The following is a 54,469-nucleotide window of genomic DNA, read 5'->3' on the forward strand; positions in this document are numbered from 1 at the left end:
TGTGGATCTGGCGGTCAACGGGAACGCCCGCGGCCTGTTGCGGCGGCGTAGCGCCATCGTCCGGTCCATGCGCGAGACGCTCGGCGCCCGCGGCTACCTCGAGGTCGAGACCCCGATCCTCCAGCAGGTGCACGGGGGCGCCAATGCGGCACCGTTCCGCACCCACATCAACGCCTACAACCTCGATCTGTATCTGCGGATCGCGCCGGAGCTGTATCTCAAACGCCTGTGCGTCGCCGGGATACCCAAGGTTTTCGAGCTCGGCCGGGCGTTCCGCAACGAAGGCGCCGACTTCGCGCACAACCCCGAGTTCACGATCCTGGAGGCCTATGAGGCCTACAGCGACTACGAGAAGATGATGGAGTTGTGCCGCAGTCTGATCCAGTCCGCAGCGCTCGCCGCGCACGGCAGGCCGATCGTCCGGCGGCCCGGCCCGGACGGCACGCTGGTCGATATCGATATCTCCGGGCCGTGGCCGGTGCGGACGATGCACGACGCGGTCGGCGAGGCGATCGGACACCGGCTCACTCCGCAGACCCCGGCGCCGGTGCTGCGGCAGTGGTGCGACGAGCGGGGGATCGCGCACCAGCCGAGCTGGGATGCCGGCGCCCTGGCACAGAAGATGTACGAGCACCTGGTCGAGGGCCACACCGGGTTCCCCACCTTCTATACGAATTTCCCGACCTCGATGTCACCGCTGACCCGGCCGCATCCCACCATCGCCGGTGTCGCGGCGAAATGGGATCTGGTGGCCTGGGGGGTCGAGCTCGGCACGGCCTACAGCGAGTTGACCGATCCGATCGACCAGCGTCGCCGGCTCACCGCGCAGTCGTTGCTCGCCGCCGCCGGTAACGAGGAGGCCATGGAGGTGGACGAGGACTTCCTCCAGGCGCTGGAACACGCCATGCCCCCGACGGGCGGGCTCGGTCTCGGCGTCGACCGTGTCGTCATGCTCATCACCGGCGGCAGCATCCGGGAATCGCTGGCGTTCCCGCTGGCGAAACCGCACGGATAGCCGAGACCCAGTCGAGCCTCGGGCGGTTGCCCGGGTCAGGAGGTTCGGGCCCGGTGTCGTCGCCACTCGGTGACCGGGTCCCACTGCGGCGCGGTCCGGCCCCGGGTGAGCGGGTAGGCGGCCAGTCCGATCAACAGCGCGGCGAAATGCCCGATCGCGGTGAAGTTCGGGTCGGTCACCAGCGGAATGCCGAACCACAGGAGGCTCGCGCCGAGATACAGCCACCGCCATGGGGGCGCCATGTGATAGGTGAGAACCCCGACGATGCCGGCGAGGAAGTAGCTGACACCGATATCGCGCACGTCGATCATGCCGGGATCGGCGTAACCGCGGTGAATGGCCAGGGCGAGTATGCCCTGGCTGATATAGGTGGCCCCGACGTGCGCGGTGAGACCGGCGATCGCCCAGCGCAGCGAGCCGAGCCACCGTTCGGCCGGGGCATGGAAGACACAGAACAGCAGCAGGTACGGGAACCAGAAGTAGCCGGCGACCCACAGCAGACTGGTGACGAGGACATGCACCGGATCGGATTCGAGATGACGGAGGTTGGTCGACCGTTCACCGAGGACGCGCTGTAGATCGTCGAGCGGCAGCAGATGCTGGACGATCGTGGTGATCAACAGCAGCATCAGCCAGGCGAACGTCCACGGCGCGCTACGCACGTAATGCCATACGAAGGCTGTGCCACGGTGCACGGCGTGGCCGGTATCGGCTGTCTCACTCATCGGCGGCCCTCCCGGTGGAAGTCCTTCGCCACGAGGGCTGCGGTCGCCCGGCCGACCGCTACCGGTTCCGCGAGCTCCGCGTTTCCCGACGCGGCCGACTGGCGGTACGGGCCGACTGTCCTACACCCTTCGGGTACGACACTACCCAGGTCAGGTGCGCCTCGGCGGCAACTGCACGAGGTTTCCGACAGGCATACGGCCGAGCGGGCGCCCGGCGGCGGCCGCATACTGGACATTATGTCGTGGACCGGGCTCCGGGCGGGGGTGCTCGACCTTCCGGTGACGACGACCGGCGCAGTGTTCGTGTTCGTCGTCGTCACGGCGGTGGGTCTGGCGACGCTGGTCACCCGGGTGCAGCGCCGCTGGCTGCTCGTCGGGCTCAGCACGGTGGCGGTGGGGAGTGTCGCGGTGGTGGCGCTCGCCGCGGTGTTCGTGGAGAAGGTGTGGCGGCCTTTTCCCGACCGCCTGCCGGGGGTCGTCTATGTGTGGTCGGGGGTGGCGGTTCTCGCGATCGCGCTGCTCGTCGGCCGGTATATCGTGCGGCGGCGGGATCGGTCCCGGCCGCTGGTCGCCGCGGGGCTCCTCGCGATGGCGGCGGCGGTGGTGCTCTGTGCCGCAGGCGGGATCAACGCGGTCTACGTCGCGTATCCGACGGTACGCACGGTCCTCGGCATCCGCGACTTCCGCACTGTTCCATTCGATGCCGCCCTGGCACCCGGGCCGGGAGCGGCGGCGAATCCGCCGCTCGCGAGTTGGACGCCCCCCGCCGATCTGCCGAAAACCGGTGCGGTGACCGAGACCGATATTCCCGGGGCCGTCTCCCGGTTCTCCGCTCGTGCGGCGCGGATCTATCTCCCGCCCGCCTACTTCGCCACGCCACGACCCGACCTGCCGGTGCTCGTGCTCTTGGCGGGCCAGCCCGGCAGTACCGCCGACTGGCTGGTCGGCGGCCGGCTGACCGAGACCATGGATGCGTACGCGGCCGGGCACCGGGGTCTCGCGCCGATCGTCGTCCTCGCCGACGGCACCGGCGGTCAGTTGCGCAACCCACTCTGTGTCGATTCGCGCCTCGGGAACGCCGCGACGTACCTGAGCGTCGACGTGCCGACATGGGTGCGGGCCCACCTGCAGGTCGACCCGGATCCGCGGGCGTGGGCCGTCGGTGGTCTGTCCTCCGGCGGTACCTGTGCCGTGCAACTGGCGACCACCCGCCCCGAGGTGTATCCCACATTCCTGGACATGTCCGGGCAGGCCGACCCGGGCCTCGGCGACCGGGACACCACGATCCGGGAGGTTTTCGGCGGGGACGCGGCGGCCTTCGCCCGTAACGATCCCGCCGAGCTACTGGCCCACAACAGCTATCCCGGCTCGGCCGGTGGGTTCGTGGTGGGCCTCGGTGACACCGAATATCGTGGTGCAGTGGAGCGGCTCGCCGTCGCGGCGCGGGCTGCGGGAATGGACGTTCACCTCACCGAGGTGCCGGGTTCGCACAGCTTCGCCGTATGGTCCGCCGGCCTCGAGAAGGAGATGCCGTGGCTCGGCCACCGGCTCGGCCTGGACGGGTCGTAACGGCCGATACGGTCGCGGTCCATCCGTTCGCCTCCTGTCATGGTGATGGAGGCGGCGATGCCGCGGCGCGGGAGGTTCGCGACCCGAGTGAGGGCGTCGGTCGCCTGCCCGCTGCGGCTACCGACCGCCGCCGAGTAGAGCCTTGCGGAGGACTGCCCGGATGTGGGCGGGGTCGGCTTCGCGGTCGTCGAGGAGGATGGCGGTGCACAGGCCGTCGGACAAGGCCACAAAGGCCTCGATCGTCTCGGTGTCGTCGGTGTGTGCCCGGGCGAGTTCGGCGACATTGTCGCGCCAGCGTCGCGCGATCGGCCGCAGGGCCGGTCGGCGGGCGGCGAGGGTCGACAGTTCGCGTTCGGCGAGTGCTCGCTCGCGTCCGGGTCCGCCGGATTCGACGATCAGCTCCGCCAGCCCGGCCAGTGGATCGTCCGCGGTGTCGATGAGTTGTCGAATACGGCGGGTGTATTCGTCCGTCACGCTGGTCAGGGCGGCTATCAGCAGGTCGTCCAGGGTGGCGAAGTAGTAGAGCGTCAGACTGGTGGTGATGCCGGCTTCCTTGGCGACGGTGCGGTGGGTGACGCCGGTCGCGCCGTCACGTCGGACGATCTCGAGCGTGGCCTCGATGATCTGGGCGCGTCGAAGCCGACCACGCTGTTTGCGCCCGTCGACCGTCTCGTGTCCACTGTTTTCTTCGGCCGTCATTGCCTCATCTGTCATAGATCGGTCCCGGGTGTCGAGGCTATCGACTTCGCGTCACGGTCGGCTTTGCCGGGGGGCCGGAGGTGCCGAAGCATCACGAAGCACACCGAGGACGCGAAGGCGATGGCGACGCCTGCGACGAGGGCGGCCGTGCCGAGGCCGTCGGTGAATACGCTTCGCGCATGGTCGAAAGCGTCGGGCGGGATCCGGTCCACGACCGATGAGGCGCCGGAGAGGCTGGTGCCGTAGGTTTCGGCCACGGATGCCGGCAGACCGGAAGGTGTTTCGATCTCGCGGCGGTAGATGGCGGTGGTGAGGCTGCCCAGGAGCGCGACGCCGGCGGCGATGCCGAACTCTTGAACGGTCTCGGACAGAGCCGCCGCCGAACCGGACTTGTCCGGTGGCGCAGCACCCATGACGATGTCGGTACCCAGTGCGGCGATGACCCCGAGACCCAGGTAGACGAGGGCGAATCCGGCGACGACAGCCGGCTTGCTGTCGGTCCCGGCCGAGGCCAGCAGCCAGTATCCGGCCAGCGACAGCGTCAGGGTGCCCGCCATGATGACGCCGGGGGATACGCGGCCGGACAACAGCGGGGCACCGATCGCGCCGATGAGCATGGCCAGCGCGGGCGGGCCCATCCACAGCCCGGTGTCGGTCGGCGACAGGCCGGTCACGAACTGCAGGTACTGGGTGACCAGGAACATCACGCCACCGAACCCGGCCAAGCCGATCAACAACACCGATAGGGCCGCGGTGAAGGCCGGGTTGGCGAACAGCTTCATATCGAGCAGCGGTTCCGCGAGCCGCAGCTGACGCCGGACGAATGCGACGGTAGCGCCACCACCGAGCAGGATTGCGGCCGCGGTCTGGATATCGATGCCGTGGACGGCGACATGTTTGATCGCATAGATGATCGGCAGCATGGCCGCCAGGGACAACCCGACGCTGAGCATGTCGAGTCCACCTGCGCGCGTGCGGTACTCCGGAAGCAGCACGGGTGCGCCGGCCAGGACCAGCAAGGCGACGGGCACCGCGATGAGGAAGACCGCGCCCCACCAGAAGGTGGTGACCAGTATTCCGCCGACGACCGGGCCCGCGGCCATCCCCGCAGCGAACATCGTCGCCCACACCCCGATGGCCAATGCTCGTTGCCGGGAGTCGGTGAACATGGTGCCGATCAAGGACAGGGTCGAGGGCATCAGCGTCGCTCCGGCCACGCCGAGAAGTGCGCGCGCCACGATCAGCCACAGCGTGCCGGGAGCGAACGCCGCGAAGACGGAGGCCGCGGCGAACGCCGACACTCCGATCATCAGCAACCGGCGCCGTCCGATCCGATCACCCAACGTACCCATCGTGACCAGGAATCCGGCGATGAAGAAGCCGTAGGCGTCCATGATCCACAGGGTCTCGGTCGCGCTCGGGGCCAGGTCCACGGTCAGCTTCGGTACGACCAGGTAGAGCGCGGTCACATCCAGCCCCAACAGCATGGTCGGCACCGCCAGCAACCCGAGACCACTCCATTCACGCCATCCGGCGCCCCGTCCCGCGGCCATCCCGGCTCCTCTCTCTATTTGAACCATCGTACTAGTTGTACCATCGTTCAAATATTGGCGAAAGGGGCTCCCCGGGCCGGCTCAGGAGAGTGCTCCCTCGGCACGGCGTGGGGCCCGGGTCCGGTGGACGGTGCGGACGTTGCCTCACTACGGCCGCATCGGGCTGGTGCGGCCCGCGGGGCGGACGAGCACCGGCCACCGGCTCTACACCGCCGGCGACGTCGAGCGTCTCTACCAGGTGCTTGCCCTGCGTCAACCCGGCCTGGGTTTGGACCGGATCGCGGACCTGCTCGCGGGCACTGTGGCGATGACGCAGGTACGGTCCGCTCACCGCGACTATCTGGCCGCGCAATTGGCCGCGACCCAGGAACTCCATGCCCCGGTCGCGGCACTGGCCGCGAAGGCGGAGAACCGGCCAAACGCATCCGCGGATCGCTTCCTGGAATTGATCAGGAGGACCGTCATGGTCGACGACACCTTCAAGGAATATTTCACCGAGGGGCAGTTGACGCAGCTCGCTCAGCGTCGTGAGGATCTCGGTGAAGAGCACATCCGGCAAGCCGAAGCGGGATGGGCCGTGCTCATCCCGAAGGTCGACGCGGCGATCGCCGCCGGTGTGGATCCGGCTTCGCGCGAGGCGCAGCAGATGGCGGAGCGCTCATTCATTCCTCCCGGAATCCGCGCACGGTCAGCGAAATCGACCGTGCCGCCGAGTGTCCGGCCTTTCCGACGCTCGATTCACCGAGCGGGACCGAGCAGATCCCATCGGTTGCCCGCGATGTCCAGGAAAACCGCGACGCGACCATACGGTTCGGACCGCGGTTGCGTCACGAACTCGACACCCGCCGCGACCAGCCGGTCGTATTCGGATCGGAAATCGTCGACCCGCAAGAAGAATCCCACGCGCCCGGCGACCTGACCGCCGACGACGCCGGTCTGCCGATCGCCATCCGCACGTGCCAGCAGGATCCCGGTCTGCGCGCCCGACGGACGAACGACCACCCATCGCTTCGGCCTGCCGTCGTCGGTCAGTGACGGCACATCCTCGACCAGTTCGAACCCCAGCACCGCGACGAAGAACTCGATTGCCGGGTCGTACTCCGCGACCACGATCGCCACCAACTCGAGATGCATCCCTCGAGCATAGGGAGCATCGTCCGCCCGGGCGCGCCCCTCGGCTGTCGGTCGCGGAAAACAATGGCCGCGTCGTGATATGGGTGGGATGTCCGGCAGGGGTTGTCCTCGCTTTTTCGGCGGCATCGCCGGCCGGGCCGACCGCAGATCGGTCGTGCCCGGGGCGGAGGCATACAAGCCGAACTGGCCGGGAAATCCTCAGCGGCTCGCCCGTAGTATGCGGACCGGGCGCAGTGCCTGGGGTGGTTCGCCCTCGAATTCCGCGGATCCATCGAGGTATCCAGCGATGAGGTCCGCGGCGGAGTGGTCTTCGATGTCGGTGAAGCCGAGCGCGCGCAACCGTGCGGCGATATCGTCGGAAGCGAAATAGCTGAACCAGGGTTCGCCGACAGCCGCCGCTCGATTCGCGCGCGCCTGCAGCTGCGCGCGATCCTCGTCGGTGTCTGCCGACCGGAGGTAGTCGAAGATCACCTCGGTCGGTTCGGATTGACGAGCGATGTATTCGAGGGTGCTGCGGGCGGCGTCCGGGGTCAGATAGAAGACGACACCGAGCCACACGAATACCGCCGGATCGGTCCGGTTGAATCCGGCGGCTTCCAATCGTGTCGCCAGGGTGTCGGTTTCGAAGTCGACCGGTACGAAGGTCAACTGTTCGGGCCGGTCGATACCGGATGCGGCGAGGTGTTGATGCTTCCACGCTTGGGTATCGGGATGGTCGACCTCGAAGACACGCAGGCCGGGATGCGGGTTGCGGTAGGCGAAGGTATCCAGGCCCGCGCCGAGGATCACGACCTGCCGCGTGCCGGCCGCGACCGCCTCGGCCACTCGGTCCTCGGCGAAACGGGCACGAGCGGCAAAGAACAGGCGGCGCGGCCGATCACCGACGGCCAGCCGCAGGATCCCCGGACCGGTACCGCTATCGAGACCGTCCTCCGCGGGCCGGCCCAATTCGGTCAGCTCATTCGCAGTGACACCCAGCAGGCGTGCCGCCAGTGGATCGGTGAGAATCATCGGCCGATCAGCGATTTGATGATAGGCGCGTGCGTAGGCAGCCGCGAGCGCTGTCCGGCTGGGTCCCTCATCGTCCATACTCGAGAGGCTACTCACGAACGCGACGCGATGGCTACGCTGTGCATCGCTCGGTCATCAGCCTCCGCAAACTCATTCCGAACCGATCTCTTGGTCGGCCCTGCTTTGCGCCAATGCTGCCCGCACGGCGGCCGGCGGGCTGGTTGCCGTGACGGCCGCCTTGGTGGGGTTGCCGTCGGCGTCGAGGATCTTCCAGCCGCCGAGCGTGATCACCGGAGTGTTCCCGCGGTGATTGGCGAGAGCGAGTTCGGACAGCGTTCCCCAGGAACCGCCTACGACGATGACCGCATCGGCGGACCGGACCAGGATGGCATTACGCGCCTCTCCCATGTTCGTGTACAGGACAGCAGAAAGTCCCTCGCAGATTTCGGCCGGGTCGGTATCGGGGCGGACGCCGATGACCAGACCGTTTTCGGCGGAGGCCCCTTGCGCCACCGCGGCCATGACCCCGCGCCCGCCACCGCACAGCACGGTGGCTCCGGCTCGGGCCAATAGCATTTCCCGACCGATCCGCGGACCTGGCGAATAGCCTGCGTGTTCATCGTCGAACGCAGGCTCACGGCAGCGACCGAGCGATATCCGTGCGGGCCCGGCACATTGAGGAGCGCGGCGGCACCGGCCGGTCAGGAGAAGTCCAGGACCACCCGGCCGCGCAGTCCGCCGCGTTCGAGCAGGCGGTGGGCTTCGGCTGCTTCGGCGGCAGGGAGCACCTCGGCGACATGCAGGGTGAGCGTGCCGTCTTCGGCATAGCGGCGCAGGGTGTCCAGCCGTTCGGTGTCGGTGATGCCGTCGGGGACCATGACCGGGCACACTCGGATCCCGCGTTCGGCCGGCCCGGACCAGCCCCGCAACTCGGCCAGTGTGCCGCCGTCGGAGACGGCGGGCAGGGTTCGGGTGGTCTGCATCGACCCGTCCACGAGACCGGGAACGCCCTGCGGCAGCAGCGCCCGTATGCGGTCGGCGACATCGGCGCCGCGGGCGACGACGTGGTCGGCGCCGAAGCCGCGTACCCGGTCGTTATCGTGCGGGGCGGCATCCGCGACGACGGTCAGGCCGTCGGCCTTCGCGAGCTGCACCGCGTATCCGCCGACTGCACCGGCCGCCCCGGTCACCGCTACGGTGGCGCCGGCGGGCACGGCCAGCGCGTCCAGGGCGAGGCGGGCGGTCATGGCGTTCATCAGCAGGGTGGAGGCGGCGGGGAAGTCGGCGCCCTCGGGAGCGGGCACCACCGAGGCGGCAGGCACGACGACCTGTTCGGCATAGGCTCCGCCGCGCGGACCGGTGAACAGCACCATGGCGATCACGCGCTGGCCCACGCCCAGCCGGTCACCGGTTCCCGGGCCGAGTTGGTCGATTACGCCGGCGGCGTCCATCCCGGGCACGAACGGCGGCCGCCGGTCCGGCATCCGCACCGCGTGACCACCTGTGCGCAACAGGACATCGGTCGGGTTCACGGCGGCGGCGTGTACACGGATGCGGACCTCGCCCGGGCCGGCCTGAGGTTCGGGCAATTCCAGCAGTCGCAATACGTCGGGATCGCCGAATTCGTGCAAACCGATAGCCTTCATACCCCGCCGCAACCCGTTGCGGCGGTACGGTATTCCGGGCGCCGAGTCGCCCGGGGAGGCTGAGCGGCCGCACTGATCGGGCCTGTCTTCGTGAGGTGCCGATATCCGGCCCGTCGGTATCGGCGCCCGGCGGTCGGAGGTGGCGCGTTACGGGCCGATTCCGACGAGGTCCTGGCGGGATCGGGCGTCTGCGTGCAAGGTGCCGAGCAGCGTGGAGGTGACCGTGGTGGTCCCGACGGCTCGCACTCCGCGCAGGGTCATACAGGTGTGCTCGGCTTCGATGACCACGTCGACGGCCTTGGGCTGCCCTCCTCGTTCGGGAAGGTGGTCAGATCGAACGCGTGCGGGGGTGAACAACTCGGCATAGGCCCGGGCCATCCGCCCCGGCGTGGCCTGGACAGGTTCGCTGTCCAGCCGCACGCCGAGGTTGGTCAGAAAAGCGGCGGGCGGCGTCCTCGGCGGCGGTCGGTCGGATCGATCGCGCTGCTGTCGTGGACGAGGCGCAGGGCAGGCCGGGACATGATCAGCTTCCCCCGACACCGAGCGCGGTGAGCAGCACCAGCACGAGGGTGGCGACCGCGAACACGCCGTGCCCGCCGACGATCGCCACCGGGAAGTGTCGCTCGGGCGGCGTCTTGCCCACCAATCCGGTGGTTCGGGAGCGGTAGACCGGCAGCCAACGCGCCAGCATCACGAACCCGAGCAGCGCGACGGGAACCAGTAGTCCGAAGGCGACCCAGGCCAGCGCGACATTGTCGACGGCGAGGTAGACGATCCACACCACCAGCCCGGCCACGGCGAGCAGGAAGTGCCCGAATACCACCGGAACGGGAAGGTGGCTGGAATCCGAATCACGTGCACCGCCTTTGGCGATCCACGTGCCCAGCAGGACGAAGCCGCCGACCGCGGTGAGCAGCCAGAGGATCAGAGCCGCGATGCCCATGATGACTCCTGATGAAGAGAAGGGACAGAGGAGAGGTCAGCGCCGGAAACCGGTGGCCTGGGTGCGCTCGTCGGCGACCCGGACACCGTAGTGATAGGCAAGCTTGCCGCCCAGATAACCCGACACCGCCAGCACCACGACGGCGACGATCGACAGGGTCAGCGGGCCACCTGCGACGGCGGCGCCGGCATCGGTGTCGGCGACGCGCCACCAGAAATCGAGTGCGAACGCCACGGTGACCGCCAGATTCAGGCTCATGTGCACCAGCCCGATCCGGAAAGCGGGTGTGCCGGTCGGGATGGCGAACAGATCGAGGAATCCGACCGTCGCCGCGGCGAGCGCGCCCAGCACCCCGATCGCGATCAGCCACTGCGCGCCCCGCGCCAGGAATCCGGGGTCGTCGACCAGGCGCGAGCCGATATCGAAGACCACACTTGCCAGCCATGCTCCGATCGGCACGGTGACCAGGATCGGATGGAACGGGTGTCCGTACGGCCCGGCCAGCACGGCGCTGACCGGGCGTTTGGCCTGCCGCCAGTCCTCGGTCATGACAACCTCCGCGTATTGGCGCCGTTGCCGCACTGGATGACGATCTACGCCGGAACATGTGCTGGTTCATCCGGCGCGCCGGACGTCCCGTGACCCGCGACGAAGCCGCCGAACACGTCGGGATATTCCGCAAACTCGCCGCGTTCCACCTCGACAAACTCGTCGGCATCGGGCTACTGCGGGCCCACTACGAACACACCGGCGGGATCCGTCGCGTCGGACGGGCGCCCAAGGTGTACGAACCCGCCGACATCGAAGTACAGATCAGCATTCCCGAACGCCGCTACGAGATTCTCGCCGAAATATTGATGCAGGCCGTCCTCACCGAGGTTACCGGGGAATCCGCACGCGAGGCCACCCTGCGGGTCGCCGGGGATCGGGGCACCGCCACTGGTCGCGAAATCCGTGCGCGGTTACGGCCGGGACGATTCGGCGCCGACACGCCATCACCGTCCTGGTCGCCACGCTCGGCGAACAAGGCTTCGAACCCGCGCGCACCGCGCCGGCCTGCCTGCGATTGCGTAATTGCCCGTTCCACCCGCTGGCGGCTCGGGCACCCGACCTGGTGTGCTCGCTCAACCGCGCCTACCTCACCGGGCTGCTCCACGGTCTCGAAGCCGACGCCGTCCACGCCGATCTTGCCCCCGCCGCCGGTGACTACTGCGTCGAAATCCGCGCCGTACCCGATTCCTGAGGGGTCGCCGTGATCGATTCCTACGGGGACGGCCTGATCGGAGGCGGAATAATGCGACCGGGCCTCCGGTTGGCGGCCCGGGGCAACGAACTCGGTCGCGTACCGGGTGGTCCACCGCACAACCTCGGCGGAATGCGACCCTTGCCGGTGCGGTCGAAAAATCTGTCGGCTCCGGACAGCCCCGGGCCTCACCCCGTCGGTCGCTACGAGCGACCTCTCGCCGAGAGGTCCTTACGGGACGTCGACGCCCCGACCGAACGCCACCGGACCTCGTGCCCGGTGGCGTTTCGCGTACGGCTGTCGAACCATTGCGTCGGTGACCATCGCCGACGGGTTCATCGCTGTTCGGCGAGGTTCGGAGCGCGAATGCGTTCGAAAATCCATGTTTGACCGACGGGGCGCATCCCGGGTGGCCCGAAGCGCCGGCGGTCCGCTGCCAAGGGTCAGCGGCAGCAGTTCGGGTCGAGCACGGTGCACAGTGCGGTCAGAGCGTCGCGACGGGCCTGATGGAGCACGCTCATACCGCGGCGTTCGGAGTCGATGAATCCGGCTTTACGGAGCTGGGTGAGGTGGTGGCTGACAGTCGATTCCGATAGGCCGACCGCCGCGGCGAGTTCGCCGCCGGTGCGGCCGGTGTCGGGGTCGGCCAGTAGCAGGGAGATGAGTTTGACCCGGACCGGGTCGGCCAAAGCCTTCAGCCGCAGGGCGACGTGCAGGGCCGCCTCGTCGTCGACCGGTCCGGCGGCCACCGGGGCGCAGCAGACGGGGGCGGTGATATCGAGGACGGGCAGCGCTTTCGGCATGAAGGCGATCCTACCCGGACTTATTGACTTATGTCGAAAAGGTGGCAGACTGGCCGCCGTCAGCTATTCGATATACGTCACACAGGTGGTGGTCATGATGTCCCGGATACAGCTCGCCCTCGATGTCGACGATCTGGAAACCGCGGTCCAGTTCTATTCGGCCTTGTTCGGCACCGCACCCGCGAAGGTGAAACCCGGCTACGCCAACTTCGCGATCACCGAACCGCCACTGAAGCTGGTGCTCATCGAGAATCCCGGCCACGGCGGCAGCCTGAATCACCTCGGCGTCGAGGTCGAGTCCTCGGAGAAAGTCCATTCCGAGATCGCCCGGCTGTCGGAGGCCGGCTTGTTCACCGAGGAGCAGATCGCGACCACATGTTGCTTCGCCACCCAGGACAAGGCGTGGGTGACCGGGCCGGGCGGAGAGCGGTGGGAGGTCTACGCGGTACTGGCCGATTCGGACTCCTTCGGCACGGCTCCGGAGTTCGCCGAGGTCTCCGACGAGGAAGCGGTACAGGCATGCTGCGGTACCGACGGCCGCGGCGAGTCCGAAACCGCGTGCTGCGCCCCTGCCGCCGGCGCCGCCCGATGACCGCGCCACGGGGAAGCGGGGCGGTGCGGGGGTGAGCACCGTGGTGCAGGCGCCGGCGCCGCGGTTGGCGATGCCGGATCGGCTGTTGCCGGTCTGGATCGGTGTCGCCATGGCCGCGGGGCTCGCGCTGGGCCGCCTGGTGCCCGGCCTGGGCGGGGCATTGTCGGCGGTGGAGGTCGAGGGGGTCTCGCTGCCGATCGCGGCCGGCCTGCTGATCATGATGTATCCAGTGCTGGCCGGGGTCCGCTACGACCGTCTGTACACCGTCGCCGGCGACCGGCGCCTGCTCGCGGGCTCGCTGCTGCTGAACTGGGTGCTCGGGCCCGCAGTGATGTTCGCGCTGGCGTGGCTGCTGCTACCGGACCTGCCCGCCTACCGGACCGGGCTGATCATCGTCGGCTTGGCGCGCTGCATCGCGATGGTCATCATCTGGAACGACCTCGCCTGCGGGGACCGGGAAGCCGCCGCGGTGCTGGTCGCGATCAACTCGATATTCCAGGTGCTCATGTTCGCGGTCCTGGGCTGGTTCTACCTCTCCGCGTTGCCGGGATGGCTCGGCCGGGAGCAGGCCACGATCGAGGCCTCCCCGGTCGATATCGCGATCTCGGTGCTGGTGTTCCTCGGAATCCCGCTGGCCGCCGGATATCTCACCCGCCGAATCGGGGAGAGAACCCGCGGCCGGGACTGGTACGAAACCCGGCTACTTCCGAAGGTCGGGCCATGGGCGCGCTACGGGCTGCTGTTCACCATCGTGATCCTGTTCGCACTGCAAGGAGAGCAGATCACCGGCCGGCCGCTCGATGTCGCGCGGATCGCGGTACCGCTGCTGAGCTACTTCGCGCTCATGTGGGGCGGCGGTATCGTCCTCGGCGCGGTCCTGCGGCTCGGGTACGCGCGTACCGTGACAATGGCGTTCACCGCGGCGGGCAACAACTTCGAGCTCGCCATCGCCGTCGCGATCGCCACCTACGGAGCAACCTCCGGCCAGGCCCTGGCCGGTGTGGTCGGCCCGTTGATCGAGGTCCCGGTACTGCTTGCCCTGGTCTATCTCTCCCTCGCGTTGCGCCGGCACCTCTCTCCGGCACCGGTCGGCTGAAAGGTCTCCGCTCCCATGTCCTCCGATACCCCCACCGTGCTGTTCGTATGCGTCCACAACGCCGGACGCTCCCAGATGGCCGCCGCGTTCCTCACCCATCTCGCCGGGGGCCGGGTCCGGGTCCGCTCCGCAGGCACCGCGCCCACCGACACGATCAACCCGGCCGCGGTCGAGGCGATGCGCGAGGCCGGGATCGATATCTCCACCCGGGCCCCGACCGCGCTGACCGCGGGCACCGTCGAATTCTCCGACGTGGTGATCACCATGGGCTGTGGGGACGCCTGCCCCTCCTTCCCCGGAACCCGCTACCTCGACTGGCAACTCGACGACCCCGCCGGCGCCGGCCTCGCGCTCGTGCGCCGGATCCGCGACGATATCGAGTACCGGGTCCGTGGTCTGCTCACCGAACTCGGAATCCCCGCGCGCGCGTAACGGCAGCCGGGAGAACGCCGTATCCGTTCCGTAGTAGTTCCGTATCACCCTCGCCGCCTGGCTGCCCGTGGTCGTCAATTGCTGTATTCGTGGATACCGGCGGCACAATCATCGCTGGCCAACCAGTTCGACTGCGATGTATGGGATTATCTGAGTTCCGGCAAGTCGCACGTCGAGATCGTCAGCGATCAAGGGCGAGATCGAGGTCACCAGATCGTGGCACCCCGACCGGCGGGAAGGCGACCCTCGCGCCCACCGCACGGTCGAACCTCGGCTCCTTCTGGCGGGCGCTCCGCATCCGGCCCGGCCGGTGCGGAGCAGTCGGCCGGGTATCAATAGGTGCTCGGGGCGCACGGATTCGGGAGCGACGATCCGGCGGCGAGGTCGCAGACCCCGCCGGTCAGCATCTGGAAGGGCGTGAGCGCGAGGAGCACGATGATCCCGATGATGTCGCCGCGCTGAACGGCTTCGACCGCCGACTGCGCGGCCGCCGACCCCGAGTCCACCATTGCCGAGCCGGTTCCGGATTCGGCGGCGGCGACCGGTGCGGGGATCGGGGCGATCGGGGGAGTGGCCGTCGCGCCGGCCGCGGTGCCGATCAGTCCGGCCATGGCAATGGAGGTGGCGGCCAAGCGGAGGGGGGGGGCGCGTCATCGTTTTTCCTTCGAGGGTCGGCGAAAGGGTGTGGAGCGGGTCGGGGTCACGGGTGCGAAACGGTGTGGTCGTCCGGTGGCTTCGGCGCATCGCGCCCATCGAGTCGGTCCATCGGGCCCAGCTCCTCATCGAGTCGAAACGGCCCCGCCCGGCACAATCGGACCATCCAGAATGGACAGTAACTTATCAGTTCTGATCGACGGGCGCCCAATCTTCGGAGTTGGTCGTATATCTGTCGGTTATAGGTCAAATTCGTGAAAATAGTTGCGGTAGAGTGTCAAATGCACTGAAGTATGTATGCGATGTATATGCGCGAATCAGGTGATCTGGTGCCTGGATGTCACAGAATTGGTATGGACATTGCTGAGTTGTGTGGCCTACTGTCAGTCTGGCGCGAACGTCTGTGGTGCCCGCCGACCCCGAACCGTGAACGATGAACGAGCGCTGCGACGGTGTCCGGAGCATTCGCGATCACGGCGGGAGCCGACTCCATATTCGCACCCGGTCGCCACCGGCAGCGCATCTTGTTTCCCCCGGCGCCATGGTGGTACGCGACCGGCCAGGCAACACCCGCCGCAACCCGACTCGCCCGCGCGGTCCGAAGCCGGAATCCGCCGATATCTCGATAGCCTGTCGGAATGGCAGTGACCGATACCGGTGACGAGGACGTTCCCGCGGAGCGTCATCGCCGGCCGGCGGGTGTCGGCGACACAACAGTCGAGGCGGTGGGCAAGTTGTCCGAAGCCTTCGAAATCGCCGAACGCGCGCGAGGGCATCTGTACGCATTCCATCAACTGACCGGTCGCGCCGACTTTGTTCTGGGGTCGGCGGCGGCGTTGTTGCGGGAGGCCGGTCATCACCACCTCGCCGATCGGATGACGGCCGACCTGATCGGCCGCAATGTCCTGGAGGGCCGATGGACCTTCCAGATCGTCGAGGAGTACGACGACGGCTACTACAACTTGTTCCGCGATATCGAACGCGAAGTGCGGGAGGAGTTGCTCGAAGGCCGGCGGCATGTCTACGAGGCGGAAATGAAGGAAGCGCGCCGGACGCACGGCCGGCCCGGTCACGAGGCGCGGCCACGGCCCTCGGCGAACTCCTGAAGGACAGGCCGGGCCCGCCGGGCGACCGAGTACCCGAGCGAATGCCCCTCGAACTTCCCTTGGTGCAGGCGCATGAACCCGGCGGGGAAGTGCTCGGGTCACCGAATCGCGTCGCCGAACGCCGCGGTCGGTGGTAGATTCGGGATCGGCTCGTCGCGTCCGCTTCTGATGTGGGCCGCATATTCTCACGGCCGACTCCAGGATTCACGATCGCGAGGCTCGCGATCATTCGGCGCCGTTTCTTCCGGCGAGCCGATTCCGAACCACCACAGGCACATCGGTCTGTTCGGCGTGCGCCGGACCGGCCGTGGAAGGACTCCGATGACTGCTCCGTCCCGTACCACCGGCACCGAACGCGAACTGCTCGAGACCATGCTCGACCAGGCGCGCACCGACCTCGTCGACACAGTGCGCGGACTGTCCGAGACCGACGCCCGGCGCCGGCTCGTACCGTCGCTGACCACTCCGATAGCGCTGATCAAACATGCCACGTACGCGGAACGAATGTGGTTCCAGCGCACGCTCGGACGGCTCACCGATGCCGACTGCGATGGTCCGCTGTGGGCGCACGGCGGTTTCCGGGTGGGCAATGCGGAGACCGTGGCCGAGGTGATCGCGGAATTCGAACGTGCGAGTGCTCGAGCCAGGTCCGTCGCGGCGGGGATTCCACTGGACGAGACGCGCGAGCACCCGCGCGTGGGAGTTGTCAGCCTTCGCTGGATCTATCTGGCCATGACCGCCGAGTTCGCCCGGCATGCCGGGCACGGGGACATCCTGCGCGAGCAGATCGGAGCCGAGGCGGATTCACCGGCACAGCTCAGCTGACGGTGCCATCCACGGTGACCGGGATATTGCCGCGGGTGCGTTGGAGTAGGGGCATACCGCGTACGCGGCCGCGACGAGCGAGTCGGCGGCGGCGGCCTGTTCGATACCACCCATCTCTACGTGGAGTGCGGCGGCGAGACCGAAACCGCCCTGCTCGGTGCGGTGCAGGCCGATCTCGGCAACGACGGTCGAATCGCTGAAACCGATCTTCTGTCCGGCGGCGACGGCCTTCACCGCGGAGTGGAAGCAGGAGGCCCAGCCGGCGGCGAAGAGCTGTTCGGGGTTCGTCGCGCCACCCGGCCCGCCCATTTCACGCAGGATGGCGACGGTGACGTCGATCAGCCCGTCATTGCTGGTCGCGCGCCCTCCGGCGCGGCCGTCGCCGGTGGAGGTGGCGGTGGCGGTGTAGACGGGTTCGGACATGGTGTTTCTTCTTCGGTGGTGAGGGGCTACTGCGTGTGGTCCGGCGATCCGGGGGCGCGGCCGAAACCGGCCGATGAATGGGGCTGCGGCCGGGCGCGGCCGATGGACGGAAGACGGGTCGTTGCGGGAGGCGATCCGACGGGGCCTCGCCTGGGCGGGCGACGGTGATCACCTCACCTCACCGCGCCCGTGCGGCGGTGCAGGCGGATCGCCGAGATGAGGAAGAAGATGCCGCCCAGCGTCGCGTACCCGGCGAGGGCGTTGAGAGACGCAGGACATCGGGGATGCCGGAGGCGACGGCCACACCCAGCCCGACGGCGGTGAGCAGGCTCAGGGCCATGTTGAGGTACAGCGGCGACTTCGAGCGTGTGGCACCCGAGGTGCGGAAGTCGAAGACGCCGCGGCCAGGTCGAACAGTGGGTAGAGCACCAGCAGGGCAATGCCGACCGGGGTGAGCGTCACCGCGGTCCCCAGCAGCAGAACCGCCCAGACGATGGCGACCCCGAAGCGGGCGTAATACAGGTTCCGCAGCCCCTCGGTGCTGCCGGCGTCTCGGCGACGGGGCCGGCCCCACCGGTCTCGATTGAACTGGACATCGGACTCTCTTTCGATGGTCGAGGCGGCCGAGGTGTGACTGCCTGAGGAGAAAGAACGATCGGTCCGATCTGTGAGACGGTCCTGCTCGGAATCGAAGGACTGCTGAATTCTCGCCAACGCACTCGCCGGGAACCGGTCGCATAGTTCTCGATATCCCAGCGAAGCCGGTGGGGCGGCGCCCGGCCGGCCGATCTACAGCTCGGGTGCGCGCAGGATGGGTGCGGGCCGGACGCCGGAGGAGGGGTCGGTGACGAGGCTGTGGTAGAGGCTTCTGAGGTCCAGGGTGTCGGCCGGCTCGGGCTGGGTGCGCTCGGTGCGGTCGACCTGGCGGTGCAGGGCTTCCATTTTCTCGTCCAGCTGGGTGGCGACCTCGGCGGCCTGGGCCAGATCGCTGCGGAGGTTCGGGGGTACCTCGCCGCGGTATTTGTAGTAGATCTTGTGTTCGAGGCTGGCCCAGAAATCCATCGCGATGGTGCGGATCTGGATTTCGACCGGAATGTGTTCGGTGCCCTGGGAGCGGAAGACCGGGATAGAAACGATCAGGTGCAGGCTCTGGTAGCCGTTCGGTTTGCGGTGGGTGATGTAATCGCGTTCCTCCAGGACCGTGATGTCCTCCTGGCCGGCGAGCATATCCCTGATCACGGTGATATCGGAGATGAAGCTGCACACCACGCGGACTCCAGCGATATCGAGGATGTTGTCCCGGATGGCGGCCAGGGTCATCGGATATTTCTTGCGTTGGACCTTTTCCATCACGCTTTCGGGCGATTTCAGTCGCGATCCGACGTGTTCGATGGGGTTGTACTCGTGGGTACTGTTGAAATCCTCGCGCAGAATATTGATCTTGGTGGTGATCTCGTCGATCGCGAATTTGTAGCCGAGCATGAAGTCGAGGAACTGTTCGCGGAGCGCGCGCACGTCGTCGACGGTGATCGGGCCCGCACCGGCGGAGTCGGTGTCGGCGGGCGGGCTCGGCTGCCAAGGTCTCATTGGTTCCATTGTGCCGTCGCCTGCGATTTTGCCGCTACGCCGGGTGAGCCACACCACGATCGTCTCGGCGTTCGATCGGACCGGATGGTGCCGCGCCGGAGAGTGTGCGTCGGTGATCGTGTGGGAGCGTGTGAGAGGTATCCCGAGGCGATCTCGAGTCCATCTCGGTGAGATCGGTCGAAAAACGAAGTATTTCCCCCGACCGCCGGTAACGGTTTCATAAACCGAGTGGTGGGGAAGCCTGTAGATATGACTGCGATTCGGAACCAGCCCGCCCGGGTCGTCGGTGTCGAACGGGGAACGGCGGTCCTGGCCGTATTCACCTGCCTGGTGTTCTCCATCGGGATCACCGTCCTCGCCGGCTCGGCGCTGATCGGTGTCACCGTGACCGCGGCACTGGCCGTGGGAATATGGCTGACCTCGAAAATCCTTCCCACCAACTGAACTGTCTCGCGGCCGGGCCGGTACGCGCGCCGGTCACACGGGTGTCGTGGCGGGGGTGAGGATGCCGGATCGGCCGTTGCGGCGGGCCCACAGCGCTCGGGCGAGCGCCGATCCGGCGACGTGCGCGCGGCGGGCACGTCCGACGGTGGCCCGCTCGGTGAAGACCGCGAAGTCGAGATCCTCTATCCGGTCGAGGATTTCGCCGTAGAGGACGGCAGCGGTTGCCACGCAGGGGCGTGAGACGGGGTGCAGCAGATCGATGCCCGGCGTGGCCCGGGCATACCACTGGCGGGCGACGGCATGCTGGGCGGCCAGGGCCGCACGGACGCGGGTATCGGTGCGGCGATGCGCGCGGCACCATTGCAGCAGGTCCCGGTCGACGCGGAAGGCGGCCAGTTCGTCGGCCGGTAGGTACACCCGCCCGCGGTCGAGGTCTTCGGCGATATCGCGCAGAAAGTTGGTGAGCTGGAACGCTTTACCGAGCGCGGCCGCATACGGCGCGGCTTCGGGCTGTGGGCAGACGGCGCCGAGAACGGGCAGCACCTGCAAACCGATCACTTCGGCCGAGCCGTACACATAGCGGTCCAGGGCCGGACGGTCCGGGTAGTCGGTGACGGTCAGATCCATCCGCATGGAGTCCAGGAAAGCCCGGAAGAGATCGCTGTCGATGGTGTATCGGGACGCGGTGTGACCCACCGCGGCGACAACCGGCGCGCCCTGCCCGGGGCTATCGAGACCACTCGACAGTTGCCGGGTCAGCTCGTCCAGACGTGCCCGCGGCGTGCCCGCGGCAGGGTCGGGTAGGTCGACGATATCGTCGGCCCAGCGGGCGAAGCCGTAGAGGGCGTGGATCGCCGGGCGTTGCGCGGGGGCGAGCAGTCGGGTCGCGAGGAAGAAGGTGCGGCCGTGGCGGGCATTGAGGTCGCGGCAGTACCGGTAGGCCCGACGCAGGCACGGGTCCGTGATCGCGGCGGCGTCGAGTTCGCTGCCGATCATGAACGAGCACCCCCGGTGTGCAGGGGTGCGTCCGGTCGGCCCGCGGCCAGTGTGCCGGTGATTCGGTCGGCGGCCAGCCGCCCGGAGATCAACACCGGTGGTACGCCGACCCCGGGCACGGTCGAACTGCCCGCGAGCACGACATTGTCGAGGCCGCGGATCATATTGGCCGGCCGCAACGGTCCGGTCTGCGACAGCGTGTGCGCCAGCGCGAAAGGGCTACCCGCGAGCATGCCCTGGCGCGCCCAATCCGCCGGTGTGATCACGCGGAGTATCTCCACTCCGGTCAAGGGGCGGGGCAGGCGCTGGTTCACCGTGGCGACGAGTTCGTCCGCGTAGGCGGGCCCGAGCCGGTCCCAGTCGATCGGTGCCCGTTCCAGATTGGGCGCTGGCGCGAGGATGGACAGCAACTCGCGTCCGGGCGGGGCCAGCAGCGTATCGGTGGCGGTGGGGCGCGTGACGAGCAGTGACGGGTCCCGCATGGGTTGCCCGCGGGTGAGGATGTCGTCGAAGGTCCGCCGCCACGCGCGTCCGAACAGCAGCGAATGATGTGCCAGATGTGGGGCGGGATCGCTACCGAGGTGCACCACTACGGCCGAAGGCGACGCGATGGGCCGTTTCGGGCGTCGTGAGTGGTGACCGATCAGCCGGTACGCGTGGTGCAGTTCGGTGGTGACGACGGCCGCGTCGCACTCGATATCCCGCCCGTCGGAAGTGGTGACGGCTTCGATCCGGGACCCCGAACGCCGAGTGGATTCCGCGGTGACTCCGTAGTGGAAACGCACCCCGGCCGTGGTCGCGGCGGCGGCGAGGGCGTCGGGTAGCGCGCGCATTCCGCCCAGCGGGAAGAAGACTCCGCCGATGGTGTCCATGTAGGCGATCACGGCGTAGGCGGCCAGCGCCCGCTGCGGTGGGACCCCGGCGTAGAGCGACTGGAAGGTGAAGAGTCTGCGCACGTCCGGGTCGTGCAGATGGTCGGCGACCGCCCGGTCCCAGCGGCGTAGCCCGCCGGCCAGGACCAGCTGCCCCGCTGCCGGGGTCATCAGCGACATCGGTGAATCGACATTGGCGGCGATGAAGTGATCGAATTCGGTGTGGTACAGGTGGGTCAGCCAGCGCCGTAATTTCAGATAACCGTCCGCCTCACGGGATCCGGCGAAATCGGTTATCGCCGCGGCCATGGGTTCGGGGCCGGTATGCAGGTCGAGGGTGCGGCCATCGGCGAAATGGGCCCGGTAGGCCGGGTCGATGGGGACGAGGCGCAGATGATCGTCGGTGTCGGCGCCGACGGCGGCGAACACCTCGTCGATCAGGTCGGGCATGGTGAGCACGGTCGGTCCCAGATCGAGGCGGTAGTCACCGATATCGGCTCGGGCGGCGCGGCCCCCGGGGACCGGTTCACGTTCGAGGACGGTGACCGCGACCCCGCGGCCGGCCAGATGGATCGCGGCCGATAGTCCGGCCAGCCCCGCGCCGATCACCACGACATGATCACAGCGACCTTCGACGCCGCGCATCGTCTTCTCCTCTCAGGATTCGCGGACGGTACAGCGGGCGGCCATACCGTCCAGTAGTTCGCGCCGGACGTCGGGAAGTGGCGCGGCGGCCAGTGCGTGGCGGGCGTCGGTGACCCGGTTGTCGATCATCGCCTCGATGCGCGCCGGGGCGCCGGTGGCGGTGATCAGGGCGCGAACCCGGGCGACCTCGGACGAGCCGAGCGTCGGCGCCTGCAGCAGGGTGCACAGTTCGCGGTGCAGGCGTGAGCCGGCCATCTCGATCGCCGCCACGATCAAGGTGGACGCCTTGTGCTGGGCGATATCGTTATCGGGTTTTCCGGTGATCTCCGGGAGGCCGTAGACGCCGAGGATATCGTCGCGCAGCTGGAAGGCTTCGCCGATCGCCCGGCCGTATTCGGTCAGCGCGGCCGTCACGCCCGGGTCGCAGTCCGCCATCGTCGCCCCCAGGACGAGGGGCCATTTCACGGTGTAGTTGCCGGATTTGGCGCGTGCGATCGCCAGCACCCCGTCCAGGGTGGGTGTGCTGCGGATATCGTTGCTCAGATCGGCGAATTGACCCAGGGCCAGTTCGATCCGCATGCGATCGTAATGGGGCCGGACCCGGGCCAGCGCGGATTCGTCCACTCCACTCTCGCGCAGCATTTGCTCGGCCCAGATCAGGCATATATCGCCCAGGAGCGTGGCCGCGGATTCGCCGAAGCGGCGCGGGCAACCGGGCAGTCCGTTCCGTTCGTGCCGGTCGGCGAGCCGTCGGTGCGCGGTGGGCTCACCCCGGCGCCGGGCGGATTCGTCCATCACATCGTCTTGGAGCAGCGCGAACGCGTGCAACAGTTCCAGTGCCGCGCTGGCCCGTAACGCTGTGTCGTCCTCGGGGGCGCCGCACAACCACCCCGCGTACATGAAGGCCGACCGCACGCATTTGCCGCCGCCGACGTATTGCCACAGCACATGCTGCACCGTCGGCCGCACGGCCGATTCGACGGACCGCCGCTGCACGAACTCGGCCAGCTCGGCCAGCACCCGCGCGCGGACCGTCTGCTGCCACTCGGCTGTCGGCTGCTCGGGTAGCCCGGCCCCACCGTGGGGCCTGGCGCGCGGTGCGCGGTCGGATCCCACGATCTGTGTGTTCATCACAGCTCCTCGAGTCCATTGCCGGGTGTGGGTCACATACCATCGTAGACCTTCTTCGATGCGTAAACGATGCGTAGTCAGAGAGTATGCACGGACCGGACGATGTCGCCGAGCGCGTCCTCGAGCGAGTCGACCCGGCGGGCGCCGGGGAATACGACGGCCACCGGCCAGCCGGGGCCGGCCAGCAACAGGCGGGCCGGTGCGGGGCATCCCGGCGGGATCGGGACCGGGGACGCCGTCCGCTCGGTCTGGGACCACAGCACCACCACCGGCTCGCGCGGCTGCCGGGTGATGGCGGCAGCCAGCGCGTCGGCGGGGAGCGCGGCGCCGAGCAGCAGGGCCGGTATGCCGGCTTCGGTCAGCGCGGCCCGCAGCACTTCCAGCGGCAGGACATGGTTCTCGCCGGCGGTACAGGCCAGCAGCACCGGGGCGCGCCCGACGGTGTACCGGATGGGTGGAACCGCCCGGTGCAATGCGGTGGTGACGGCCCAGGACAGCACATGTTCCACCTCGATCAATCCCTGGTCGCCGGTCTGCCGGTCGACGATGTCGGCGAACACCGGGCGACACAGCCGGTTCCAGGTGCTCACCACACCGAAATGCGCGACGTGGGTGGTGCAGATCGCCAGGAGTTCCGCCGCGTCGAGCCGGTCGGCGGCCGCCAGGGCGGGCCCCACGTCGCCGAAAGTGGGCGCCGGTTCGGCTGCGGCGCGCGCGGCCTTCGCGGCGGTGACGGGGGCGACTCCGGCGCGAACGAGATCGACCATGCGGCCCAGCAACGCCACGTCGCTCGGCGTGTAGTACCGGTGTTCGCCTGGATTGTGGCGGGGCGGCCCCAAGCCGTAGCGCTGGTTCCAGCTGCGCAGGGTCGCCACCGGAATATCGAGGGCCTGGGCCACCGTACCGACGGTGAACCCGATCCCGGAATCGTCTGCCGGGTCGGTCTCGCGCACGGCCGCACACACCTTTCCCACGCAGGACGGCTGGAGCTGGCTGCGCCTCCTCTCGTGTGCCGGTGGTCCAGCCGGTGCCGGGCGCGGGCGGGCAGCCGCCTCGTCCCGTAGCCGATCCCGGAATTGCCACCTGTGAGGCTTCACGCTACACGCCTAGCGATGCGAAATCGACTCAAGGGTGAATGGGCGGTCGACGCACGACGCGCTCGGCGGCCACCGGGGCACCCCGCCCGTGAGTCGGCCACTCGTCAGCACACCGATTTTCACTCGAGGGTGGCCGCGGGGGTGCGATGATCTCGGTCGTCGGCCGGTTCGTCACGAGGGTGACCGCCGTCCGTCACGGCGTCCGGGGACGGTGGTCTCCGAACGGCGAGAGGGCACCCGAGTAACCCGTATTCGATACCGACGGTGTGCTCCCAACTGATCGAACGGCGTAGGGAACGAGAGCGTAGTGAGCGGAACAGATCGATTGTTCGGCATCCTCCGGCCGAACCTGCCGGTGGTCGATTTCGACGAATGGAGCAGCGGTACGCGAGCGGAAAAGCTCCGGCCCATGGCGCGGCACTGGGCCGAGGTCGGTTTCGGCACGCCGGTGCTGCTGCACCTGTGCTATGTCGTCAAGATCGGCCTCTACGTCCTCGGCGGATGGTTGTTCGCGCTGACGACCGAAGGTATCGACGGATTCACCGCGGTCGGTACCTGGTGGTCGGAGCCGATCGTCTTCCAGAAGGTCGTGCTGTTCACGATGCTCTTCGAGGTGGTCGGGCTGGGCTGCGGGTTCGGTCCGCTCAACAACAGGTTCTTCCCGCCCATGGGCTCGATCCTGTACTGGTTGCGCCCCGGCACCATCCGCCTGCCACCCTGGCCGGATCGGGTGCCCGGCACCCGCGGTACCCGCCGCACACTGTTCGAAGTGGTGTTGTACGCGGCGCTGCTGGTCATGCTGCTGGTGGCGCTGGTGTCCAACGGAACCGGACCGGACGCGGCACTCGACACGACCGTCGGCGTCCTGCCGGTCTGGCAGATCGCGACGGTGCTCGGTCTGCTCGCCGTGCTGGGACTACGCGACAAGACCATCTTCCTGGCGGCGCGCGGTGAGGTGTACGCGACACTCGCGGTCACGTTCCTCTTCGGCGGCGCGGACCTGATCGTCGGCGCCAAGATCGTTTTCGTCGTCATCTGGATCGGTGCGGCGGTCTCGAAGCTGAACAAACATTTCCCGTTCGTGGTGTCGACGATGATGTCGAACAGTCCGGTGGTGCGGCCCCGGGCTCTCAAACGGCTTTTCTTCGAACGTTTTCCCGACGATCTGCGGCCGGGACGGTTGTCGCGGTGGTTCGCCCACGGCGGGACCGCGGTCGAGATGGGTGCGCCGCTGGTGCTGTTCTTCGCGCACGGCGGCTGGCCCACGGCGGTCGCCGCCACCGCGCTGATTGGCTTCCACCTGGTGATCCTCACCGCGATACCGATGGGTGTACCGCTGGAGTGGAACGTCTTCATGATCTTCGGTGTGCTGACACTGTTCGTCGCGCACGCCGATGTGGGCCTGTCCGCGGTGACCAACCCGGTGCCGCCGGTCCTGCTGCTGATCGTGCTCGCCGGAGCGGTCACCCTGGGAAATCTGTTCCCGCGCAAGGTGTCGTTCCTGCCCGGGATGCGCTACTACGCGGGCAACTGGGATACCACGCTCTGGTGTATCCGGCCCTCGGCCGACGCGAAGATCCGGCAGGGGATCGTCGCCGTCGCGACCATGCCGGCCGCGCAGTTGCAACGGTTCTACGGAAGTCCGGAGGCCGCGCAGATCCCGCTGTATCTCGGCTATGCCTTCCGGGCCTTCAACACCCACGGCAAGGCGCTGTTCACGCTCGCGCATCGCGCGATGGCCGATCAGGACGAGGCCGACTATGTTCTGACCGACGGCGAGCGCATCTGCTCGACCGCCCTCGGCTGGAACTTCGGTGACGGTCATCTGCACAGCGAGCAGCTGATCGCCGCCCTCCAGCAGCGCTGCGGGTTCGAGCCGGGGGAAGTCCGGGTTGTGCTGCTGGATGCGCAACCCATCCATCGGCAGACCCAGCGTTACCGGCTCGTGGACGCCGCGACCGGGGAATTCGAGAGCGGTTCGGTGCGGGTCGCCGATATGGTCGTGCGCCAGCCCTGGGACGACGATGTGCCGGTGTACCCGGATCGCCGGTCCTGACGGGCCGGGCGCCGGTTCCTGCCGGTGCCCGGTGTACCGGGAGAATTCGCACTCCGACGGTGCGGGGACCGGCATCCGGTCGCGGTCCCGGGCGGATGGTGACGTCGCACGCGCCAGTGGTGGAGCCCGACCGGCGGGTTTCGCCGTCGGCGTCGCCAGGGCACCGGCCTGTCTAGACTGACCTGCGTGTGGCAGGACGCAATGATTCGGACCTGGGCCACCCGGTGGCGTATCGCGGGGACCGTTCGCGGTGTCACCGGTGGGGTCCGGCACTCGGAAGTGGGGTACTGATGTCGACGGATTCCGAATCCGAAGGAGTGCTTGTGCCGGCTGTACTGGGGCGAGCCCACGACCGCGCCGAGGAGTTGGCCGCCATCGCCGACCGCACGGGTCTGCAGGTGGCGGTGGCGGAATCGCTCACCTCCGGCCAGCTCGCGGCGGCGCTGGGCGCCGCGAGTAACTCGGGGGAGTGGTTCCGCGGCGCGGTGGTGGCCTATAGCCGCGGGGTCAAGCACCGGGTGCTCGGCGTACCGGACGGGCCGGTGGTCTGCGCGGCGGCGGCCCGGGCGATGGCCGAAGGGGTGCGGACACTGTTCGACGCGACACTGTCGGTGGGAGTGACCGGTGCCGGTGGCCCCGACCCACAGGACGGGCAGGAGCCGGGTTCGGTGTGGTTCGCCGTCGCGGTCGAGGGGCGGGTCACCGCCTCGTTCCGGCTGTTCGAGGGTGAACCCGCCGAAATACTGGACCAGGTGGTCGATCACGCGGTCGAGCTGCTGCTGGACACGGCGAAGGGACTGCGGGTCTGAGCCGCCGCCGCGGGAGCGCCGCGCTGCCCGCCGGAAATGTCGGGTAGGCCACGATCATGCCGACAGTCGCGATCGAAATGCCCGGTGGCTCCGCCGAAGCGTACGTGGCCCGAGCCGCCGGTCCGGGTGTCCGGCTCCGAACCTGGGTCTGACGCGGATGGCCGAGGCCTGCCGCATCCCCCACGACATCCTGTCCCGGATCGACGAATGGTACGTGCGGGAGAAGACCCTGCGCGCGGCCAACCTCGCGATCATCGACTACAAACAGCGGCTCCCGCTGACATCGGTGTCGGCGCTGGGACGCAGTCGTCGAGCGATGGGCAGCAGTTCCCGACGCGCGGGTAGGCGACGACCGCGCGGCCGTTGAGCCGCTACGTCGCCGATGAGGGGCTGTCGACCTATACCCATGTCACCGATCAGCACGCCACCTACAGCACCAAGGTGATCGTGGCGACCAAACGCGAAGCCGCTGGTCGGCAAGCTCTCGGCCGCCGGACGCCAGAACACACTGGCCGCGGCCCCGAAGGAGTACGGGGCCCTTTCATCGATGCCGATTACAGCGCGATTCGAGGGTTGGCCGGCCGCCGACGCAGACCCGTCCCTGCCGCTTCTTGACTGATGTCCATGAAGCCTTTACCGTAACCGCGACCTTCTTCTTGGACGTCATCCAAGAAGGGTAGTGGTGAAGCGGGAGGACGCGCGTCATGGAAACCAGTGGACCTGCTGATCGGCATGAGGCGGCGAGGGTGCGGCGGCGTGAGGTCTCGTTCACCTCAGGTCAGGACGAGTGCGCGGCATGGTTGTACACCGCACCTGATCCGAACGGCCCGCGTCCGATGGTGATCATGGGCCACGGGCTGGGGGCGGTGCGGGAGATGCGCCTGGACGCCTACGCGGAACGGTTCGCCGAGGCGGGATGGTCGGTGCTGGTGTTCGACTACCGTCATCTCGGGGCCAGCGGCGGAGCGCCGCGCCAGCTCCTCGATATCGGTCGGCAACGCGCTGACTGGCATGCCGCCCTGGCGTTCGTACGCACCCTTCCAGAGGTAGATGTCGACCGGATCGCTTTGTGGGGCAGTTCGTTCGGCGGCGGGCATGTTCTTCAGGTCGCCTCTGAAGACACCCGTATCGCGGCGGTCGTGGCCCAGTGCCCCTTCACCGACGGACCGGCGTCGTTGCGCTCGCGTCTACGGGCCGGACCGCTGAGCGTAGTAGCGCTGACAGTGGCCGGCATCCTCGACACGGTAGGTTCCTGGTTCGGCGCGAAGCCGATCCTGTTGCCGATGGCGGGGACGTCCTGGATGCCCGCGTTCGTCGCCTCACCCGACGCCCTCGCCGGCGCTTCCGCACTCCTGCCTGCGGGGACCCGGCTCTCGCGGCGCACCAGCGCGTTGTTGAAACGGCTGCCCTCGGTGCGGGCTCGGGTGTCGAAGAATATCGAGCTGACCGAGATCGACAGTAGGGAAGAACCCGTGACCGGTGTCGGTCGCGACAGCGTATGGGGTGTACTGCGCGGCCCGCACGGTGAATTCGATGCCGCCAACGCCCTGGCCGCCCGGCTGGTGCTGCACCTTCCGCTCGATCGGCCCGGTCGCGCGCTGGCACGCTTGCGCACCCCGACGCTGCTGTGTGTCTGCGACAACGACGCGGCCGCGCCCGCGAAGACTACGAAGCGTCGCGCGCAGGGGCTGGCACACGTGCACGTCCAGAACTACCCGTGCGACCACTTCGGCATTTACCTGGGCGAGCACTTCGAACGCGCCGTGCGTGACCAACTCTATTTCCTGGCAACGCAATTCGACTACACCGCACGCACCACGCAGTAGATCGCCCCTGGCTCGTGGACGTGCCGAGACCGAGCGCTCAGCCGGCGGTTGCGGCAAGACTGCGAGCGCTGTTCAGCAGCGTCTCGATCACGGTGCGCCGCTGGGCCTGATCCGCCGGATGCGTCAGCAAGCCCTCGACAACGAAAACGCCGATCGTGACCAGCGGATCCACCTCGTCATCGGGCACGCCGAGTCCGATAAGCTCTGCTCGGAACAATCCCTCGGCCAGTGCGTGGAATTGCTCGTGCCATTCCTGAATGGACGCGGACTCCTCGGCGCGCGTGTGCACCGTGCTGACCAATCGCCCCAGTTGCTTCAATTCCTCGACCAGCCACAACAGCCGATCACCCAGCTCCGTGTCCAGCACTTCGCGGTAGGAGGCCATCGAGTCGGCCAGGACCGCGTCCAGGACCGCGATCAATACCGCGTCCTTGTCCTGGAAGTACCAGTACAGCGTGTTCGACACCACTCCGGCGTCGCGGGCGATCCGCGTCATCGACGCCGCGTCGTATCCCTCCTCGACGAACAACCGTCGGGCAGCTACCACAATCTCCGCACGCTTCTCTTCCCGATCCTGCGGACGTCTGTTGCGAGGCATCTCCAGTCCTGACCTAGTTCCGGCCCCGATGCTATCTTGACCAGCCCCCAAGAACGGCTTCGGTAGGCGAACGGTCAAGCAGGCGGTCCGAGGAACATCCTCCCGCTCAATCAGGCCGCCGGGGGCGCATCGGCACCGGAAAAACGGCACCATTGATCTGTGCCGGGTCGCGGTGTCGATCCACGAGTGTGAGATGTCGGTGCGTTATGAGGACGCGCAACGACTGTCGGCGTCCATCCGCACTCTTATCGGCCAGAGAGATTGAGTCCCGTTCCGGGAGATCGAATTCGATAAAAGTCTCGTTCAGCGTTTTCGTTGTCGCCGGCCGGGCCGCTTATGGCTCAGGCGGGAAACGGTGTGCCAGGAACGGCCGGGAGACTCAGGAACTCATCGACTCTCGACGGCGCTCGTAGAGCGCGTCCATGACGAGGCCCAGCAGGCGTTCGGGCTGATCGGGGTCGGAGCTACGGGAGGTGGTCAAAGCGATGCCCACGATGAGTTGGATGACATCGCGGGCGTGGACATCGGCGCGTACGCTGCCCGCGTGCTGGGCATGGGACACGACCGCATGGGCGGCTTCGTGAATCGCGGCGTGACAGTCGAACCCCGGGTCGACCGGCTCGGTCAGTGCCGCGCCCCCTAGGCCGTGGTCGGTTCGCGCGTGGGTAAGGAAGGCTCGCAACCACTCGCGGAGTGCGTTATCCGCGTCGGTTGTCGACATCAGTTCCTCTGCCCGCGCGCCCAGTGCTTCGATCCGCTCGCGGAGTACGGCGGCCAGCAGTGCCTGCCGGTTGGGGAAGTGCCGGTAGAGCGTGCCCGGTCCGACATTCGCGCGACGGGCGATCTCGTTGAGGGAGGCGTCCGGTCCCTCCTCGGCGAACGTTTCGGCGGCGGCGCTCAGCATGCGCTCGTAGTTGCGCTGTGCATCGGCTCGCATGCCTGCCCCTTGTCATTCGGAGAAGTTCTCCGTATCGTACCTCGGGTGAATCGGAGAACCTCTCCGGAAAGGTCTGGGAAAATGACAGAACGACAACTGGGCAGCGTTGGGATCTGGACGTTCGCGTTCGAGAGCCAGCCCGCCGGGCGAGTCCGCGAGGCGGCGGCCGAACTCGAGGAACTCGGTTACGGCACGCTGTGGTTCGGTGAGGCCTTCGGCCGGGAAGCGATGGGGCAGGCGTGGCTGCTGCTCACCGCGACCGAGCGCGTTACGGTCGCCGCGGGGATCGCCAATGTCGCCTTCCGTGATCCGATCGCCATGGCGACCGCGGAACGCACTCTCGGCGACGCGTTTCCCGGTCGCTTCCTGCTCGGACTCGGCGGCCACCGGGTCGGTGGGCAAACCGGCGTGTTCGACGGCTACCCGATGCCTGCGATCGGGAACCGGCCGCTGGCGGTGATGCGTGACTATCTCGATGCGATGGACGCCGTACCGCACCACGGTCCCGTTCCCGACCCCGCGCCGCGCCGTGTGCTCGCCGCACTCGGGCCGAAGATGCTCGAACTGGCCGCCGAACGCACCTGGGGCGCACATCCCTACTTCGTCCCCGTCGAACACACCGCGCGCGCACGCAGGATCATGGGTCCGCACGCGGTCCTGGCCGTCGAGCAAGCCGTGGTCTTGGACACCGACCGGACCCGCGCACGTGCGCTGGCCCGGGCGCATGTCGCCGGATATGTCGAGGCGTCGCCGCATCAGCAGGCGAATGTGCGGCGGCTGGGCTTCGGCGACGCCGATATCGTGGGCGGTCCAAGTGATCGTCTTGTCGACGCGATCGTCGCCTACGGTGATATCGACGCCATCGAGCAGCGGGTGCGCGAGCACCTCGCGGCCGGCGCAGATCATGTATGTCTCCAGGTGCTGACTGCCACCCCTGCTGAGCTGCCGATGCCGGAATGGCGCGAGCTTGCGGGCCTGATGGCCGCCGTGCCTGCGTGAATACGGCGCGTTTTCGAGGATTTCGCGCACCTCTTTGGTGTCGGATCGGGCGGAAACGCTCCTCGACCCCCGATACAGCGGCCTACCAAGAGGCGGGCGCGGAATGGCACTATCGCGAACTGCGCGAACTGTTCGCCCGCACGCTGCCGCGGTAGCGGGTGCGGCCACGGATCAAGCGCCTGCCACGAACACCAGCCCGTGCCCGGTTTCGGCGGGTGCATTCACGGCGCGCGTCTCAATCCGGTCCAGCCGGTAACCCAGGCGGCGGGGTACCGCGGCGCTGCGCTCGTTGGCGGCATCACAGCGGATCTGTACCTGCTCGATACCGGGCAGCCGCAGGGCGACATCGGTGAGCGCGGCGACCGCGCGGGTGATGATCCCCCGACCGGTATACGCGATATGACACCAGTAGCCGATTTCCAGGGCCGCGGGCCCCACCCGGTCGTGCAGCCCGACCGCGCCGAGCAGAGTGCCTTCGGAATCGAAGATGCCGTAGCCGAAATCTCCGTCGGCCGACGGCCATCCGGTGGCCGCGATGTCGTTGAAGACTCGCTGTTCCTCCTGGGTGCGTGGTGTGGGCAGCCACGGCATCCAGGGATGGAGATGATCGAACGAGGCGTTGATCGCCCCGCGCTGAGCTGTGAGATCGCCGGTTTCCCAGCGCCGTACCACGAGGTCACCGAGGTCGATACGCTGCGGTGGCACGATCCCGGGAGCCAGTGCGGGCGGGTGGGTGGTACTCACCTCGCAATCATCCCGGCCCGGGTGTGGGCCGGGCAACCGTTGTGCGCGGTCGCGGTCGCGGTCGCGTCCGGCGACGCGCTCCGCACCACCGGAAAGTGGACCGTCCGCGTCCGCTGGAAGTGCGCTCGATACAGTCGCAACGGTGCGCACCGATCGGAAACTCCTCGTCCTCATGGCCGCCCTCGGTCTGGCGTTGGCCGGTTGCTCGTCTGCGCCACCCGAGCCGGATACCGTCGCCGAACGCTTCACCGAGGCGCTGAACAGCGACGATATCGCTGCCGCCGCGGCACTCACCGATGATCCGGCGCGGGCCGGTGAAACACTCGGCGCCCTCTACGACGGGTTGGGCAAAGAAGCGACCTTCGCGGTCGCCGGGGTGGACGAGGACAGGTTCACTCTCGAGGCGACCTGGAAATTGGGGGCCGGCGGCGGCAAGGAATGGAAGTACACAACCACCGGGACCGCCGGCGAGACCGACGACGGCTGGAAAGTGCACTGGAACCCGGCCACCGTCGCGCCGGGGCTCGATACCGGCCCGCTGAGCTACGCACCGGTGTACCCGCGGCCCGCCCGGGTCCTGGACGCCGCGGGCGGTGAGCTCATGACCGAGCAGGTGGTGACGCTCGTGCAATTGGCGCCCGGCGCCGATACCGCCGCCGCGGCCGCGCTGCTCGCCCCGCTCGCCGCCGGGATCACGCCGGCCTCCCTGGACGACGAACTGGCTGCCGCGCAGGGCAAACCGGTGACGACGATCAGTCTCCGCGAAGCCGATATCGCACCGGTCCGGGACGCGTTGACCGCGGTCCGCGGGGTGACCCTCGCCCCGCAGACGCGGCTGCTCACCACCGACAAGGCGATATCCGCACCGACCCTATCGGGGCTGAGCGAACTCTGGCAGCAGCAGGCCGACGACGCCGCCGGTTGGGCGGTGCGCGCGCAGACCGCGGACGGCACGGTCCGTATCGCCGGAGCGGATCCGCGGCCCACCACCGATATCCGGTCCACCATCGATATCCGGCTGCAGCGGGCCGCGGAGACCGCACTGGACCCGATCGGCGGCCCCGCGGCGATCGTCGCGATGCGCCCCTCGACCGGCGAGATCCTGGCGGTCGGGCAGAACGCCGCCGCCGACGGTACGGGGGCGATCGCGCTCACCGGTCTGTATCCGCCGGGTTCGACCTTCAAGACGGTTACCACCGCCGCGGTGCTGGACGCGGGACGCGCCGCCCCCGACACTGTGCTGCCCTGCCCCGGCGTCGCCGATATCGAGGGGCGCCGCATACCCAACGACGACAGTTTCGATCTGGGACAGGCCCCGCTGCACACCGCGTTCGCCCACTCCTGCAACACCACCATGGCCGGGCTCGCCGTCAACTTGCCGCCGGACGCGCTGCGCACCGCCGCCGAGCGGCTCGGCCTCGGAGTGGACTACGTGACGCCCGGGCTGACCACGGTGACCGGCAGTGTGCCGGTCGCGCAGAGTCCGGCGGAGCGGGTGGAGGCCAGTATCGGCCAAGGTCAGGTGACGGCCTCACCCTTCGGTATGGCGCTGGTCGCCGCGTCCGTCGCACACGGGACCACGCCCGCTCCGGTACTGGTGACCGGTTCGCCGGGCATCCCCGACCGGACACCGCAGCCGCTGCCCACCGCGGTCACCGGCGATCTGAAGACCATGATGCGGGAAACCGTCACGGCGGGTACCGCCACCCGGCTGGCCGATATCCCCGGCCTGCTCGGTAAGACCGGTACCGCGGAATACGGTGATAACAGCAGCGCGCACGGCTGGTTCATCGGTATCCAGGACGATCTGGCGTTCGCGGTGTTCGTGGCCGACGCGGGAAGTTCCGGACCCGCTGTCGACGCGGCGGGCCGGATGCTGCGGGCACCGCGCTGATCACCGGGGCCCGGCTCTCCGATGCTCAGCGGGCGCTCGCCTTCCGGAGCCGCCGGACGCCCTCGTCCAAGGTCTCGGGACGCTTACAGAAGGTGAAGCGGGCGAGATGCCGCCACGCGGCCGGATCGTCGGTGAAAACACTGACCGGCACCGCGGCCACCCCGAGCCGTGCGGGCAGGTCCCGGCAGAACCGGATGCCGTCTTCCTCGCCCGTGGGGCGGATATCGGCGCAGACGAAATAACTCCCCGCGCTGGGATGCACCCGGAAACCTGTCTCGGTCAGCGCCGCGGAGAGGCGCAGCCGCTGCTCGGCGAGTCGGGCGCGCAGCCGGGCCACCCACTCGAGTTCATGGGTGAGCGCATGCGCGACGGCGGGCTGGAACGGTCCGCCGCCCACGAAGGTGAGGAACTGTTTGGCGGCGAGCACCGCGTCGATCAGGGGAGCCGCCCCACCGATCCACCCGATCTTCCAGCCGGTGACGCTGAACGTCTTCGCGGCGCTCGACACCACCAGGGTCCGGTCGGCCATGCCGGGGAAGGTGGCGATGCTCAGATGTTCGGCGTCGTCGTACACGAGGTGCTCGTACACCTCGTCGGTCAGCACCAGCAGGTCGTGCGCACAGGCGAGCTCGGCGAGTGCGGCCAGATCGGCGCGGTCGAGGACCGTGCCGGTGGGATTGTGCGGTGAGTTCAGGATCAACATGCGTGTGGCCGGGGTGATCGCGGCGCGCAGGCTGTCGTGGTCGAGGACGAAACGGTCCCCGTCGGGGACGAGCCGGGCGGTGCGCCGCTGCGCGCCGGCCAGGGCCACCGCCGCGGGATATGAGTCGTAGTAGGGCTCGATCAGCACGACTTCGGCGCCGGGTTCGACCAGGCCGAGAACCGCGGCGCTGATCGCCTCGGTGGCGCCGACTGTCACCAGTATCTCGGTGTCCGGGTCGTAGTGCGTTCCGTAGCGGCGGGCACGGTCCGCGGCGATCGCGCGGCGCAGCACCGGCATACCGCGGCCGGGCGGGTACTGGTTGAGTCCGTCGGCGATCGCCGCGCGGGCGGCCTCGAGCATGCCCGCGGGGCCGTCACTGTCCGGGAAGCCCTGCCCCAGGTTGATCGCCTCGTGCCGGACCGCGAGTTCGGTCATCTCGGCGAAGATGGTGGCGGCGAAGGGCCGCAGGCGGTCGACAGTGGGGACTCGGTCACGCATGGCACGAGCCTAGACGGCCCACACTGTCGCGCCGGGCCCCGCTCAGACCTCACCGCTGCGCCGGTCCCCGGTCGATCCGCCCGGTTCGGCGAGCGGACTGCGCTCGAACTGCGCGAGCAACTCGGCGGGGTCGTCGTAGACCGCGACCGCGCCCGCCTCGCGTAGTTCCGCGCCGCCGATCCCGCCGGACCGGAAGCCGATGAAGTCCACTCCCGCCCGCCGGGCCGCTTCGGCGTCCCATACCGTGTCACCGACGAAGATCGCCGATCCGGCCGCGGCACCGGCCCGGTCGAGCGCGGTGCGCACGATATCGGGTCGCGGTTTCGCGGTGCCGACATCCTCGCTGGAGGTCTGCGCCGAGATCACCTCCGACGCGCCGAGTACCTCCCGCAGTACCGAGAGTTCGTCCTCCGGCGCGGAGGTCGCCAGCACCACGGTCAGCCCGGCCGCCGCGACCCGCTCGAGCAGTTCGCGCGCGCCGTCGACCGGGCGCATGAGCGCACCGGAATCCAGGTAGTAGCGCAGATGCAGGTCCTTCGCTCGGTCGTGGGTGTCGTCGTCGGCATCGGGCAGCAGAGTGCTCACCAGCAGGGAGCCGTCCATGCCGATACTCCGGTGCACCCGCCAGGCGTCCACCTCGGCGCCGACTTCCCGGAAAGCCCGGGCCCAGGCGTGGACGTGCAGGTAGTTCGAATCGACCAGCGTTCCGTCGATATCGAAGAGGACCGCGCCCGCGGTATCGGTTTCGGGCACGGGTGCTCAGCTCCTGGCGTCGCGGGGGATACCGGTGGACCAGAGCGCCCACAGGATCAGGACCGGCTGGAACAACAATCGCACGAAGCGCTTCCCGTCGGTGTCGAGCCGGAAGGCGGATCGGTGGTCGCGCCACTGGGCGATATTGCCGGGGAAGACCGCGACGAAGAACAGTGCGGCGATCCGCCCCATCCGGACCCGATCCCGGGTCATCGCCGCCAATCCCGCGCCGAGCATGATCTCCACGCCGCCGGAGGCCATCACGACACCGTCCTTGTCCAACGGTACCCAATCGGGTACCTGGGCCTGGAACTCCCGCCGGGCCCAGAACAGATGGCTCAGACCCGCGAACACCAGCGCCGCCGACAAGAGATAGCGGGCGGTCGTACGAGCCGGTGTGGTGGGCGCACTCTCCGATTCGTGACTGGCCATGCATCGCAGCCTACCTGCGACAGCGGTGGCGGTGGCGTCGCGCATGGGCCGTGTCCCGGCGGTCGCCGGCCCTCGCCGTTTCGCCGCGGGCCATCGGTGGCCGGGCACGAAACCTTTTGCGAATGGTCGTTTCCTACGCTTGTACACGTGAAGCCGAGCTTGCTGTAGACGCCGAGCGCGGCCGCGTTGGTGTCCACTGCAAATGCCGGGCGAAGAACCGGTTCCCGGCGTCCCCCTCGAAGTGCGGGACGCCGGTATGCCCGCCCATATTGGCGTGCAGTGTCTTCGCCGCCGAGCCGAAGGCGTCGAACAGATCCAGGGCCTGTTGCCGGTCGTTTCCTTCGTCGTCCCATTGCAGCAGTACGTGCAGCGGAATGGTGACGTGCCGGGCCTCCTCGACGATTCCGCGGGGAACGAAGCTGCCGGCGAACAGCAGGGCGGCCGAGATACGCGGCTCGACCGCCGCCAGCCGGACACCGATGGAGATCACCCCGCCCGAATACCCGACCGGGCCACCGATCTCGGGCAGCGCGAGAAGGGCGTCCAGGGTGGCTTGCCATTCCGGGACCGCCTTGTCGACCAGCGGGAGGATCAGCCTGTCGACGATCTCGTCGTCGACAGGCCCGCCGGCTGCCAGCGCCCGGTGCAGGTCGGCGAGGGCCCGGTCGGCGGCGGCGATGCGGGGTCGCTCACCGCTACCGGGGAGTTCGATGGTGGCCGCGGCGTAGCCCTCGGCCACGGTGGCCCGGGCCCGGGCCAGCAGTCGCGGATACACCTTGCGCAGCCCGAGGGGAGGGGGGCCGACCAGGATCAGCGGTACCGGTGTGGGCGCGGATGCGGGCGTCCACAGGATGCCGGGGATCTCGCCGAGGGTGAATTCACGTTCGAGGATGCCGTCGTCGAGACGTTGTTCGGAAGTGAAGTGCATGGTCGTACCTTTCGGGAGTGCTCGTGAGCGGCGCTCCCGGACGGCCTATCGTCCGACCGTGACCCCGGAGAGGAGCACCCATGTCGATACTGTGTTCACGGGTACCACCTCCTCGTTCTCTTGCACGGTCTCCGGAAGGTAGCAGTGGCCGTCGTGGTCCGCCAACTGGTTTTCGCGGAGGCTGCGGGACCGGCGGCGATCGATTCCGGCACCGGATTCGAACCGCCGATCCGGGTGTACGACCGTGAGGCGATGGCGACGTTGCGTTTCGGGGCGCTCTATCCCACGGCGAATGCCGACGTCGAGGACTTCCAGCGGCTACTGGGGCGGGTGTCGCCGCCGGCCGGACCAGAGGTGGTGGAATTGCGGTGGCCGCCCGGCGTGGACGTGGGCCTAACGAACATGTCCGATGACCGTTTGACGGACGCGGCGGCCGGGCTGGGCGATCCGGCCCTGCTCGCGACCGCGCTGGACGGTTCCGTGGGTAGGTTCGAGGCCGTCGCCCTCGCGGTCACTTCTGCGAGCTTCTTGCGCAGCGCCCACGACCACCGGCGCCAACTGGCCACCCTCGCCCGGGCTGCTCGATGCGGCGGCACGACCACACTGCGCGGCTTCCACGACGCGGTCCGCCATCTCGGAGTCGCCCGGGTCGCTGTGGCGTCGGTCTATCCCTCGCATTTCACCGCTGAGTTCATCGCCCAACGCGGTGCGACGGACGCGGCCGTCGTGCACCGCGTCGACGCGAATGCGCCTGGCCGACGCGGCATACCGGCTCGATCGGCAGCGCATGGTCTCCTGGGACGCCCCGGACGGAAAGAGGATGGACCGGGTGAACGACCCCGTCCCGGACCGGGAACCCGGGCAGCCGCCGGACAATGACCGCTAGCCGCGGGTGGGTTCACGTTGGCGAGGGATCGAGGCGCGAGGTGCTCGCCGGTATTCGTCCGGCGAGCGGGCCCTGGGTCGTGCGGCTCAGGCCGGTTTGCCGATACCGGCCAGTACCTTTTCGTGCCACTCGATCTCGGTGCGGATCCGCAGGCGGGCGTGTTCGGCGATGAGATCGTCGGCGGTGCTCTGGTCGGGCCAGCGGCGGTCGAGCTGATGTTCCATCCGCGAGCCGATCGCGCGGAGCGCGGCGATCCGGTCTTCGAGGTAGCCGCGCAGCAGTTCCGGATCGAGATCGTCGCCGACAGCCAGCGCGAGATCGACCGGATCGGGCCGGATATCGACCTCGGTGAAGGCCTCGTCGCGTAATGCGCGCAGTTCCCGCAGGCCCTCATCGGTGATCTCGTAGATCGTGCGCGCGGGGAGCGCGCCCTGCTGTTCGGTACGCAGCGGGCGGACGAGGCCTTCGCTTTCCATGCGGTGCAACGCGCCGTACAGCGAGCCGGGTTTGACGCGCGACCACAGGTCGGCTCGATCCAGGCGGGCGTCCCGGCGCAATTGGTGGCCGTGCATCGGTCCGCGCCGGGCCAGGGCGGCCAGGACGAACAGGCGGGTCTCGTTCACGAAACCAGTCTGACACGACTACTCGTATTTGAGTAGTCTGACCGTATGACTGTGCGCCCCATCCTCATTGCCGGCGATCCGCGGCTCGCCACTCCCGCGATTCCGGTGACCGTGTTCGACGACGAGCTCGCCGCGTTCGTCGGCGACCTGTTCGACACCAACACCGCCGCCGCAGGTGCCGGATTGGCGGCCAACCAGATCGGCGACCCGCGCGCGGTGTTCGTCTACGACCTCACCGATTCCGGCACCCGCTACCGTGGCCACGTGGTGAATCCGGTGCTGCGGACTTCCGCGCTGCCGGAGGGCATGCCCCACCCGGAGGACGATCTCGAAGGGTGTCTGTCCGTTCCGGATGAGTGGTTTCCCACGGGCCGGGCGCACCGGGCCGAGGTGACGGGCGTGGATATGACCGGAGCCCCCGTCGCCGTGGCGGCCACCGGATACCTGGCCCGCTGCCTGCAACACGAGACCGACCATCTCGCGGGAACCCTGTACCTGGAGCGACTGATCGGCCGGAACCGGCGCGCTGCCCGGCGGATGATCAAGGACCGGCGGTGGACCGTGCCCGGCAACAGCCGGCTACCCGGCGCGGCCGGCCGCGCCGCCGGTGCTCAGTAGTTCGTCGCCTCGAGCGGACCCGGCGTCGATCTCGGCCGCGAGATCACCGGCCGCGTACGCGCCCTGGCTGTAGCCGAGGATCGCGATACGTGTCGCCGGGCAGGCCAAGGACTGTGCCGCGGCCGCGACTCTATCGCGTGCTCGGTCGGTGGCCTCCTGTTCGGAGCGGCCGTAGACTCATCCCTCCCCGAGAAAGCCGTCGCGGCATAGGCGATGTAGTCCACCGCCACATTTCCCGGCAGCCGGTCGACGGTCGCCGCGAGCATGCCCGTCCCGGGCTCGGTATCGGAGGTTTCCCAGGTGCCGGGGATCGCTACGACGTAGAGGTCGGAGCACGGGGCCGGTGTGCCCGCTGCCACCGGGGTTCCGCCGACCTGGACGGCTGTGGCCACGAGCGTGTAGACGCAGTCGGCGGAACTCCCGTGATATGAGCTCGACTCGGGTCCGGGTGGACGCCGGGTCTGCGCACCCGCCCGCTCGCCCGCACGGAGAGGGCCCGTGCGGGCTCGACGGGCTGCCGGGTCAGCGTGGCGGCCGGCTCATATCCCGGTTCATCATCGGGAGCTCGATACTGATCGGCATCCGGAGTTCGGCCAGGTACCACAGGGCGAACTGGCGCAGGAACTCGTCGAACAGCCAGTACGCCTCCTGTGTCGGCGGGGCGACGGTGAGTAGGCCTTCCCGGACCGCGATGAACGGGCCCCAGCTGAACCGCAGTAGCGGATCCCAAACCGGTTCGCGGGCGATGGCCAGCTCGTCGGCGATCTTGTCGCCGAGCAGGAAGCGCGTGAAGGCGCCGAGGACCCCCTTACTCAGAATGGCGAGGTCGAGATTCGTCCCCAGGCGCAGCAGCCGGTCGGCCAGTTTCACCCCCTCCGGGGTCGGCGCGAGGATCGGATCCAGGACCTGCGCGGCCTGGGATTCGGCCTGATCCCAGGAATTCGGGATGTACTCGTCGCGGACGCCGAGCAGATGCGCGGCGACCTGCCAGGAATGCAGGAACGCGTCCGATTCGTGGATAGGGATCGGCACCTTCCATGCCGTGAGGTGACGCATCACGGTGGTGGGCAGGCTGTGCCAGGTGACCATGATGTCGTTCTGGCTGATCGGGATGTCCTCGTCGGCCGAGTTCACCCAGTGCGGCGACTGGGGCAGCAGATGTCGCACCGCGGCGTGTACCAGACGCGTTTTGACACAGGTGACGACCATCTGCCCATCCGGGCCGTAGGCGTTCCCGCTGCCGATGTCGTAGCCGAGTTTCGCGGTCTTGGAGATACGGTCCTTGAGGTCGTGGCCGCCCTTGGAGTAGTAGACCGAGCGCGCTTCCTTGGGGATGACCGTGCTCATCATGCCGCTGGCGAGGCCGTACAGGACGCCGAGGTAGAGACCGCGCTTCTTGTTGAAGTCGACGGCGGTGGCCAGCTTTCCGGGATCGGTCCACCGGGGGAGCTGCCGCGCGTATTCCATGAAGTCCCGCAGGTCCGAGGGTAGCCCGTCGGGTAACGGCTGACTGTTACGGGTCCAGGTGCGCAGCAGATCGTTGACGGCGGGTACCGCGCCGCGGTCGAGCAGGGAGGCGACCAGTTCGTCGGCTTCGGGGTCCCAGACGCCGAGCGGATCGACACCGGCACCGCTGCCCGCCACCGACCCCTGCGGCGACCATGTCCACGGTTGCGCTCTGGCCGGGGTCGCGATGGCGAGTGCGCCGAACGCGCCCAGCACCCCGCCCGCTTTCAACGCACCCCGCCTGTTGAGTCGGTCCATGTCGCCACTCCTCGTCGAGTTCGAGTATTGCGGTGGCGCAGATGCGTCACCGGGTTGGTGTTAGAAGAATAAGCAGTAACTTAACAGCTGTACAGGTGTCGTGTTCACTTAATCGGTGATCTGTGTGGATCACGGCCGTCTATGGTCGCCGGCGGAACATGTCAACCGATATTGCCCTGTCTTAATGCGAATATGCATCGATCGGGATCGGGCCGTCGGAGCTCGGGTGCGTCCGAGCTGGGCCGTCGGATGGGCCTCATGGGGCTTCCGTCGAGTGTAGAATCACCGATAACTGCAGGTCACTGACCCAGACGGTGTGCACGGAGTCCCGCCCTCCTTCTGCGCTGTCCGGTGGTCGGTCGGACGGGTAAGCGGGCCGGGTTCTTCCTGGTCGATCCGCAGTTGTGTGGTTTCGCGCCGGCCGTGCTCTCGTCGCGGATCCGACCCGGCCGGTGTGTTTCGGATCGGTGGGCCGCTGTGCGGTACGGGCCCTGCCCTCGGGGGCCACGCCGGGGTCGTGCGGTCACCCGCCGGGAGGGTTCGCCGGTGCGGGTGGCCGGACCTGGGAGGGGTGTCCGGTCCACGCCGTTCTCGCGGCGACGGTTACATGTACATGCGCGGAGTCGGCTGCTAGTCGTGGAGTATGACGACACCCGGTGATTTCGAGTTCGAATCCGTCTATCGTGGTACCGGTCCGTTCGGACCGGACGTGACTCCGCCGTGGAGTATCGGGGAGCCGCAGCCCGAACTCGCCGCGCTCATCGAGCAGGGCAGATTCCACGGCGACGTGCTCGACGCCGGCTGCGGCGAGGGTGCTATCTCGCTGTATCTGGCGGAGCGCGGTTTCACCACCGTGGGTCTGGATCTCGCGCCGACCGCGATCGAATCGGCCCGGGCCGAAGCCGAACGGCGCGGCCTGGGCGGCGCCACCTTCGAGGTCGCCGACATCACCTCGTTCACCGGCTACGACGGCCGCTTCGGCACCGTGGTGGACAGCACGCTGTTCCATTCGATCCCGGTGGCGGCGCGGGAGGGTTATCTGCGGTCCATCGCGCGGGCCGCCGCTCCGGGGGCGGACTATTTCGCGCTGGTCTTCGACCGGGCCGGTTTTCCCGAACTCCCCGAGACGGGACCCGCGCCGGTCACCGCCGACGAACTCCGCGACGCGGTATCGAAATACTGGGTGATCGATGAGATCGCCCCGGCGCGGATCCACGCGAATCTGCCGGAGCGCATGGATTCCCCGACCGGCGAACCGCTGCTGCGGTTCGAGGATCTGCGCGATGAACCGAAGGGCCGCAAATCCGTTCCGGCCTGGTTGCTCTCGGCGCATCTGGGCTGAGCGGCCGGCCGTCCACCGCCGGTGTGCGCTCCGGTGGCGCCGGGTGCGGCGCTACCGGAGGTAGGGCGTTCGTGGCCGCGGCCGGCGGGTGGCTCAGAGCCCCTGCGGGCCCTCCGCGCGGAGGTCGTCCACCTTGCGCATGGCGGTGCGCAATTCCTCCAGCCAGCTCTGCGTGTGCTCGCCCGCCAGTTTTACCGTCCAGGCCAGCGCATCGGCCCGGGATCGCGCGACGCCCGCGTCGACGAGCGTATCGAGGACCTTGCGTTCCGGCTGGCGTAGTCGCGTCATCACCGGTACTGCCAGGTGGGTGAACAGGATCCGCTCACCGTCGACCGAGACGCCCCAGGCCACACTGCGGCCGTAGCGCTGCTGGGCCTCGTCGGCGTTCTGCATCCGCGCGGGCCGGGTGGTCTCCCGGAAGCGTGCCACCGCCCCCTGTTTCGTCGCCTCCGGAACCGTGCGGGTGGTCTCGTCCCCACCGCCCGTCGCATCGGCCGCGGGCTCGTCCGCCGCGGCGGGGAGGGGGAGTTTGCCGACCACCACGATCTCGTCCCGGTCTATCTCGATGGCGGGACTGCCGGTGAACCAATCGCCGGGCAGCCGTCCCGTGAACCAGTCCGCCGCGTCCGCCGCGTCGGGTAGGTCGGCCTGCTGCCAGCCGCCGGGCCGGCCGAATCCACGCCCCCGATGTCCATGCCTCATGGTGCACCTTCTCAGCTGTGACGATTACTTGATTACAAGATTACGCCGTTTCTGCTGCCGGTGGTTCCGCGCACAGTGAACCGGACCCCAATCAGTTCCTCGGAGGCCGACCAGAGGTTTTCCTGCTGGTGGCCGATCTCGCAGACACGATCGCCCGATCACTGGACGCGGCAAGTGCCTCCCGGTAGTGCGTGACAGCGCCGGGAGGTCGACGGTCATGCGGCGCGTACGAGGCGGTTGGCCAGTGTCGACATCGTGTAGGTGCCGATCCCGAAAACGACTTCCAGAGCGTTGCGTTCGGTGTACCCGTGTGCCAGCAGGGCGGCGACGGCTTCGTCGTCCACGCCGCCCGCGGTGGCGAGGACGTCGAGGGTGAATATTCGAATCGCCTCGAGGCGCGCATCGGGAAGGGGTGCGGCCGCGCGCAGGGCGGTGGCGATCTCCGGCGCCGCTCCGAGCTTGCGGAGTTTGCCGCTGTGCATGGTGATGCACACATGACAGTCGTTGCGTACGGCGACGGTCATGATGACGACCTCCCGTGCCAGTGGATCCAGGGTGCACTGGTCGAAACCGGCGCTCATGGCCAGGAATCCGTTGAGCAGCTCGGGTGATCCGGCCAACCGGCGGACCGCGTCGGGGATCGTGCCGGTGGGGCTCTGTAGGGCCTGCATCGCCTGCCGGGCGGCGTGCGGAGCGGTCTCCAGGGTGTGGGCGCGGAACATCTCTCTCCTAAGATGGACAACATGGTTGACGATTCGCTAGAGATAGTAAACCAGGTTGACGGTTATGCCAAGGGTGCTACGGCGGGCCCGGGGGCGGACGGCCCGTCGCGCGCGGGGTACGAACTCGCCCTCCTGCTGTTCGCCGGGTTCCGGACGCTGATCGACGAATTGCATGCCGAACTGGCCCGACAAGGACATCCGGAAATGCGGCCCGCCCACGGTTTCGCCATGCAGGCGATCGGCGCCGACGGGGCTTCGGCCAGCGATATCGGTCGCCGGCTGGGGATCTCGAAACAGGCCGCCGGCAAAACGGTCGACCGCCTTGTCGCTCTCGGATACGCCGAACGGGCGGATGATCCGACCGATACCCGGCGGCGCGTCATCCGGCTCACCGCCCGGGGCTTCGACGCGCTGGCCCGCTCGGCCGAGATCTTTCAGCGACTGCGCGGGAACTGGGCGCATGAGCGCGGAGAGGACCGGATCCGTGCCATGGAGGACGATCTGCGCGCCCTGGCTCCGCCGGTGGCATTCCGGCTCGATGCCGCCGGGTGGCTGGGCCGACTGACCTGACGGCCGGCGCCGATTACCCGTACGCTCGCGGTGATGCCGACGGCCGAGCGATTACCCCAGCACGGCACTCCGCTGTGCGACGTACCCGGCGATTCCGCGAGCGCTCTCGGTCTCGGATCCGGCGATCTGTGTATCCCGTATCGCCGTGTCGACGCAGGAAGCTGGGGTTACCTCTGGGGTGACTGCTGGCGGGGGCCGGGGCAGACCGGTGAGTACCTCGGTTCGCCCGTGCTGTCGACCCAGGACGTCTTCGACGCCACCGGCGAGACCGCCATCCGGTTCACCGGTGTGGTCCCCGGCGGCCGGGCACGGCAACTGTTCGACTACGCGCACCACGCCGACAACGGATCCGGCGTCACCGAAATCTCGCGTATCCCCAACGATGCCATCGAAATCGACGGCCGCACCTTCATCCAGTACACCGCGGTGCACCGCCGGGTCGGGCCGGACTCCGCCCTCGACGGATCGGCGTTCTCCGGAATCGCCTGGTCCGACGACTACGGCGGTACCTGGCACGATTTCGGCCACCGCTGGCCGGGTCAGGCACTCGGCATCGACGGAAATCCCTACGCCATGTGGACATTCGCCGGAATCGATCCAGACGGTTACCTCTACGTCTTCGCCAAACGCTGGAACGGCAGCCATTTCTACCGGCGCGATCACGGTGTCGTCCAGCTGTTCCGCTACGACCCCGCCGATTTCTTCCACGGGAATTTCGCCGCTCAGCAGAATTGGGCCCATATCGACGGCCGGTGGGGCTGGTATCCCACCCACCGGCATCCACCGACTCCGCTCTTCGCTCCCGGTCACGCACTCGGGGAACTCTCGGTCGCGCGTATCGGATCGACCTATGTGATGGCGTACTTCGACTGTGTCGATCTCAGCGTCAAGACCCGCACGGCCGACCGGCTCGACGCGGTGTGGTCGGCCGAGAAGATCCAGGTGGTGCACGACGATACGTGGCCGGCTGCGCATGTCGGCAAACCTCGCCTGCCCATGCTCTACGGGGGCTACATCCACCCGGGCTCGGCATCGCTGTCACGGCTGACCATGATGATCAGCCGCTGGAACGGCACCCTCGGCGCGCGTCCGTACACTGTCACACAGTGGACCGGTCCGGCCGCCTGAATCCGGCCCGATCCACAGCCCCGGCCGCGCGCGGTGACCCGTGTCGCGACACACTCGGCACGGGCCGCTCGGATTCGATCAACCGCGCAGCGCGGAGGCGAAGATCGCGGGCAGGCGTGACCAGCGTGGATCGGCGGCGAAGTCGGTGAGCAGTCGCCCGGTCCGCGCGGCCGTCCGGTTGGAGACGAACCACGGCGGTTTCGGGGTGAGCGACCATTCGCCGTGCAGCACCGACCGCGGCGCGGGCCGGAACGGACCCCGTACGACGGTGCGCTCGACCCCATCGATCAGCCACGCGTTGTGCACCACACCGATCCCGCTCTGCACATCGTCGAGCGTATGGCCCGGATAGGCACCCCAGCTCGCGGTAGGGGTCAGATAGCCGACCGCGGTCCACGCGTTCACGGCGACGGTGCCGTAACGCAGCCGCTCGATCATCGTGTCGAATTCCGTGCCGAGCGCGTCGACGGTATCGGGGTGCGCCACGATGTTCACGCCGAGGGTGCCGGTGAACTTCTCGTTGGCCGTATCCACCGCGGTGCGGGCGAAGTCGGCTCCGCTGCCGGGCAGCTCCACGATGCCGAGGACAGGTGCGAAGTACTCCGAGATGAACAATGCTTCGTCTGCGTCCGGATCCAGCCCGGCCACCAGTAGTCGCTCGCCCCGGCGGCCGAGCCGGCGAGCGTCGGGATAGCTGGTCCGCGCCCCGGCGACGCGGTGGTCGCTACCCGGGTAGTAAGCGTGACGGGTCGGCGCGCGATCGACCGCCGCAGTGAGCGCGGCGAGGAAGGCGTCCTTCTGCGGCCAATCCGCGGATACGATCACCGCCTGCGTGGCCACGCAGTTGTAGCCGCCGTTGTGCAGGCGCTGGGTGGCGATGTGCTCGGCCTGGAACTCCAGGTCGGCGGTACTCCATTCGCCGGGCAGCACGATCGTCGGGGACACTCCGCCGAGCTCGCTGGTGATGGGTTTGTCCAGCAGCGGAGCGCCGGCCTTCTTCCGTTCCGCCGCCGCCTCACCCGTACCCCATACGATGGCGTCGTGCGTCGCGGCGCTGCCGGTCATATGGACATGCGCGACCCGCTCGTGGGTCACGAGCTGCCCGCCGATCTCGGGGCCGCCGGTGAACACCCGCACCACGCCGAGCTCGATCAGCGGCGCGAAGATCTTCTCGAACACCGGCAGCAGTGGATCGGTGACCGGGTTCAGTTTCAGCGCCACCACGCGGTTGTGCGCGATGAGTTCGTAGATCGTGTCCAGCGGTGCGATCGAGGTGATGTTTCCCGCGCCCAGCACCGCGCCGATACCGTGGGTGCGGGCGGGGTCGCGCTGGGCGAGGCCCGCGCCGGCCCGGGCGGTGGCCGCGTCGACGCCTCGCTGCAACCACACCTCGGCCCGGAAACCGCTGAGCAGGAGCTCGTCGTAGAGACCGGCGGGGAGCGCGCGCACGGTCACCCGGCCGCCGGCGGTGCCGAAGGTCGCGTTCGCGAGCGGGCTCACGCCGCGCTCCAGCGATTCGAGAGTGCGGGATACCGCGGTGAGACTCGTCGCGAAGACATAGGGGCCGGACAGCCACTCCTCGCCCACCAGTGGGGACGCGGGGTCGAGACCCTTGATCCGCACCGCGGCCTCGACCCATTCGCGGGCATGCCGGCCGGTGAGCGTACGCATCCGGTCGAGCAGGGCCCGTCGTCCGGCCAGCGGCAGGCGGGACCATTTCTGCTCGCCCGCGGTGAGTTCGGCGAGGGCGGTATCGATAACCGTGTCGGCCGCGACGGCCTGTTCTGGCTGCACGTGGGCATACTCCGTAGCTGAGATCCGTGATCCGAGTAGAACTCAGTGTGGCTGTGCCGGTGCCTGAAGGAAATGTGTCGGCGTTGCGTCATTCGCGGCTCGATCTTGTGCCCGGGCACAAAATCGGCGTGGTGTGGGTCACGGTCGGGTGACTAGACTGTTCCGGTATGAGCACGCCCGCGCCGCCCGCGGCACCCCTGGCCGCCGCACTCGCCGATTCCGTCGAGGCGCTGACCGATGTTCTGGTCGGCCGGATCGCGGCGGCCGACCCGTCCTATGGAGAGTCCGGGCTGCTGACCGCGGACCAGCTGTACCGCACCTGCCTGGAGAATCTCACCGCGGTGATCGGGGCGCTCGCCGGAACCGGCCCGTTGCGGCTCCAGCCGGCCCGCGACGCAGGACGTCTCAAGGCCGAACAGGGCATTCCGGTCGCGAGCCTGTTGCATGCCTACCGGCTGGGTGGCCGGCTCGTCTGGGACGAACTGACCAACTGGTCGGCCGGTCCGGGGGACGCCCGGCTGCACGAACTGGCGACGCGGCTGTGGGAGCTCGTCGATCTGTACTCCGATGCGGCCGTCGAGGCCTACCGTGAAACCGAGGTGCTGCTCGCGCATTCCGACGCGCAGATCCAGAGCCGGCTGGTCCGGACACTGTTCGACGACCATACCGGTAATCCCGCCCGTGTCCTCGAGGTCCTGCGCACCCTCGGATTCCCGGAACGCGGTACGTTCGCGGTGGTCGCCATCGATACCGAACCCACCGCGCCACTGCCGGGGCGACTCACCGCGGCGCTGCGCGAGATCGGTATCCGGTCGGTGTGGGATGCACAGATCGATGCCTATATCGGGTTGCTGTCCGCGGCTTCCCCGGAGGTATTGGGACGCGCCACGGCCACGATCTCGGCGTGCGTCACCGAGCGGGTGGGTCTCAGCGACGCCTTCACGACCCCGCGTAGCATCACCGCCGCACTGGCCGAGGCACGTCTGGCGTCCCGGTCGGTGCGCCGGGGTGCGGCCGCAACGGTCCGCTTCGGCGACGAACCGGTCGCCCATCTTCTCGTCGCGGTTCCCGAGGCCGGGCGGCGGGCCGCCGCCCAGATCCTGGGTCCGCTGCTCGACCTCCCGGTCGCCGAGCGCGATGATCTGATCGGTGCGCTCGAAGCCTGGTACCGAGGCGGCGGGTCGGCCGCGGCCGTCGCCGAAATCCTGCACTGCCACCGCAATACGGTGCGTTATCGGCTGCGCAAAATCCGCGATCTCACCGGCCGCGACACCACCGACCCCCGCCAGTCGGCCGAACTGTATCTGGCACTGGAAGCATTCGGCCTGCTCGGCACCGAGACCAGCGGCGGCCGGGCCTGATCGGTGGGGAACGGCCCGGGAGCACGCCGGAGGCCATAGGCTCGGGCCGTGACCGCGAACGAAGGGACAGTTATGACCGGCGTACCCGTGAGAATCGAACGGGAGGGGCCGGTCTTCACCATCGTCCTGTCCCGGCCGCAGGTCCGTAACGCGGTCGACGGACCCACCGGCACCGCCCTGTACGACGCGTTCACCGCCTTCGAGAACGACGATTCGGCGACGGTGGCGGTGCTGTGGGGCGAGGGCGGAAACTTCTGCGCGGGAGCCGATCTCAAGGCCGTCGGGACCGACCGGGCCAATCCGCTGTCGGCCAAGGGGCGCGGACCCATGGGGCCGACCCGTATGCAGTTGAGCAAACCGGTGATCGCCGCGGTCGCCGGTCACGCGGTGGCCGGTGGGCTGGAACTGGCGATTTGGTGCGATCTGCGGGTGGCCGCCGAAGACGCGGTGTTCGGTGTCTTCTGCCGGCGGTGGGGAGTTCCGCTCATCGACGGCGGTACGGTGCGGCTGCCGCGGCTGATCGGTACCGGGCGGGCCATGGACATGGTGCTCACCGGGCGGCCGGTGGACGCGGCCGAGGCGCTCGCGATGGGCCTGGCCGACCGTATCGTCCCGGTCGGGGAGGAACGGCGGGCCGCCGAAGCGCTCGCCGCCGAGATCGCGCGTTTCCCGCAGACCTGTCAGCGGCACGACCGGCTCTCGCTGCTGCAGCAGGAGGGGATGGGCGAGCAGGAGGCGATCGCCAACGAATGGGAGCACGGCGTCATCTCCCTGGCCGAAGCGGCTGCGGGTGTCCAGCGTTTCACCGCCGGGGCCGGGCGCGGTGGCTCGTTCACCGATCACGGCGCTCCGTCTGCCTAGAACATCGGCGCACGGCGAAGCACCGGACGCTTCGAGCGCCTCGGCGGAACAGGGCCCGGCGACCGTCTGTCCCGCCGAGGCGCGCCGGGATCGCGCGCCGTCCGGTTCGTCAGCCCGCCGCGGGCACCGGTGTGTTGTGTCGGGCGGCCACCCACCAGCGCCCGTTCTCCGCGATCAGGACATAGAGCGCGACCATCGCCGGATCGCGGTCGAGGAGAACGCCGTCGGCGGTGCGCGCGCGAGCGGCCTTGTGGGCGATCGCGATATCGGGGCGTAGGAAGACGATATCGGTGAGCTCGTAGGCCACGTACTCGTTCTTCAGGAACCCGGACAGTCCGAGACGTGCGGCTTCCAGCAGCGCCTCGCGGCCGGTGATCACCGTGCCCACGGCATTGCCGGCAGCGGCGTTGGCGAGGAAACCACTGACCATCAATTCGGCGTCGTTGGTGTTGTAGCCGGTTTCGACATCTTTGATCAGCTGCTCGATCGCCGCGATATCGGCGGTGTGGTCGGTTCCGGAATCCGCGACGGCGGGTGCTTCGTTCGTGCTCATGAGATCATCCTCGAACCTGAACAGAACTCGAGGTCAACTCGTCCCGTCGGAGGGGCCGTGCGCCGGTCGGCGTAGCCGATGCGACGTCCCCCCCGGGCACGGCTCAGCGAAGCCGGACCACCGCGGTGGCGCGTCCGAAGATCCGGCGGGCGCCGTGCCGGGCGGTGAGCGCGACGGTCGCGGTGCGCTGCACCGGATCCACCGCGTTCACCCGGCCGGAGTATTCGACGTCGGCTCCATCCCCGGTGACGCGCACCGGCGTGGTCAGGCGCACCGCGTATTCTCGGACCGCACCCGGATCACCGAGCCAGGAGGTGACGAATCCGGCGCCGATACCGATGTTCAGCATGCCGTGTGCGACGGCGGAGTCCGGTTCCGCCAGTTCGGCGACCTCGCCGCTCCAATGGATCGGATTCGGATCGCCGGGGACACCGGCGTAGTTCACCAGATCGCCCGCGGTGAGCCGTATGGTGCGGGGCGGGAGTTCGGTAGTGATTTCCGGTACCGACATCGCCGTCAGCCGATATTCGCGGAGAGGTCGGGAAGCATTCGCAGGGCTTGGTCGGCCCAGTTGTTCCATGCGTGGATACCGTAGGCGGGGAAGTCGTAGTGCACGTTCTGCGCGCCCAGGGTGGCCATCCGGATCTGGAAGGCGCGCGTGTTCACCAGCGCCAGCGCCTCGAGGCCCATCCCGTTCACCGTGGTGATGCTCGGACTGTCGGTCGCGGTGGGCAGGCCGCTCGCCGCGGAGACCCAGAGTCGGGTGTTGTTGGCGACGAGCCGGGGCGCGGCCACGAACGGGTCGATCCGCAGCCATTTCGGATCCCAGGGTGCGGCCATCGAGTCCACGTTGTAGCCGCCCGCGTCGATCATGGCGACCCGGATCGCCTCCCGCATCCCGGGCGCCGAGATGTTCAGGTAGCCGGAGTAGGACCCGGCGAAGCTGAACTGGTCGGGATGGTCGCCGGCCAGGGTCAGGGCGGCGCTGCCACCCATCGACAGGCCGAAGACGCCGTTGCGCCGGGTGGCGAAGCCCAGCCGGTCCCGCAGGGCAGCGGGCAGTTCACGGGTGAGGAAGGTTTCCCATTTATAGGTATAGGACTTGCCCGGGCCGCCCGAGAGGGTCTGCAATCCACCGGAGCCCGACGCCGACCCGGAGGCCGATCCGCCGGCCGAACCCGAACCGGGCGGAACGCCGAGGAACGAACTCGGCGCGTTCCAGTCGGTGTAGAAACTGGACCGGCCACCGACCGGCATCACCACGTTGATATTCCACTTGGTGAATTCCCGGGCGATATCGGTATCGATCTCCCAGCCGCTGAGATCTTCGCGGGCGCGCATTCCGTCCAACGCGTAGACCACCCGCGAGGTATTGCCGTCGGCGGCGCGGAACACCCGCGATTTGATGGGTCCCATACTCGAGTCGACCCAGAAATCGGCTCCGGCGGGATCGAAGGCGGCCCGGGCGGGCGCGGTGCTGCCGCCGATCAGGAAGAGGGCTTGGGTGACGACCGCGAACGCGGCGGTGAGCAGCCAGCGGGCGCGGCGGTTCGGGGCGTCCACCGGCGCCGGAGACAATCGAGTTCGCATCGCGGAGCAGGGCCTTTCGTCCGGGTGAGCACAGGGTCGAGGTGACCGGCCGGTGCCGGTCACGCGGATCCCGACCGGTGCCGAACAGCTCGCGGCCCCCGCCACGGTCTCGGCATACCGATCGGTCCGTCGTCGACGGAGGCGGGTTCGTTACCTATCTGTGATCTGATTCGCCCCGGGGTGGGTATCGGTATCACCGGCCGGCGGCCTGCCGTGAGTAGCGGTCGCGATTCGGGCTGTTCCGGTATTCGCGCAGTTCAGGTCGTTATTTGGTCGGCCGGTCGCTGTCCCGTCTCGCCGAGGGGTATCGGCGCGGTGATCACCGGACGGCGTTCGCGGAAGCCGGAACCGTATTCGTGGATGAAGTTCGCACCATGGTGCGTCCGGCGATCCAGCGCAGTAAACGGACGCGACGGGCCCACCGGGCGGGGTGGGAAACGGAGCCGGTGAGGGCGTGTTCTGCACGATCCAGGCAATCTTCCAGGAGGGCGTCGTGCATCCATCGGTAGGCCAGGGGCCATGTCAGTCGCGCCCGGCCGCGAGCGTTCATGGCGAGCAGGTGAATCAGATCGGTGCCGCCGGAAGCGGCCTGGACGGTGAATTCGTGGAAGCCGTCGAAGCCGCGGGGTCCGGTGAAACGGAAGCGCACCCAGTGGCCGGGTACGTAGTGCTCCACCGTGTACCGGATGGGGCCGTGCCCACCGGCCGCGCCTGCTTCGAGAGGGCGGTCGAACCGCATCGCCGGCCAGCAGTGCGCTGGCCAGAGGGCGTCGTCCTCGCCGGCGAGGCTGTCCACCAATGCGCTGACCGCGCTGACCGGGGCAGGCAGGTGACGTAGGTGAACGTTGACAACAGCCATGTTCGGCTCCTTACTTCGGGCCGGTACGGCGTAACAACCCGCCGACGCGCGGGGCCGGTCGTGGGAGGTCGACCGGCGGGTCGGGTCCGGGCGGTCGGCTTCCGGCAGATCAAATTTTGGAGATTAATCTCTAAAAAGAATTAGAGCATATCCTCTAGTACATGGGAAGGCCCCCGAGACACGATGCCGATCGGCTCCTGGACGCCGCCGCAGAACTCCTGGCCGGAGGCGGGCCGGCCGCTGTCACCATGTCGGGAGTGGCCAAAGCCGCCGGCGCACCGAGCGGGTCGGTGTATCACCGCTTCCCGGATCGCCCTGCGTTACTGGCCGCGCTGTGGTCACGCGCGCTACGGGGATTCCACGACGAACTGTTCGCCGCGCTGAGTCTCGGAGAACCGCAGGAAGCGATTCGCCGCAGCGCCCGTACGAGTCTCGAGTGGGCTCGGCGCAATCCCCGCGAAGCGCGCGTCCTGCTCGTCGGAGCGAAAGAGCTGGAAGAGCAGAACTGGAGCGAGCGGGCTCGCAGGGACGCCGCGCGAGACAACACCGCGCTACACGACGCCCTGAACGCCCTGATCCAGAACGGCGACGATCCCGCTCCCGACGCCGCCGACCGGGCACTTCTCGCGGTGGTCGACCTGCCCTATGCCATGATCAAGCGATATCTGAGTGCCGGTCGGCAGATCCCCGACTACGCACCCGACCTCGCCGAGCAGGCGGCGGCCGCGCTGTTCGCTATGAGCCGGAGCCGGACAACCAACACTCGCTCGGTGGACCACAGCGGCGAGACCACGCAGTAAGCAATCGGTGCCCCGGGCGCCGCGCGGTTGTCGACGTGACCTGCTCGCGACCGGTCACATATAGCTCTTCGGCCGGCCGCTCGCGCGGGGTGTTCCGGACCGACCGCCGCCTCCCGCGTCCGGCGAGGAGTACACGCCCATTCCGCCGGAGCCGTAGAGATTCCGCAGGCACGAGATTCACCCGTGCCTGTGACGAATCAAGGGTGGGCCTTCTGATACGCCTCGGCGATCTCCGCCGAGATCCGTCCCCGGCTCGACACTTCCAGCCCGTTCTTGCGGGCCCACTCGCGGATCGTCTGGGTCCGGGCATTGCCGCCCGTGGCCTGCGGACGCTGTTTACCCTTCGCCCGGCCGCCGACCCGGCGCGCATGCGCCGACCAAAAACCGATTGTCTCGCGCAGCTTTTCGGCATTTCCGGCCGACAGGTCGATCTCGTAGGTGACACCGTCCAGAGCGAGCGTGACAGTTTCCTCGGCGATGGAAGTTCCGTCGTAGTCGTCGACCAGCTCGACGATCACCTTGCGCGCCATGCAGTCCTCCGAACAATGGGCAAACTATCCGGACAATGGTAGCCATAGGGACCTGCAGGCCCGGAACCCGGCAGCGCAGTCCGCTCCGGCGAACCGGAAGACCAGGGCCCAGTCCGGTGTTCCACGGGTGTGGAACTGTCGTTGCTGGATCGCTCGCGGACCCGGGTGGGAGAACCCGAATCGGCCGCGTTGGCCCATACCGTCGAACGGGCTGTGGCGGCCGAGAAGTCGGGATATCGGCGTTTCTGGGTGGCCGAGCACCACGCGGTGCCCGGGATCGCCTCCGGGTCGCCGCCGGTCCTGCTGGGGGCGCTGGGCTCCCGGACATCGACCATCCGGATCGGGTCC

General features: G+C 68.4%; 57 protein-coding genes and 4 pseudogenes (2 of these 61 cut by a window edge). 25 read left to right on the top strand and 36 right to left on the bottom strand.

From position 1 onward, the window contains the following. Positions 1-1,015, top strand: partial view of a bifunctional lysylphosphatidylglycerol synthetase/lysine--tRNA ligase LysX gene (gene lysX / locus NGR01S_RS00550; protein ID WP_084480252.1) — the 3' portion only. Its footprint begins 2,303 nt before the window's first position; 1,015 of the gene's 3,318 nt are visible here — the last part of the coding sequence; the start codon falls outside the window, past its left edge; it ends in the stop codon at positions 1,013-1,015. Between the two features lie 35 nt (positions 1,016-1,050). On the opposite strand, the gene NGR01S_RS00555 is transcribed toward lysX, so the two are convergent. Further along, a complete protein-coding gene (locus tag NGR01S_RS00555) occupies positions 1,051-1,740 on the bottom strand; it encodes a rhomboid-like protein (RefSeq protein WP_063034155.1) in 690 nt (229 codons plus the stop codon). Between the two features lie 237 nt (positions 1,741-1,977). On the opposite strand from NGR01S_RS00555, the gene NGR01S_RS00560 reads away from it, so the two are divergent. Continuing rightward, positions 1,978-3,309 carry an alpha/beta hydrolase gene (locus tag NGR01S_RS00560; RefSeq protein ID WP_063034156.1) on the top strand — a complete coding sequence of 444 codons (1,332 nt, stop codon included), beginning with the start codon at positions 1,978-1,980 and terminating at the stop codon, positions 3,307-3,309. A 117-nt stretch (positions 3,310-3,426) separates the two neighbouring features. Here the strand turns inward: NGR01S_RS00560 and NGR01S_RS00565 are convergent, their stop codons facing one another. Then, positions 3,427-4,008 (bottom strand): TetR/AcrR family transcriptional regulator, encoded by a 582-nt coding sequence (locus NGR01S_RS00565; RefSeq protein ID WP_063034157.1) that lies wholly within the window; start codon positions 4,006-4,008, stop codon positions 3,427-3,429. Between the two features lie 11 nt (positions 4,009-4,019). Next, on the bottom strand, positions 4,020-5,561 hold the full coding sequence (locus tag NGR01S_RS00570; RefSeq protein ID WP_063034158.1) for an MFS transporter: 1,542 nt from the start codon (positions 5,559-5,561) through the stop codon (positions 4,020-4,022). Between the two features lie 130 nt (positions 5,562-5,691). Here NGR01S_RS00570 and NGR01S_RS29800 point away from each other — a divergent pair. Continuing rightward, a pseudogene (locus NGR01S_RS29800) lies at positions 5,692-6,207 on the top strand (MerR family transcriptional regulator); the annotation flags it as partial. Positions 6,208-6,299: 92 nt separating this feature from the next. Here NGR01S_RS29800 and NGR01S_RS00575 read toward each other — a convergent pair. From NGR01S_RS00575 to NGR01S_RS00600, 7 genes are all read right to left on the bottom strand, one after another. Continuing rightward, complete coding sequence (locus NGR01S_RS00575) at positions 6,300-6,695, bottom strand: VOC family protein (protein WP_063034159.1); 396 nt, start codon at positions 6,693-6,695, stop codon at positions 6,300-6,302. 198 nt (positions 6,696-6,893) lie between these two features. Continuing rightward, positions 6,894-7,784 (bottom strand): class I SAM-dependent methyltransferase, encoded by an 891-nt coding sequence (locus tag NGR01S_RS00580; RefSeq protein ID WP_063034160.1) that lies wholly within the window; start codon positions 7,782-7,784, stop codon positions 6,894-6,896. A 72-nt stretch (positions 7,785-7,856) separates the two neighbouring features. Then, complete coding sequence (locus tag NGR01S_RS00585) at positions 7,857-8,282, bottom strand: SLOG cluster 4 domain-containing protein (RefSeq protein ID WP_084480253.1); 426 nt, start codon at positions 8,280-8,282, stop codon at positions 7,857-7,859. A gap of 125 nt (positions 8,283-8,407) precedes the next feature. Next, the gene (locus NGR01S_RS00590) at positions 8,408-9,352 is read right to left on the bottom strand and encodes an NADP-dependent oxidoreductase (RefSeq protein ID WP_063034161.1); all 945 of its coding nucleotides are present in this window, start codon (positions 9,350-9,352) and stop codon (positions 8,408-8,410) included. A 147-nt stretch (positions 9,353-9,499) separates the two neighbouring features. After that, on the bottom strand, positions 9,500-9,772 hold the full coding sequence (locus NGR01S_RS29805) for a GTP cyclohydrolase I (protein ID WP_373861373.1): 273 nt from the start codon (positions 9,770-9,772) through the stop codon (positions 9,500-9,502). 103 nt (positions 9,773-9,875) lie between these two features. Further along, complete coding sequence (locus NGR01S_RS00595) at positions 9,876-10,295, bottom strand: hypothetical protein (protein ID WP_063034162.1); 420 nt, start codon at positions 10,293-10,295, stop codon at positions 9,876-9,878. A gap of 36 nt (positions 10,296-10,331) precedes the next feature. Further along, positions 10,332-10,844, bottom strand: a complete 513-nt coding sequence (locus NGR01S_RS00600; protein ID WP_063034163.1) for a DUF2231 domain-containing protein — start codon at positions 10,842-10,844, stop codon at positions 10,332-10,334. An 89-nt stretch (positions 10,845-10,933) separates the two neighbouring features. Between NGR01S_RS00600 and NGR01S_RS00605 the strand changes: the two genes are divergently transcribed. Beyond that, positions 10,934-11,551 (top strand): helix-turn-helix domain-containing protein, encoded by a 618-nt coding sequence (locus NGR01S_RS00605; RefSeq protein WP_245664367.1) that lies wholly within the window; start codon positions 10,934-10,936, stop codon positions 11,549-11,551. Positions 11,552-11,981: 430 nt separating this feature from the next. Here the strand turns inward: NGR01S_RS00605 and NGR01S_RS00610 are convergent, their stop codons facing one another. Further along, positions 11,982-12,341 (bottom strand): Rv2640c family ArsR-like transcriptional regulator, encoded by a 360-nt coding sequence (locus tag NGR01S_RS00610; protein ID WP_063034164.1) that lies wholly within the window; start codon positions 12,339-12,341, stop codon positions 11,982-11,984. 97 nt (positions 12,342-12,438) lie between these two features. Between NGR01S_RS00610 and NGR01S_RS00615 the strand changes: the two genes are divergently transcribed. The 3 genes from NGR01S_RS00615 to NGR01S_RS00625 all read left to right on the top strand — a co-directional run bounded on the left by NGR01S_RS00615 (position 12,439) and on the right by NGR01S_RS00625 (position 14,461). After that, positions 12,439-12,933, top strand: a complete 495-nt coding sequence (locus NGR01S_RS00615) for an ArsI/CadI family heavy metal resistance metalloenzyme (RefSeq protein ID WP_063034253.1) — start codon at positions 12,439-12,441, stop codon at positions 12,931-12,933. 70 nt (positions 12,934-13,003) lie between these two features. Beyond that, positions 13,004-14,029, top strand: coding sequence for an ACR3 family arsenite efflux transporter (gene arsB, locus NGR01S_RS00620; protein ID WP_063034254.1), 1,026 nt, complete (start codon positions 13,004-13,006; stop codon positions 14,027-14,029). Positions 14,030-14,044: 15 nt separating this feature from the next. Beyond that, entirely contained in the window at positions 14,045-14,461 is a 417-nt protein-coding gene (locus NGR01S_RS00625; RefSeq protein WP_063034165.1) for an arsenate reductase ArsC, read from the top strand. A gap of 332 nt (positions 14,462-14,793) precedes the next feature. Here NGR01S_RS00625 and NGR01S_RS00630 read toward each other — a convergent pair whose 3' ends face one another. Beyond that, positions 14,794-15,072, bottom strand: coding sequence for a hypothetical protein (locus NGR01S_RS00630; protein ID WP_063034166.1), 279 nt, complete (start codon positions 15,070-15,072; stop codon positions 14,794-14,796). 681 nt (positions 15,073-15,753) lie between these two features. Here NGR01S_RS00630 and NGR01S_RS00635 point away from each other — a divergent pair. Continuing rightward, the gene (locus tag NGR01S_RS00635) at positions 15,754-16,221 is read left to right on the top strand and encodes a hypothetical protein (protein WP_063034167.1); all 468 of its coding nucleotides are present in this window, start codon (positions 15,754-15,756) and stop codon (positions 16,219-16,221) included. 321 nt (positions 16,222-16,542) lie between these two features. Next, positions 16,543-17,046 (top strand): DinB family protein, encoded by a 504-nt coding sequence (locus NGR01S_RS00640; RefSeq protein WP_063034168.1) that lies wholly within the window; start codon positions 16,543-16,545, stop codon positions 17,044-17,046. On the opposite strand, the pseudogene NGR01S_RS00645 reads toward NGR01S_RS00640, so the two are convergent. Then, positions 17,039-17,469, bottom strand: a pseudogene (locus NGR01S_RS00645) (Ohr family peroxiredoxin). The gene NGR01S_RS00640 and the pseudogene NGR01S_RS00645 overlap by 8 nt on opposite strands. A 789-nt stretch (positions 17,470-18,258) precedes the next feature. Next, on the bottom strand, positions 18,259-19,056 hold the full coding sequence (locus NGR01S_RS00655) for a GTP pyrophosphokinase (RefSeq protein ID WP_157107063.1): 798 nt from the start codon (positions 19,054-19,056) through the stop codon (positions 18,259-18,261). Positions 19,057-19,305: 249 nt separating this feature from the next. Here NGR01S_RS00655 and NGR01S_RS00660 point away from each other — a divergent pair, with 249 nt between their 5' ends. Next, positions 19,306-19,500 carry a hypothetical protein gene (locus NGR01S_RS00660; protein WP_063034170.1) on the top strand — a complete coding sequence of 65 codons (195 nt, stop codon included), beginning with the start codon at positions 19,306-19,308 and terminating at the stop codon, positions 19,498-19,500. 33 nt (positions 19,501-19,533) lie between these two features. On the opposite strand, the gene NGR01S_RS00665 is transcribed toward NGR01S_RS00660, so the two are convergent. The 4 genes from NGR01S_RS00665 to NGR01S_RS00680 all read right to left on the bottom strand — a co-directional run bounded on the left by NGR01S_RS00665 (position 19,534) and on the right by NGR01S_RS00680 (position 24,097). Then, positions 19,534-20,496 carry a phytoene/squalene synthase family protein gene (locus tag NGR01S_RS00665; protein ID WP_063034171.1) on the bottom strand — a complete coding sequence of 321 codons (963 nt, stop codon included), beginning with the start codon at positions 20,494-20,496 and terminating at the stop codon, positions 19,534-19,536. Further along, a complete protein-coding gene (crtI, locus tag NGR01S_RS00670; protein ID WP_063034172.1) occupies positions 20,493-22,013 on the bottom strand; it encodes a phytoene desaturase family protein in 1,521 nt (506 codons plus the stop codon). The genes NGR01S_RS00665 and crtI overlap by 4 nt, the downstream gene beginning before the upstream one ends. Positions 22,014-22,025: 12 nt before the next feature. After that, entirely contained in the window at positions 22,026-23,144 is a 1,119-nt protein-coding gene (locus tag NGR01S_RS00675; RefSeq protein WP_084480254.1) for a polyprenyl synthetase family protein, read from the bottom strand. 77 nt (positions 23,145-23,221) lie between these two features. Continuing rightward, positions 23,222-24,097 carry a MerR family transcriptional regulator gene (locus NGR01S_RS00680; protein ID WP_063034257.1) on the bottom strand — a complete coding sequence of 292 codons (876 nt, stop codon included), beginning with the start codon at positions 24,095-24,097 and terminating at the stop codon, positions 23,222-23,224. Between the two features lie 451 nt (positions 24,098-24,548). On the opposite strand from NGR01S_RS00680, the gene NGR01S_RS00685 reads away from it, so the two are divergent. The 4 genes and pseudogenes from NGR01S_RS00685 (at position 24,549) to NGR01S_RS00700 (ending at position 28,932) form a co-directional block, all read left to right on the top strand. Beyond that, entirely contained in the window at positions 24,549-26,297 is a 1,749-nt protein-coding gene (locus tag NGR01S_RS00685; RefSeq protein WP_245664368.1) for a DUF3556 domain-containing protein, read from the top strand. A 323-nt stretch (positions 26,298-26,620) separates the two neighbouring features. Then, the gene (locus tag NGR01S_RS00690; RefSeq protein ID WP_373861374.1) at positions 26,621-27,106 is read left to right on the top strand and encodes a CinA family protein; all 486 of its coding nucleotides are present in this window, start codon (positions 26,621-26,623) and stop codon (positions 27,104-27,106) included. A gap of 139 nt (positions 27,107-27,245) precedes the next feature. Next, positions 27,246-27,574: pseudogene (locus NGR01S_RS32960) on the top strand (Tn3 family transposase); the annotation flags it as partial. Between the two features lie 236 nt (positions 27,575-27,810). Beyond that, on the top strand, positions 27,811-28,932 hold the full coding sequence (locus NGR01S_RS00700; protein WP_063034174.1) for an alpha/beta hydrolase: 1,122 nt from the start codon (positions 27,811-27,813) through the stop codon (positions 28,930-28,932). Between the two features lie 37 nt (positions 28,933-28,969). On the opposite strand, the gene NGR01S_RS00705 is transcribed toward NGR01S_RS00700, so the two are convergent. Further along, positions 28,970-29,530: a TetR/AcrR family transcriptional regulator gene (locus tag NGR01S_RS00705; protein ID WP_063034175.1), complete on the bottom strand. Its 561-nt coding sequence runs from the start codon at positions 29,528-29,530 to the stop codon at positions 28,970-28,972. Positions 29,531-29,909: 379 nt separating this feature from the next. Beyond that, on the bottom strand, positions 29,910-30,467 hold the full coding sequence (locus tag NGR01S_RS00710; protein ID WP_063034176.1) for a TetR/AcrR family transcriptional regulator: 558 nt from the start codon (positions 30,465-30,467) through the stop codon (positions 29,910-29,912). 81 nt (positions 30,468-30,548) lie between these two features. Between NGR01S_RS00710 and NGR01S_RS00715 the strand changes: the two genes are divergently transcribed. After that, positions 30,549-31,466: a TIGR03620 family F420-dependent LLM class oxidoreductase gene (locus tag NGR01S_RS00715; protein ID WP_063034177.1), complete on the top strand. Its 918-nt coding sequence runs from the start codon at positions 30,549-30,551 to the stop codon at positions 31,464-31,466. Positions 31,467-31,637: 171 nt separating this feature from the next. Here the strand turns inward: NGR01S_RS00715 and NGR01S_RS29820 are convergent, their stop codons facing one another. Continuing rightward, on the bottom strand, positions 31,638-32,210 hold the full coding sequence (locus NGR01S_RS29820) for a GNAT family N-acetyltransferase (RefSeq protein ID WP_245664369.1): 573 nt from the start codon (positions 32,208-32,210) through the stop codon (positions 31,638-31,640). Between the two features lie 172 nt (positions 32,211-32,382). Here NGR01S_RS29820 and NGR01S_RS00725 point away from each other — a divergent pair, with 172 nt between their 5' ends. Beyond that, positions 32,383-34,104 (top strand): penicillin-binding transpeptidase domain-containing protein, encoded by a 1,722-nt coding sequence (locus tag NGR01S_RS00725; protein WP_063034261.1) that lies wholly within the window; start codon positions 32,383-32,385, stop codon positions 34,102-34,104. 25 nt (positions 34,105-34,129) lie between these two features. Here NGR01S_RS00725 and NGR01S_RS00730 read toward each other — a convergent pair whose 3' ends face one another. From NGR01S_RS00730 to NGR01S_RS00745, 4 genes are all read right to left on the bottom strand, one after another. Next, a complete protein-coding gene (locus NGR01S_RS00730) occupies positions 34,130-35,305 on the bottom strand; it encodes a pyridoxal phosphate-dependent aminotransferase (RefSeq protein ID WP_063034178.1) in 1,176 nt (391 codons plus the stop codon). Positions 35,306-35,347: 42 nt separating this feature from the next. Continuing rightward, on the bottom strand, positions 35,348-36,058 hold the full coding sequence (locus NGR01S_RS00735; protein ID WP_063034179.1) for an HAD family hydrolase: 711 nt from the start codon (positions 36,056-36,058) through the stop codon (positions 35,348-35,350). Between the two features lie 6 nt (positions 36,059-36,064). Beyond that, complete coding sequence (locus NGR01S_RS00740; RefSeq protein WP_063034180.1) at positions 36,065-36,490, bottom strand: DoxX family protein; 426 nt, start codon at positions 36,488-36,490, stop codon at positions 36,065-36,067. A 133-nt stretch (positions 36,491-36,623) separates the two neighbouring features. After that, positions 36,624-37,418, bottom strand: coding sequence for a dienelactone hydrolase family protein (locus NGR01S_RS00745; protein WP_245664370.1), 795 nt, complete (start codon positions 37,416-37,418; stop codon positions 36,624-36,626). 144 nt (positions 37,419-37,562) lie between these two features. Here NGR01S_RS00745 and NGR01S_RS00750 point away from each other — a divergent pair, with 144 nt between their 5' ends. Further along, on the top strand, positions 37,563-38,297 hold the full coding sequence (locus NGR01S_RS00750; RefSeq protein ID WP_063034181.1) for a hypothetical protein: 735 nt from the start codon (positions 37,563-37,565) through the stop codon (positions 38,295-38,297). Positions 38,298-38,390: 93 nt separating this feature from the next. Here the strand turns inward: NGR01S_RS00750 and NGR01S_RS00755 are convergent, their stop codons facing one another. Continuing rightward, complete coding sequence (locus NGR01S_RS00755) at positions 38,391-38,927, bottom strand: PadR family transcriptional regulator (RefSeq protein ID WP_063034182.1); 537 nt, start codon at positions 38,925-38,927, stop codon at positions 38,391-38,393. 45 nt (positions 38,928-38,972) lie between these two features. Between NGR01S_RS00755 and NGR01S_RS00760 the strand changes: the two genes are divergently transcribed. Further along, the gene (locus tag NGR01S_RS00760) at positions 38,973-39,545 is read left to right on the top strand and encodes a peptide deformylase (protein ID WP_063034183.1); all 573 of its coding nucleotides are present in this window, start codon (positions 38,973-38,975) and stop codon (positions 39,543-39,545) included. On the opposite strand, the pseudogene NGR01S_RS32965 reads toward NGR01S_RS00760, so the two are convergent. Together NGR01S_RS32965 and NGR01S_RS00765 are read right to left on the bottom strand one after the other, a co-directional pair. Beyond that, positions 39,507-39,659: pseudogene (locus tag NGR01S_RS32965) on the bottom strand (hypothetical protein); the annotation flags it as partial. The gene NGR01S_RS00760 and the pseudogene NGR01S_RS32965 sit on opposite strands and share 39 nt — an antisense overlap. Before the next feature lie 408 nt (positions 39,660-40,067). Then, positions 40,068-41,309: an oxygenase MpaB family protein gene (locus tag NGR01S_RS00765; protein ID WP_063034184.1), complete on the bottom strand. Its 1,242-nt coding sequence runs from the start codon at positions 41,307-41,309 to the stop codon at positions 40,068-40,070. Positions 41,310-41,952: 643 nt separating this feature from the next. Here NGR01S_RS00765 and NGR01S_RS00770 point away from each other — a divergent pair. After that, entirely contained in the window at positions 41,953-42,651 is a 699-nt protein-coding gene (locus tag NGR01S_RS00770; protein ID WP_063034185.1) for a class I SAM-dependent methyltransferase, read from the top strand. 93 nt (positions 42,652-42,744) lie between these two features. On the opposite strand, the gene abmR is transcribed toward NGR01S_RS00770, so the two are convergent. Together abmR and NGR01S_RS00780 are read right to left on the bottom strand one after the other, a co-directional pair. Next, a complete protein-coding gene (abmR, locus tag NGR01S_RS00775; RefSeq protein WP_063034186.1) occupies positions 42,745-43,353 on the bottom strand; it encodes an ATP-binding transcription factor AbmR in 609 nt (202 codons plus the stop codon). Between the two features lie 215 nt (positions 43,354-43,568). Further along, positions 43,569-44,075, bottom strand: coding sequence for a carboxymuconolactone decarboxylase family protein (locus NGR01S_RS00780; RefSeq protein ID WP_063034187.1), 507 nt, complete (start codon positions 44,073-44,075; stop codon positions 43,569-43,571). Positions 44,076-44,096: 21 nt separating this feature from the next. Between NGR01S_RS00780 and NGR01S_RS00785 the strand changes: the two genes are divergently transcribed. Next, positions 44,097-44,645 carry a MarR family winged helix-turn-helix transcriptional regulator gene (locus NGR01S_RS00785; RefSeq protein WP_218020690.1) on the top strand — a complete coding sequence of 183 codons (549 nt, stop codon included), beginning with the start codon at positions 44,097-44,099 and terminating at the stop codon, positions 44,643-44,645. Between the two features lie 33 nt (positions 44,646-44,678). Continuing rightward, a complete protein-coding gene (locus NGR01S_RS00790; protein ID WP_063034188.1) occupies positions 44,679-45,773 on the top strand; it encodes a DUF4185 domain-containing protein in 1,095 nt (364 codons plus the stop codon). Positions 45,774-45,851: 78 nt separating this feature from the next. Here NGR01S_RS00790 and NGR01S_RS00795 read toward each other — a convergent pair whose 3' ends face one another. After that, on the bottom strand, positions 45,852-47,567 hold the full coding sequence (locus tag NGR01S_RS00795; RefSeq protein ID WP_063034189.1) for an aldehyde dehydrogenase family protein: 1,716 nt from the start codon (positions 47,565-47,567) through the stop codon (positions 45,852-45,854). Between the two features lie 167 nt (positions 47,568-47,734). Here NGR01S_RS00795 and NGR01S_RS00800 point away from each other — a divergent pair, with 167 nt between their 5' ends. Together NGR01S_RS00800 and NGR01S_RS00805 are read left to right on the top strand one after the other, a co-directional pair. Then, a complete protein-coding gene (locus tag NGR01S_RS00800; RefSeq protein WP_063034190.1) occupies positions 47,735-48,928 on the top strand; it encodes a PucR family transcriptional regulator in 1,194 nt (397 codons plus the stop codon). Positions 48,929-49,000: 72 nt separating this feature from the next. Next, positions 49,001-49,789: a crotonase/enoyl-CoA hydratase family protein gene (locus NGR01S_RS00805; RefSeq protein WP_063034191.1), complete on the top strand. Its 789-nt coding sequence runs from the start codon at positions 49,001-49,003 to the stop codon at positions 49,787-49,789. A gap of 109 nt (positions 49,790-49,898) precedes the next feature. Here the strand turns inward: NGR01S_RS00805 and NGR01S_RS00810 are convergent, their stop codons facing one another. The 4 genes from NGR01S_RS00810 to NGR01S_RS00825 all read right to left on the bottom strand — a co-directional run bounded on the left by NGR01S_RS00810 (position 49,899) and on the right by NGR01S_RS00825 (position 52,791). After that, a complete protein-coding gene (locus tag NGR01S_RS00810) occupies positions 49,899-50,342 on the bottom strand; it encodes an SgcJ/EcaC family oxidoreductase (protein ID WP_063034192.1) in 444 nt (147 codons plus the stop codon). A gap of 103 nt (positions 50,343-50,445) precedes the next feature. Then, a complete protein-coding gene (locus tag NGR01S_RS00815) occupies positions 50,446-50,853 on the bottom strand; it encodes a MaoC/PaaZ C-terminal domain-containing protein (RefSeq protein ID WP_063034193.1) in 408 nt (135 codons plus the stop codon). Between the two features lie 5 nt (positions 50,854-50,858). Further along, positions 50,859-51,932: an alpha/beta hydrolase gene (locus NGR01S_RS00820; protein ID WP_084480259.1), complete on the bottom strand. Its 1,074-nt coding sequence runs from the start codon at positions 51,930-51,932 to the stop codon at positions 50,859-50,861. Positions 51,933-52,251: 319 nt separating this feature from the next. After that, positions 52,252-52,791, bottom strand: coding sequence for a hypothetical protein (locus NGR01S_RS00825; protein WP_063034194.1), 540 nt, complete (start codon positions 52,789-52,791; stop codon positions 52,252-52,254). 161 nt (positions 52,792-52,952) lie between these two features. On the opposite strand from NGR01S_RS00825, the gene NGR01S_RS00830 reads away from it, so the two are divergent. Continuing rightward, the gene (locus NGR01S_RS00830) at positions 52,953-53,591 is read left to right on the top strand and encodes a TetR/AcrR family transcriptional regulator (protein ID WP_084480260.1); all 639 of its coding nucleotides are present in this window, start codon (positions 52,953-52,955) and stop codon (positions 53,589-53,591) included. A gap of 197 nt (positions 53,592-53,788) precedes the next feature. Here NGR01S_RS00830 and NGR01S_RS00835 read toward each other — a convergent pair whose 3' ends face one another. After that, positions 53,789-54,121 carry a histone-like nucleoid-structuring protein Lsr2 gene (locus NGR01S_RS00835; protein WP_063034196.1) on the bottom strand — a complete coding sequence of 111 codons (333 nt, stop codon included), beginning with the start codon at positions 54,119-54,121 and terminating at the stop codon, positions 53,789-53,791. Between the two features lie 129 nt (positions 54,122-54,250). Here NGR01S_RS00835 and NGR01S_RS00840 point away from each other — a divergent pair, with 129 nt between their 5' ends. Further along, positions 54,251-54,469, top strand: the start of a protein-coding gene (locus NGR01S_RS00840; protein WP_063034197.1) for an MsnO8 family LLM class oxidoreductase. The gene runs 750 nt beyond the window's last position; only the first 219 of its 969 coding nucleotides appear in the window; its start codon is at positions 54,251-54,253; its stop codon lies off the right edge, out of view.

This window comes from Nocardia grenadensis NBRC 108939 (genome assembly GCF_001613445.1).
GTDB classification, from domain to species: domain Bacteria; phylum Actinomycetota; class Actinomycetes; order Mycobacteriales; family Mycobacteriaceae; genus Nocardia; species Nocardia grenadensis.

Excerpts from the sequence above, each read along its gene's own strand:
- NGR01S_RS00555 (WP_063034155.1), bottom strand. The coding sequence starts at position 1,740 with ATGAGTGAGACAGCCGATACCGGCCACGCCGTGCACCGTGGCACAGCC.
- NGR01S_RS00560 (WP_063034156.1), top strand. The coding sequence starts at position 1,978 with ATGTCGTGGACCGGGCTCCGGGCGGGGGTGCTCGACCTTCCGGTGACG.
- NGR01S_RS00565 (WP_063034157.1), bottom strand. The coding sequence starts at position 4,008 with ATGACGGCCGAAGAAAACAGTGGACACGAGACGGTCGACGGGCGCAAA.
- NGR01S_RS00570 (WP_063034158.1), bottom strand. The coding sequence starts at position 5,561 with ATGGCCGCGGGACGGGGCGCCGGATGGCGTGAATGGAGTGGTCTCGGG.
- NGR01S_RS00575 (WP_063034159.1), bottom strand. The coding sequence starts at position 6,695 with ATGCATCTCGAGTTGGTGGCGATCGTGGTCGCGGAGTACGACCCGGCA.
- NGR01S_RS00580 (WP_063034160.1), bottom strand. The coding sequence starts at position 7,784 with ATGGACGATGAGGGACCCAGCCGGACAGCGCTCGCGGCTGCCTACGCA.
- NGR01S_RS00585 (WP_084480253.1), bottom strand. The coding sequence starts at position 8,282 with ATGCTATTGGCCCGAGCCGGAGCCACCGTGCTGTGCGGTGGCGGGCGC.
- NGR01S_RS00590 (WP_063034161.1), bottom strand. The coding sequence starts at position 9,352 with ATGAAGGCTATCGGTTTGCACGAATTCGGCGATCCCGACGTATTGCGA.
- NGR01S_RS00595 (WP_063034162.1), bottom strand. The coding sequence starts at position 10,295 with ATGGGCATCGCGGCTCTGATCCTCTGGCTGCTCACCGCGGTCGGCGGC.
- NGR01S_RS00600 (WP_063034163.1), bottom strand. The coding sequence starts at position 10,844 with ATGACCGAGGACTGGCGGCAGGCCAAACGCCCGGTCAGCGCCGTGCTG.
- NGR01S_RS00610 (WP_063034164.1), bottom strand. The coding sequence starts at position 12,341 with ATGCCGAAAGCGCTGCCCGTCCTCGATATCACCGCCCCCGTCTGCTGC.
- NGR01S_RS00615 (WP_063034253.1), top strand. The coding sequence starts at position 12,439 with ATGTCCCGGATACAGCTCGCCCTCGATGTCGACGATCTGGAAACCGCG.
- arsB (WP_063034254.1), top strand. The coding sequence starts at position 13,004 with ATGCCGGATCGGCTGTTGCCGGTCTGGATCGGTGTCGCCATGGCCGCG.
- NGR01S_RS00625 (WP_063034165.1), top strand. The coding sequence starts at position 14,045 with ATGTCCTCCGATACCCCCACCGTGCTGTTCGTATGCGTCCACAACGCC.
- NGR01S_RS00630 (WP_063034166.1), bottom strand. The coding sequence starts at position 15,072 with ATGGCCGGACTGATCGGCACCGCGGCCGGCGCGACGGCCACTCCCCCG.
- NGR01S_RS00635 (WP_063034167.1), top strand. The coding sequence starts at position 15,754 with ATGGCAGTGACCGATACCGGTGACGAGGACGTTCCCGCGGAGCGTCAT.
- NGR01S_RS00640 (WP_063034168.1), top strand. The coding sequence starts at position 16,543 with ATGACTGCTCCGTCCCGTACCACCGGCACCGAACGCGAACTGCTCGAG.
- NGR01S_RS00655 (WP_157107063.1), bottom strand. The coding sequence starts at position 19,056 with ATGAGACCTTGGCAGCCGAGCCCGCCCGCCGACACCGACTCCGCCGGT.
- NGR01S_RS00660 (WP_063034170.1), top strand. The coding sequence starts at position 19,306 with ATGACTGCGATTCGGAACCAGCCCGCCCGGGTCGTCGGTGTCGAACGG.
- NGR01S_RS00665 (WP_063034171.1), bottom strand. The coding sequence starts at position 20,496 with ATGATCGGCAGCGAACTCGACGCCGCCGCGATCACGGACCCGTGCCTG.
- crtI (WP_063034172.1), bottom strand. The coding sequence starts at position 22,013 with ATGCGCGGCGTCGAAGGTCGCTGTGATCATGTCGTGGTGATCGGCGCG.
- NGR01S_RS00675 (WP_084480254.1), bottom strand. The coding sequence starts at position 23,144 with ATGAACACACAGATCGTGGGATCCGACCGCGCACCGCGCGCCAGGCCC.
- NGR01S_RS00700 (WP_063034174.1), top strand. The coding sequence starts at position 27,811 with ATGGAAACCAGTGGACCTGCTGATCGGCATGAGGCGGCGAGGGTGCGG.
- NGR01S_RS00705 (WP_063034175.1), bottom strand. The coding sequence starts at position 29,530 with ATGCCTCGCAACAGACGTCCGCAGGATCGGGAAGAGAAGCGTGCGGAG.
- NGR01S_RS00710 (WP_063034176.1), bottom strand. The coding sequence starts at position 30,467 with ATGCGAGCCGATGCACAGCGCAACTACGAGCGCATGCTGAGCGCCGCC.
- NGR01S_RS00715 (WP_063034177.1), top strand. The coding sequence starts at position 30,549 with ATGACAGAACGACAACTGGGCAGCGTTGGGATCTGGACGTTCGCGTTC.
- NGR01S_RS00725 (WP_063034261.1), top strand. The coding sequence starts at position 32,383 with ATGGCCGCCCTCGGTCTGGCGTTGGCCGGTTGCTCGTCTGCGCCACCC.
- NGR01S_RS00730 (WP_063034178.1), bottom strand. The coding sequence starts at position 35,305 with ATGCGTGACCGAGTCCCCACTGTCGACCGCCTGCGGCCCTTCGCCGCC.
- NGR01S_RS00740 (WP_063034180.1), bottom strand. The coding sequence starts at position 36,490 with ATGGCCAGTCACGAATCGGAGAGTGCGCCCACCACACCGGCTCGTACG.
- NGR01S_RS00745 (WP_245664370.1), bottom strand. The coding sequence starts at position 37,418 with ATGCACTTCACTTCCGAACAACGTCTCGACGACGGCATCCTCGAACGT.
- NGR01S_RS00760 (WP_063034183.1), top strand. The coding sequence starts at position 38,973 with ATGACTGTGCGCCCCATCCTCATTGCCGGCGATCCGCGGCTCGCCACT.
- NGR01S_RS00765 (WP_063034184.1), bottom strand. The coding sequence starts at position 41,309 with ATGGACCGACTCAACAGGCGGGGTGCGTTGAAAGCGGGCGGGGTGCTG.
- NGR01S_RS00770 (WP_063034185.1), top strand. The coding sequence starts at position 41,953 with ATGACGACACCCGGTGATTTCGAGTTCGAATCCGTCTATCGTGGTACC.
- abmR (WP_063034186.1), bottom strand. The coding sequence starts at position 43,353 with ATGAGGCATGGACATCGGGGGCGTGGATTCGGCCGGCCCGGCGGCTGG.
- NGR01S_RS00780 (WP_063034187.1), bottom strand. The coding sequence starts at position 44,075 with ATGTTCCGCGCCCACACCCTGGAGACCGCTCCGCACGCCGCCCGGCAG.
- NGR01S_RS00785 (WP_218020690.1), top strand. The coding sequence starts at position 44,097 with ATGGTTGACGATTCGCTAGAGATAGTAAACCAGGTTGACGGTTATGCC.
- NGR01S_RS00790 (WP_063034188.1), top strand. The coding sequence starts at position 44,679 with ATGCCGACGGCCGAGCGATTACCCCAGCACGGCACTCCGCTGTGCGAC.
- NGR01S_RS00800 (WP_063034190.1), top strand. The coding sequence starts at position 47,735 with ATGAGCACGCCCGCGCCGCCCGCGGCACCCCTGGCCGCCGCACTCGCC.
- NGR01S_RS00805 (WP_063034191.1), top strand. The coding sequence starts at position 49,001 with ATGACCGGCGTACCCGTGAGAATCGAACGGGAGGGGCCGGTCTTCACC.
- NGR01S_RS00810 (WP_063034192.1), bottom strand. The coding sequence starts at position 50,342 with ATGAGCACGAACGAAGCACCCGCCGTCGCGGATTCCGGAACCGACCAC.
- NGR01S_RS00815 (WP_063034193.1), bottom strand. The coding sequence starts at position 50,853 with ATGTCGGTACCGGAAATCACTACCGAACTCCCGCCCCGCACCATACGG.
- NGR01S_RS00820 (WP_084480259.1), bottom strand. The coding sequence starts at position 51,932 with ATGCGAACTCGATTGTCTCCGGCGCCGGTGGACGCCCCGAACCGCCGC.
- NGR01S_RS00825 (WP_063034194.1), bottom strand. The coding sequence starts at position 52,791 with ATGGCTGTTGTCAACGTTCACCTACGTCACCTGCCTGCCCCGGTCAGC.
- NGR01S_RS00830 (WP_084480260.1), top strand. The coding sequence starts at position 52,953 with ATGGGAAGGCCCCCGAGACACGATGCCGATCGGCTCCTGGACGCCGCC.
- NGR01S_RS00835 (WP_063034196.1), bottom strand. The coding sequence starts at position 54,121 with ATGGCGCGCAAGGTGATCGTCGAGCTGGTCGACGACTACGACGGAACT.